59 protein-coding genes, 1 tRNA gene and 2 pseudogenes (1 of these 62 cut by a window edge) are annotated in these 54,355 nt (G+C 64.5%); 31 read left to right on the forward strand and 31 right to left on the reverse strand.

Features of this window, described 5'->3' with window-relative positions:
• Positions 1-101: 101 nt before the first annotated feature.
• Positions 102-1,007 (forward strand): LysR family transcriptional regulator, encoded by a 906-nt coding sequence (locus G584_RS0103305; RefSeq protein WP_028493336.1) that lies wholly within the window; start codon positions 102-104, stop codon positions 1,005-1,007.
• Here G584_RS0103305 and G584_RS0103310 read toward each other — a convergent pair.
• The 9 genes from G584_RS0103310 to G584_RS0103365 all read right to left on the reverse strand — a co-directional run bounded on the left by G584_RS0103310 (position 985) and on the right by G584_RS0103365 (position 7,112).
• Positions 985-1,425 carry a phosphate-starvation-inducible PsiE family protein gene (locus G584_RS0103310; RefSeq protein WP_051209157.1) on the reverse strand — a complete coding sequence of 147 codons (441 nt, stop codon included), beginning with the start codon at positions 1,423-1,425 and terminating at the stop codon, positions 985-987. The genes G584_RS0103305 and G584_RS0103310 overlap by 23 nt on opposite strands.
• A 4-nt stretch (positions 1,426-1,429) precedes the next feature.
• Positions 1,430-1,699 (reverse strand): hypothetical protein, encoded by a 270-nt coding sequence (locus G584_RS0103315; protein ID WP_028493338.1) that lies wholly within the window; start codon positions 1,697-1,699, stop codon positions 1,430-1,432.
• A 9-nt stretch (positions 1,700-1,708) separates the two neighbouring features.
• Positions 1,709-1,981: a hypothetical protein gene (locus tag G584_RS0103320; protein WP_028493339.1), complete on the reverse strand. Its 273-nt coding sequence runs from the start codon at positions 1,979-1,981 to the stop codon at positions 1,709-1,711.
• Positions 1,969-2,277 (reverse strand): Dabb family protein, encoded by a 309-nt coding sequence (locus G584_RS0103325; RefSeq protein ID WP_028493340.1) that lies wholly within the window; start codon positions 2,275-2,277, stop codon positions 1,969-1,971. The genes G584_RS0103320 and G584_RS0103325 overlap by 13 nt, the downstream gene beginning before the upstream one ends.
• Positions 2,262-3,809 carry an HAD-IA family hydrolase gene (locus G584_RS12895; RefSeq protein ID WP_245563300.1) on the reverse strand — a complete coding sequence of 516 codons (1,548 nt, stop codon included), beginning with the start codon at positions 3,807-3,809 and terminating at the stop codon, positions 2,262-2,264. Before G584_RS12895 ends, G584_RS0103325 begins: the two co-directional genes overlap by 16 nt.
• Before the next feature lie 8 nt (positions 3,810-3,817).
• Positions 3,818-4,084, reverse strand: a complete 267-nt coding sequence (locus G584_RS12900) for a 2-phosphosulfolactate phosphatase (protein ID WP_028493342.1) — start codon at positions 4,082-4,084, stop codon at positions 3,818-3,820.
• A gap of 195 nt (positions 4,085-4,279) precedes the next feature.
• Complete coding sequence (tkt, locus tag G584_RS0103350; RefSeq protein WP_028493343.1) at positions 4,280-6,235, reverse strand: transketolase; 1,956 nt, start codon at positions 6,233-6,235, stop codon at positions 4,280-4,282.
• 293 nt (positions 6,236-6,528) lie between these two features.
• Complete coding sequence (locus G584_RS0103360; RefSeq protein WP_028493345.1) at positions 6,529-6,882, reverse strand: DUF5615 family PIN-like protein; 354 nt, start codon at positions 6,880-6,882, stop codon at positions 6,529-6,531.
• Complete coding sequence (locus G584_RS0103365) at positions 6,879-7,112, reverse strand: DUF433 domain-containing protein (RefSeq protein WP_028493346.1); 234 nt, start codon at positions 7,110-7,112, stop codon at positions 6,879-6,881. Before G584_RS0103365 ends, G584_RS0103360 begins: the two co-directional genes overlap by 4 nt.
• A 129-nt stretch (positions 7,113-7,241) precedes the next feature.
• Between G584_RS0103365 and G584_RS0103370 the strand changes: the two genes are divergently transcribed.
• Positions 7,242-7,318: transfer RNA gene (locus G584_RS0103370), tRNA-Arg, on the forward strand.
• 78 nt (positions 7,319-7,396) lie between these two features.
• On the opposite strand, the gene G584_RS0103375 is transcribed toward G584_RS0103370, so the two are convergent.
• The 4 genes from G584_RS0103375 to nth form a co-directional block, all read right to left on the reverse strand.
• Complete coding sequence (locus G584_RS0103375; RefSeq protein ID WP_028493347.1) at positions 7,397-8,962, reverse strand: DEAD/DEAH box helicase; 1,566 nt, start codon at positions 8,960-8,962, stop codon at positions 7,397-7,399.
• Between the two features lie 75 nt (positions 8,963-9,037).
• Positions 9,038-10,252: a molybdopterin molybdotransferase MoeA gene (locus tag G584_RS0103380; RefSeq protein WP_028493348.1), complete on the reverse strand. Its 1,215-nt coding sequence runs from the start codon at positions 10,250-10,252 to the stop codon at positions 9,038-9,040.
• A gap of 29 nt (positions 10,253-10,281) precedes the next feature.
• Positions 10,282-11,436, reverse strand: a complete 1,155-nt coding sequence (locus tag G584_RS0103385) for an MFS transporter (protein ID WP_028493349.1) — start codon at positions 11,434-11,436, stop codon at positions 10,282-10,284.
• 40 nt (positions 11,437-11,476) lie between these two features.
• Complete coding sequence (gene nth / locus G584_RS0103390; protein ID WP_028493350.1) at positions 11,477-12,130, reverse strand: endonuclease III; 654 nt, start codon at positions 12,128-12,130, stop codon at positions 11,477-11,479.
• 23 nt (positions 12,131-12,153) lie between these two features.
• On the opposite strand from nth, the gene G584_RS0103395 reads away from it, so the two are divergent.
• Positions 12,154-12,519 carry an ASCH domain-containing protein gene (locus G584_RS0103395; protein WP_028493351.1) on the forward strand — a complete coding sequence of 122 codons (366 nt, stop codon included), beginning with the start codon at positions 12,154-12,156 and terminating at the stop codon, positions 12,517-12,519.
• Here the strand turns inward: G584_RS0103395 and G584_RS0103400 are convergent.
• Positions 12,485-14,221 carry a GNAT family N-acetyltransferase gene (locus tag G584_RS0103400; protein ID WP_028493352.1) on the reverse strand — a complete coding sequence of 579 codons (1,737 nt, stop codon included), beginning with the start codon at positions 14,219-14,221 and terminating at the stop codon, positions 12,485-12,487. The genes G584_RS0103395 and G584_RS0103400 overlap by 35 nt on opposite strands.
• Positions 14,222-14,302: 81 nt before the next feature.
• On the opposite strand from G584_RS0103400, the pseudogene G584_RS13125 reads away from it, so the two are divergent.
• Positions 14,303-15,194: pseudogene (locus G584_RS13125) on the forward strand (transposase family protein).
• A 32-nt stretch (positions 15,195-15,226) separates the two neighbouring features.
• A complete protein-coding gene (locus G584_RS0103410; RefSeq protein WP_018111708.1) occupies positions 15,227-15,970 on the forward strand; it encodes a hypothetical protein in 744 nt (247 codons plus the stop codon).
• A 2-nt stretch (positions 15,971-15,972) separates the two neighbouring features.
• On the opposite strand, the gene G584_RS0103415 is transcribed toward G584_RS0103410, so the two are convergent.
• The 6 genes and pseudogenes from G584_RS0103415 to proS all read right to left on the reverse strand — a co-directional run bounded on the left by G584_RS0103415 (position 15,973) and on the right by proS (position 20,886).
• Positions 15,973-16,704 (reverse strand): hypothetical protein, encoded by a 732-nt coding sequence (locus tag G584_RS0103415; RefSeq protein WP_019550327.1) that lies wholly within the window; start codon positions 16,702-16,704, stop codon positions 15,973-15,975.
• The gene (locus tag G584_RS0103420; protein WP_245563302.1) at positions 16,695-17,303 is read right to left on the reverse strand and encodes a C39 family peptidase; all 609 of its coding nucleotides are present in this window, start codon (positions 17,301-17,303) and stop codon (positions 16,695-16,697) included. Before G584_RS0103420 ends, G584_RS0103415 begins: the two co-directional genes overlap by 10 nt.
• A gap of 163 nt (positions 17,304-17,466) precedes the next feature.
• A complete protein-coding gene (locus G584_RS0103425) occupies positions 17,467-17,754 on the reverse strand; it encodes a hypothetical protein (RefSeq protein WP_028493354.1) in 288 nt (95 codons plus the stop codon).
• A 3-nt stretch (positions 17,755-17,757) separates the two neighbouring features.
• Positions 17,758-18,132, reverse strand: a complete 375-nt coding sequence (locus tag G584_RS12610) for a hypothetical protein (protein ID WP_157626370.1) — start codon at positions 18,130-18,132, stop codon at positions 17,758-17,760.
• Positions 18,133-18,181: 49 nt separating this feature from the next.
• Positions 18,182-19,301: pseudogene (locus G584_RS11920) on the reverse strand (integrase core domain-containing protein); the annotation flags it as partial.
• Between the two features lie 151 nt (positions 19,302-19,452).
• Complete coding sequence (gene proS / locus G584_RS0103435) at positions 19,453-20,886, reverse strand: proline--tRNA ligase (RefSeq protein ID WP_028493355.1); 1,434 nt, start codon at positions 20,884-20,886, stop codon at positions 19,453-19,455.
• A 69-nt stretch (positions 20,887-20,955) separates the two neighbouring features.
• Between proS and G584_RS0103440 the strand changes: the two genes are divergently transcribed.
• The 3 genes from G584_RS0103440 to G584_RS0103450 are packed head-to-tail and all read left to right on the forward strand — an operon-like array spanning position 20,956 to position 24,317.
• Positions 20,956-22,476: a S8 family serine peptidase gene (locus G584_RS0103440; protein ID WP_028493356.1), complete on the forward strand. Its 1,521-nt coding sequence runs from the start codon at positions 20,956-20,958 to the stop codon at positions 22,474-22,476.
• Positions 22,477-22,535: 59 nt separating this feature from the next.
• Positions 22,536-23,756, forward strand: coding sequence for a 2,3-bisphosphoglycerate-independent phosphoglycerate mutase (locus tag G584_RS0103445; RefSeq protein ID WP_028493357.1), 1,221 nt, complete (start codon positions 22,536-22,538; stop codon positions 23,754-23,756).
• 21 nt (positions 23,757-23,777) lie between these two features.
• A complete protein-coding gene (locus G584_RS0103450) occupies positions 23,778-24,317 on the forward strand; it encodes a Uma2 family endonuclease (RefSeq protein ID WP_028493358.1) in 540 nt (179 codons plus the stop codon).
• On the opposite strand, the gene G584_RS0103455 is transcribed toward G584_RS0103450, so the two are convergent.
• The 8 genes from G584_RS0103455 to aroA all read right to left on the reverse strand — a co-directional run bounded on the left by G584_RS0103455 (position 24,314) and on the right by aroA (position 29,825).
• The gene (locus tag G584_RS0103455) at positions 24,314-25,291 is read right to left on the reverse strand and encodes a DHH family phosphoesterase (RefSeq protein WP_028493359.1); all 978 of its coding nucleotides are present in this window, start codon (positions 25,289-25,291) and stop codon (positions 24,314-24,316) included. The genes G584_RS0103450 and G584_RS0103455 overlap by 4 nt on opposite strands.
• Positions 25,292-25,304: 13 nt before the next feature.
• Complete coding sequence (locus G584_RS0103460) at positions 25,305-25,724, reverse strand: PIN domain-containing protein (RefSeq protein ID WP_028493360.1); 420 nt, start codon at positions 25,722-25,724, stop codon at positions 25,305-25,307.
• Positions 25,708-25,950, reverse strand: a complete 243-nt coding sequence (locus G584_RS0103465) for a YlcI/YnfO family protein (protein ID WP_028493361.1) — start codon at positions 25,948-25,950, stop codon at positions 25,708-25,710. Before G584_RS0103465 ends, G584_RS0103460 begins: the two co-directional genes overlap by 17 nt.
• Before the next feature lie 102 nt (positions 25,951-26,052).
• Positions 26,053-26,757 carry a bifunctional dihydropteridine reductase/dihydrofolate reductase TmpR gene (gene tmpR / locus G584_RS0103470; protein ID WP_015717885.1) on the reverse strand — a complete coding sequence of 235 codons (705 nt, stop codon included), beginning with the start codon at positions 26,755-26,757 and terminating at the stop codon, positions 26,053-26,055.
• Positions 26,754-27,173: an NUDIX domain-containing protein gene (locus G584_RS0103475; protein ID WP_028493362.1), complete on the reverse strand. Its 420-nt coding sequence runs from the start codon at positions 27,171-27,173 to the stop codon at positions 26,754-26,756. Before G584_RS0103475 ends, tmpR begins: the two co-directional genes overlap by 4 nt.
• Positions 27,137-27,910, reverse strand: a complete 774-nt coding sequence (locus tag G584_RS0103480; protein WP_028493363.1) for a CDP-alcohol phosphatidyltransferase family protein — start codon at positions 27,908-27,910, stop codon at positions 27,137-27,139. The genes G584_RS0103475 and G584_RS0103480 overlap by 37 nt, the downstream gene beginning before the upstream one ends.
• A 2-nt stretch (positions 27,911-27,912) precedes the next feature.
• Positions 27,913-28,551 (reverse strand): (d)CMP kinase, encoded by a 639-nt coding sequence (cmk, locus tag G584_RS0103485; protein ID WP_028493364.1) that lies wholly within the window; start codon positions 28,549-28,551, stop codon positions 27,913-27,915.
• The gene (aroA, locus tag G584_RS0103490; protein WP_028493365.1) at positions 28,536-29,825 is read right to left on the reverse strand and encodes a 3-phosphoshikimate 1-carboxyvinyltransferase; all 1,290 of its coding nucleotides are present in this window, start codon (positions 29,823-29,825) and stop codon (positions 28,536-28,538) included. Before aroA ends, cmk begins: the two co-directional genes overlap by 16 nt.
• Positions 29,826-29,893: 68 nt before the next feature.
• Here aroA and G584_RS0103495 point away from each other — a divergent pair, with 68 nt between their 5' ends.
• Positions 29,894-32,512, forward strand: coding sequence for an AfsR/SARP family transcriptional regulator (locus G584_RS0103495; protein WP_028493366.1), 2,619 nt, complete (start codon positions 29,894-29,896; stop codon positions 32,510-32,512).
• On the opposite strand, the gene G584_RS0103500 is transcribed toward G584_RS0103495, so the two are convergent.
• The gene (locus G584_RS0103500; RefSeq protein ID WP_157626371.1) at positions 32,499-33,272 is read right to left on the reverse strand and encodes a class I mannose-6-phosphate isomerase; all 774 of its coding nucleotides are present in this window, start codon (positions 33,270-33,272) and stop codon (positions 32,499-32,501) included. The genes G584_RS0103495 and G584_RS0103500 overlap by 14 nt on opposite strands.
• 7 nt (positions 33,273-33,279) lie before the next feature.
• Between G584_RS0103500 and G584_RS0103505 the strand changes: the two genes are divergently transcribed.
• The 4 genes from G584_RS0103505 to G584_RS0103520 all read left to right on the forward strand — a co-directional run bounded on the left by G584_RS0103505 (position 33,280) and on the right by G584_RS0103520 (position 35,906).
• On the forward strand, positions 33,280-34,152 hold the full coding sequence (locus tag G584_RS0103505; RefSeq protein ID WP_028493368.1) for an SIS domain-containing protein: 873 nt from the start codon (positions 33,280-33,282) through the stop codon (positions 34,150-34,152).
• 14 nt (positions 34,153-34,166) lie between these two features.
• Complete coding sequence (locus G584_RS0103510) at positions 34,167-34,844, forward strand: endonuclease V (protein ID WP_028493369.1); 678 nt, start codon at positions 34,167-34,169, stop codon at positions 34,842-34,844.
• Between the two features lie 10 nt (positions 34,845-34,854).
• Complete coding sequence (locus G584_RS0103515) at positions 34,855-35,490, forward strand: lysophospholipid acyltransferase family protein (RefSeq protein WP_028493370.1); 636 nt, start codon at positions 34,855-34,857, stop codon at positions 35,488-35,490.
• A 122-nt stretch (positions 35,491-35,612) separates the two neighbouring features.
• Positions 35,613-35,906, forward strand: coding sequence for an HU family DNA-binding protein (locus G584_RS0103520; protein WP_028493371.1), 294 nt, complete (start codon positions 35,613-35,615; stop codon positions 35,904-35,906).
• A 145-nt stretch (positions 35,907-36,051) separates the two neighbouring features.
• On the opposite strand, the gene ftsH is transcribed toward G584_RS0103520, so the two are convergent.
• The gene (gene ftsH / locus G584_RS0103525; protein ID WP_028493372.1) at positions 36,052-37,935 is read right to left on the reverse strand and encodes an ATP-dependent zinc metalloprotease FtsH; all 1,884 of its coding nucleotides are present in this window, start codon (positions 37,933-37,935) and stop codon (positions 36,052-36,054) included.
• 125 nt (positions 37,936-38,060) lie between these two features.
• On the opposite strand from ftsH, the gene dnaK reads away from it, so the two are divergent.
• From dnaK to G584_RS0103615, 18 genes are all read left to right on the forward strand, one after another.
• A complete protein-coding gene (gene dnaK, locus G584_RS0103530) occupies positions 38,061-39,920 on the forward strand; it encodes a molecular chaperone DnaK (protein ID WP_028493373.1) in 1,860 nt (619 codons plus the stop codon).
• Between the two features lie 62 nt (positions 39,921-39,982).
• Positions 39,983-40,537, forward strand: a complete 555-nt coding sequence (locus G584_RS0103535; RefSeq protein WP_028493374.1) for a nucleotide exchange factor GrpE — start codon at positions 39,983-39,985, stop codon at positions 40,535-40,537.
• A 3-nt stretch (positions 40,538-40,540) separates the two neighbouring features.
• A complete protein-coding gene (locus G584_RS0103540; protein WP_028493375.1) occupies positions 40,541-41,377 on the forward strand; it encodes a DnaJ C-terminal domain-containing protein in 837 nt (278 codons plus the stop codon).
• Positions 41,364-41,600, forward strand: coding sequence for a chaperone modulator CbpM (locus G584_RS0103545; RefSeq protein WP_028493376.1), 237 nt, complete (start codon positions 41,364-41,366; stop codon positions 41,598-41,600). Before G584_RS0103540 ends, G584_RS0103545 begins: the two co-directional genes overlap by 14 nt.
• A 233-nt stretch (positions 41,601-41,833) precedes the next feature.
• Complete coding sequence (gene clpB, locus G584_RS0103550) at positions 41,834-44,419, forward strand: ATP-dependent chaperone ClpB (protein ID WP_028493377.1); 2,586 nt, start codon at positions 41,834-41,836, stop codon at positions 44,417-44,419.
• 13 nt (positions 44,420-44,432) lie between these two features.
• Entirely contained in the window at positions 44,433-44,825 is a 393-nt protein-coding gene (locus G584_RS0103555) for a ferritin-like domain-containing protein (RefSeq protein ID WP_028493378.1), read from the forward strand.
• On the forward strand, positions 44,822-46,006 hold the full coding sequence (locus tag G584_RS0103560; protein WP_028493379.1) for a VLRF1 family aeRF1-type release factor: 1,185 nt from the start codon (positions 44,822-44,824) through the stop codon (positions 46,004-46,006). Before G584_RS0103555 ends, G584_RS0103560 begins: the two co-directional genes overlap by 4 nt.
• A gap of 16 nt (positions 46,007-46,022) precedes the next feature.
• On the forward strand, positions 46,023-46,439 hold the full coding sequence (locus G584_RS0103565) for an Hsp20/alpha crystallin family protein (protein ID WP_028493380.1): 417 nt from the start codon (positions 46,023-46,025) through the stop codon (positions 46,437-46,439).
• A gap of 10 nt (positions 46,440-46,449) precedes the next feature.
• Positions 46,450-47,136, forward strand: coding sequence for a metallophosphoesterase family protein (locus G584_RS0103570; protein ID WP_028493381.1), 687 nt, complete (start codon positions 46,450-46,452; stop codon positions 47,134-47,136).
• A gap of 54 nt (positions 47,137-47,190) precedes the next feature.
• Positions 47,191-47,604: an Hsp20/alpha crystallin family protein gene (locus G584_RS0103575; RefSeq protein ID WP_028493382.1), complete on the forward strand. Its 414-nt coding sequence runs from the start codon at positions 47,191-47,193 to the stop codon at positions 47,602-47,604.
• A gap of 107 nt (positions 47,605-47,711) precedes the next feature.
• Entirely contained in the window at positions 47,712-48,158 is a 447-nt protein-coding gene (locus G584_RS0103580) for a DUF1931 family protein (RefSeq protein WP_028493383.1), read from the forward strand.
• A gap of 1 nt (position 48,159) precedes the next feature.
• Positions 48,160-48,579: a phosphate-starvation-inducible PsiE family protein gene (locus G584_RS0103585; RefSeq protein WP_028493384.1), complete on the forward strand. Its 420-nt coding sequence runs from the start codon at positions 48,160-48,162 to the stop codon at positions 48,577-48,579.
• Entirely contained in the window at positions 48,576-49,049 is a 474-nt protein-coding gene (locus G584_RS0103590; RefSeq protein ID WP_028493385.1) for a cation:proton antiporter regulatory subunit, read from the forward strand. The genes G584_RS0103585 and G584_RS0103590 overlap by 4 nt, the downstream gene beginning before the upstream one ends.
• Positions 49,049-50,182, forward strand: coding sequence for a cation:proton antiporter (locus G584_RS0103595; RefSeq protein WP_028493386.1), 1,134 nt, complete (start codon positions 49,049-49,051; stop codon positions 50,180-50,182). The genes G584_RS0103590 and G584_RS0103595 overlap by 1 nt, the downstream gene beginning before the upstream one ends.
• A 19-nt stretch (positions 50,183-50,201) precedes the next feature.
• Positions 50,202-51,035 (forward strand): SDH family Clp fold serine proteinase, encoded by an 834-nt coding sequence (locus tag G584_RS0103600; RefSeq protein ID WP_028493387.1) that lies wholly within the window; start codon positions 50,202-50,204, stop codon positions 51,033-51,035.
• A gap of 1 nt (position 51,036) precedes the next feature.
• Complete coding sequence (locus tag G584_RS0103605; RefSeq protein WP_028493388.1) at positions 51,037-51,669, forward strand: rhomboid family intramembrane serine protease; 633 nt, start codon at positions 51,037-51,039, stop codon at positions 51,667-51,669.
• A gap of 10 nt (positions 51,670-51,679) precedes the next feature.
• On the forward strand, positions 51,680-52,132 hold the full coding sequence (locus G584_RS0103610; protein ID WP_028493389.1) for a CBS domain-containing protein: 453 nt from the start codon (positions 51,680-51,682) through the stop codon (positions 52,130-52,132).
• Positions 52,132-53,295, forward strand: coding sequence for a cation:proton antiporter (locus tag G584_RS0103615; protein WP_028493390.1), 1,164 nt, complete (start codon positions 52,132-52,134; stop codon positions 53,293-53,295). The genes G584_RS0103610 and G584_RS0103615 overlap by 1 nt, the downstream gene beginning before the upstream one ends.
• On the opposite strand, the gene G584_RS0103620 is transcribed toward G584_RS0103615, so the two are convergent.
• Positions 53,285-54,355, reverse strand: the 3' portion of a protein-coding gene (locus G584_RS0103620; RefSeq protein WP_028493391.1) for a transglycosylase SLT domain-containing protein. The gene runs 570 nt beyond the window's last position; only the last 1,071 of its 1,641 coding nucleotides appear in the window; its start codon lies beyond the right edge, outside the window — the gene reads right to left on this strand; it ends in the stop codon at positions 53,285-53,287. The two genes, G584_RS0103615 and G584_RS0103620, sit on opposite strands and share 11 nt — an antisense overlap.

The raw sequence follows: 54,355 nt of genomic DNA on the forward strand, positions 1-54,355 counted from the left end.
GCAAGGTATCCTGGTCCACGGGGCACCTCCTCGTGCTAAGGTGTGCCCCCCTATTAAACACGGACCCTTACACATAAATCCTTACACGACCCCATAAGCCCATGCTCATATCTAGAAACGCTAAACTACCGAACCCCGCCGCATTACGGGTCTTCGTCACGGTGGTGGAGGAAGGAGGAGTAGGCCGGGCAGCCTTGGCCCTGGGCATTACCCAGCCGGCGGTGAGCCAGTACCTGAGGGCCTTGGAGGAGCAAGTGGGCCATCCCCTCTTTGAACGCCGGGGGCGGCATCTGGTGCTTTCCCGGGTAGGAGAAACCCTCCTGCCCGAGGCAAGGCGGGTGGTGCAGGCTTTGGAGGAGTTCCAGCGGGTCTCCCAGGCCATGGGCCGGCTGGAGCTGGGGGAGGTTACCCTGGGAGCCGCCACCACCATGGCCACCTACGTGCTTCCCCTTTTCCTGAAGAACTTCCACGACACCCACCCCGGGGTGAGGGTATACGTGGAAAGCGGCTCCTCCGAGCGCCTGGCGGAACGCCTGCTTATAGGGGAAGTGGAGTTCGCTGTGCTGGAGGGTGTGGAGCACTGGGAAGGCTACGAGCGCCACCTCTTTTACGAGGACGAGCTGGTCCTCATCGTGCCCCCCGACCACCCCTGGGCCGGGCGGGAAACCATCCCCCCCGAGTGGTTAAAGGAGGAAACCCTCATCGTGCGCAAGCCCGGCTCCATGACCTGGCGGGCCCTGGAAAGGGCTTTTGAGCAGGCGGGCTTGGAGCTTAACCCCATCTTCTACACCGACAACAACGAGGTCACCAAGCGCCTGGTGCTGGCGGGGGCCGGGGTTGGGATCGTAAGCCGAGTGGTGGTCCAGCCCAACCTGAAGGTGGGGAACCTCCGGGCCTTAAGGCTGGCTGCGCCCGTGGGGGAGATCCGCCGCTACTTCTGGCTGGTGCACCCCAAGAACGTGGCCAATCCGGCAGCCCGGGCCCTCATCTCCCTGCTTCGCTCCTAGTGAGGCGCATGGCTAGGGCCAGGGCCACCACCATAAGGGAAAGAAGCCCAAGCTCGGCCAAAACCGCCATGAAGGCGGGATCCGCCAGGTCAAACTTCTCCACCGCCTCTGCGGTCAGCACCAGGATGCGGCGGATGGCGGCGATGAGCCCGATGACCAGAAAGGGAGTGGCCTCGAGGGTCCCTTCCTTGGCGAAACGCAAAAGGGTATAGAGGATCTCCGCCAACATCAAGGCCAAAAGGATCCGGTCCAGCAAGGCCAGGGCCACCTCCCCATAGTCCCCTTGCATGAGGTGGCGCACTCCCTCCACCAAGGTGGAAAGGAGCAGCACCGCCGCCCCACCAGCGATGAGAAAGCCGGCAAAAAGGTAGATTGCGGTTTCTGTTACCTGGAGAATCCGGTAAGCGTCCCGCCTCACCGTTTTAGTCTACATCGTTGAGGTAGGTAAAATCCCCCTGCTCCTCCAAAAACTTCTGCATCTCATAGGGGGAGCGGATCCCTTCCTCCCCTGGGAAAGGACCTTCCATCCAGTGGGGCGGGGCCTCCGGCGGTGGAACCTGGAAGCCGTAGAAGTAGTAAAGAGCCCAGTACCCATGGGCATCCTTCAGGACCACCGCATCCCCATACCCGTCCTCCAGCACCTTTACCGCCTGCTTCCTGGCCTCCCGGTAGGGCATTTCTGAGTAGTCCACACACACCTCCTACTTGGACTCGTTGATGAAGAGGGTATAGCCATTGTCCTCTAGCCAAAGGGCCTGATCATACGGATCCAGGAACTCCTCAGGGGAAGCCTTGGGTCCTTCCACCCAGTCCGGGGTCTCGTCCGGGTCTGGGGCCTTGCGCCCGTACCAGCTGTGGAAGTAGTAGAGGGCGTAGTACCCTCCCTCCCCCTCGAGAACCAAACCCTCCCCCAGCCCATCCACCAGAAGCTTCAGCGCCTTGGCCTCCGCCTCCCGGTGGGCTAGCTGCCGCATAACACCTCCGTCATCACCAGGTAGTCGGTGGTGATCCGATCCTTGGCCATGGGGCGGAACACCCGGTTGGCGAACTCCACGTGTAGGGGATGGTCCCGGTAGAAGGAAACCACCTCCGGCCCCTCAAAGAGGACGGAGAGCCAGTAGCGGTAGCGGGCCCCTTCGGAAAGGGCCTCCCCGTAGCGGAGACCACAGACCCCGGGAATCTGAAGCAGAACCTCCTCGGCCTTCTTGACCATCTCCCGCACCTCCTCGGGGCTCACCTCGGCGTTGAACACGATCAGGTGCTCCACCATCCTCTCACCTCCTCCAGGTAGGAAAGGTCCACCACCACCCTCTCCCCGGCCCTTGGCCCCTGGAGCACAGGCGCAGGGTTCCCGGGCTCCCCCAGGTGGGGAAGAAGGGCGCGGGCTTCTTGGCAGTCCTGGTCCAGGGTATAAAGGCTTGGGGTGATGAGCACGGGGAAACCCGCCCCCAAGGCGCTCAGGAGGCCACTGCGGGAATCCTCCACCACCACCCCCTCCTCCGGGGCCAAGCCCAGGTGCTCCTGGGCCAGGAGGTAGATGCCGGGATCCGGCTTCTTCCTTGCCACCACATCCCCGGCCAAAACCAGGGAAAACCAGCCCAATAGACCCGTGCCTTCCAGAAAGGCCTCGGCGTTTTCCGGGCTGGTGGTGGTGCAAAGGGCGAGGGCCACCCCCGCCTCCCGGGCTTCCGCAAGAACCCGGCGAACCCCTGGCCGCAACGCAACCCCTTCCTCCCGCAGAAGCCTCAGGTAAAGGTCCGTCTTGTACCGGTGGACCTCGGCGATCTCCTCCCAGGAAAGCCCAGGCGCCCCGGGGGTTTCCTCCAGGGCTCGCTTCAGGCGCTCCTTCCCCCCTGTGGTCCAAAGCAGGCGGGCGTAGGTTTCCTGGTCCCAGTAAAAGGGAAGGCCAAAGTGGGCGAAGGCCCGGTTGAAGGCCTCCCGGTGGAGTTCCTCGGTTTCCGCCAGGGTGCCGTCCAAATCCCAAAGAAGGGCCTTCAGCTTCCCCACCATAGGCGCATCCGGGCCATGGCCAAGTCCTTGAGGCCTTCCTTCATGGCCGCCATCAAGCTCATAGTCTTCCGCCTCCACTTTCTTCAGAACCGAGGCCGCCTCGAGGGCCAGGTCCGCATACAGGTTGATCTTGCGAATCCCCCTCGCCACCAAGGCCCGGTACTCCTCCGGGCTCAGGCCCGAGGCCCCGTGGAGGACCAGGGGCACGGGAAGCTGGCCGAGTTCCTCCAAAAGGGGCAGGTTCAAGCGCACCGGCCCCTTGTGCAGGCCGTGGCGGGTGCCGATGCTTACCGCCAAAGCATCCACCCCGGTCTCCTCCAGGTAGCGCCTGGCCTCCAAGGGATCCGTGTAGGCCACCGGTTCCTGGGAAACCTCCCCCCCGTAGCCTCCCGGCACCGCCCCCACCTCCCCTTCCACCGCAGCCCCGTAGGCCCGGGCCACCTCCACCGCCAGGCGGGTCAAGTGGATGTTCTCCTCGAGGGGCAGGTGGCTTCCATCCAGCATCACGCTGGTAAAGCCGAGCTTTAAGGCTTCCACCACCTCCCCGAGGCTTTCCCCATGGTCCAGGTGCAGGGCCACGGGTACCCTGGCCTCTTCCGCCAAAACCCTAAGCCCAGGTGCCAGGGCCCTTAAAGGCGGCCCCCCCAAATGGGGAGCCACGCTGAGGATGACGGGAAGGCCCAGGGTTTCCGCTCCCTCCAGGATGGCCTCCGCCCACTCCAGGCCCACCACGTCAAAGGCCCCCACCGCCCGGCCCTTCTCCGGCAGAACCTCCCGCAAGGTGGCGAGCATCCCTCCCCCTAACCTCCAAAGGCCATGCCCTCACCCCGCATCCCCAAGAAGCGCGGGACAACCCCATGGACGTCCACCCGGGCGCACTCGGCCACATCCTCCCCCAAACCCACCCCCACCAGGGCCTTCGCAGCCTCGCTGCTGGAAAGAGCAGGGAACGAAGAAGTCTCTGCCAGGAAAAGGGCCAGATGAGCCATCCCCCCTCGCGGGGAAAACCCCGAGGCCTCAAGGCGTTTCCCGCTAACCCCGGCAGGATAGAAGTCGTCCAGGGCCATCTAGCCCTCCTTCCTCGTCTCCCGTGCCTTCTCCACCACCGCCCGGGCGTTTTGCAAGGAACCGAGAAGGATGTGGCCTGGCTCCCAGGGCGGCATGGGCGGCCCGGGTGCCGTTGGTGGTGGCCCGGATTATACCCACCACCATGGCCGTGCCCCGGTAGGTGCCGGGAGAGGGCAAGGGATCCACCCTAAACCTCATAGGAGTTCTTCCAAAGCTCCCGCCACCCTCTCCGGGGTGAAGCCCAGCTTCTCGTAGACCTCAGGGTAAGGGGCACTGGCCCCGAAGCGGTCCAGACCCACCACCTTGTGGGCGTACCGCTCCCAGCCCAGGGTAGCCCCTGCCTCCACCGCCACGGTGGGGAGGCCTGGAGGAAGCACTTTCCGCCGGTACTCCTCAGGCTGGGCCTCAAAGAGTTCAAAGGAAGGCAGGCTCACCACCCGCACCCGGCGGCCTTTTTCCGCCAGGAGAGCCCTGGCCTTCAAGGCCAAGTGCACCTCACTGCCCGTAGCCACCAAAATCCCCTCAGGGTCTTCCGCATCCTCCAGGATGTAGCCTCCTTTTAAGGCTCCTTTGGCCTTTTCCGGGGAAAGGAGGGGCACCACTTGGCGGGTGAGGATGAGAGCCGTAGGACCTTCCTTGCGCCTTAGGGCCACCTGCCAGGCATAGAAAGTTTCGTAGGCGTCGGCAGGACGGATGACCCAGAGGTTGGGCATAGCCCTAAGGCTCATAAGGTGCTCCACGGGCTGGTGGGTGGGGCCATCCTCCCCCAGGGCGATGGTGTCGTGGGTGAAGACGAAGACCGTGGGGGTACCCATGAGGGCCGCCAAGCGGATAGCCGGGCGCATGTAGTCGGAGAAAACCAAGAAGGTGCCTCCGTAGGCCCGGTAGCCCCCGTGCAAGTTCAGGCCATTCAGGATGGCCCCCATGGCATGCTCCCGCACCCCGAAGTGAAGGTACCGCCCTGTGGGGTTCTGCGGGGAGAAATCCGCCATACCCTGGGCTTGGGTGTTGTTGGAGGGGGTGAGGTCGGCGCTCCCACCAAGAAGCTCGGGCATCCTGGGGGCGATGGCATCCAGGGCCTTACCGCTGGCTGCCCGGGTGGCCACGGGCTTGTCAAAGGCTGGGGGTTCCTCGGGAAGGGAAGGGAGGCCGCCCTTTAAGCGGCGCAAAAGCTCCTGGTGGAGATCGGGATAGGCCCGGGCATAGGCCTCCATGAGCTCTTCCCAGGCTTCCTGCCACGCCCTTCCCTTCTCCCGCATGTCCATGTGCCGGTAAACCTCCTCGGGCACCTCAAAGGGAGGATAGGGCCAGCCCAGGTTTTTGCGGGTGGCCTCCACCGCCTCCGGACCCAAGGGCTCCCCGTGAGCTTTGTGGGAGTCCTGCTTGGGGGATCCGTAGCCGATGTGGCTCCGTACAGCGATGAGGGAGGGCCTTTCGTCTAACTGGGCCAGGCGGATGGCGTGGCGGAGGGCCTCGAGGTCGTTGGCATCCTCCACCCTGAGGGTGTGCCATCCATAGGCCCGGTAGCGCGCCAGGACATCCTCGGTGAAGGCCAGGTCGGTGGAGCCGTCAATGGAGATGTGGTTGTTATCCCAAAACACGATGAGCTTGGAAAGCCTCCAGTGGCCTGCCAAGGAGCTGGCCTCCCCGGAAACCCCCTCCATCAGGTCCCCATCCGAGGCCAGCACGTAGGTGTAGTGGTTCACCACCTCGTAGCCCGGGCGGTTGAACTCCGCAGCCAACTTCTTCTCCGCCAGGGCCATGCCCACGGCGGTGGATATACCCTGGCCCAGGGGGCCGGTGGTCACCTCCACCCCTGGGGTGTGGCCGTACTCGGGGTGGCCCGGGGTCTTGGAGCCCCACTGGCGAAAGCGCTTGAGCTCCTCGAGGGGAAGGTTATAGCCCGTGAGGTGGAGGATGGCGTAAAGAAGCATGGACCCATGCCCTGCGGAAAGGACAAAGCGGTCGCGATCCGGCCAGTTCGGGTCCAGGGGATTGTGGCGCATGACCTCGCGATACAGAAGATAGGCCAGGGGAGCCATGGCCATGGGCATGCCGGGGTGGCCGCTTTTGGCCTTTTCCACGGCATCTATGGCCAAAAACCGTATGGCGTTCACCGAAAGGCGGGTGAGGTCCTTGGTCTCGGTCATGTTGCCTCCAGGGTACGCCCCCGTGAAGGAGGGCACAAGCGGAGCCAGGGAGCCCTACTATAAGCCGAGGCTTATGTAGAACCCCGTTTCCCCCGGTGAAAGACTATACCCTCTTCCGCCCCCCTTCCTCCTTGCTGAGGCTCCGGGCCAGCTTTCAGGGGAAACCCCGAGTGCCCATAGTCTGCTGGCGGGTGCCAAGAGGGGTTTCCCTGCAGAGGGAAAAGCAAGCGGCCATCGAGCTTACCGGCGTCCTGGGCCGTTTGGCCCTGGCCCGGACTTCGGGGTAGGGGGCATTAGGGGAGCTTCCGTATCCTCAAACCTTTACCGGTAAGTACGGAAAACGCTTGAGCCAGTTGGGAACCATGTTCCTGTAGAGCCCATACCACCCGAGCCCACTTTTCCTCTGGCTTTAACCCCTCAAGACGAAGAAGCATCACTCCCCCGGGAACCAAGCCCTGAAGAAACACCAGCTCGCCAAAGTCCTTGTCAGTGGTGAGAAGGAGGGCTTCCCTCTCCTTGGCTAAGGCCACCACCTCCTGATCTCTCAACCCAGGGGCCAGCTCAGCCACGTACAGGACCTCGTGGCCCTCAGCCCGTAGCCGTGCCACAATCGGGGCGTCTACCCCTTCGTCAGCGACAATCTTCACGCCACCTTCTCAGGGACCGGGTAGTACACCTCTGCCCCGAGGGTTTCGGCCGCATAGAGCAACGCTGCCCTTAGACCCTCTGGCGTAAGGCGGGGGTGGGCAGCTAGAACCTCCTCGGGTGTTTCCCCAGCAGCCAAACGGCGGAGGATCTCCTCCACGGTGATCCGGGTACCGGCCACCACGGGCTTGCCCAGCATCACCTCGGGATCCCTGATGACCCGGGCTTCCATATGTCCTCCAGTATACTACCCCGAACCTCTCGGCAGCGGATAGCAAAGGTGTTTTCCAAATCGCTCCCTTACCCGAGGACCATCCGCTTGCCTTGGCCTCTCAGGGCTGCTAGAATCCTCTAGGTGTGGGCGCCCGTAGCTCAGCAGGATAGAGCGGGGGCTTCCTAAGCCCTAGGCCGGGGGTTCGAATCCCTCCGGGCGCACCAAGAAAGCCCGCCCCCCTGGGGGCGGGCCCTTGATTTTTGCCGGGGCCCCCACCCTGGCTTCGCCAGGGTGGGGTGGTATTAGAAGCGGCTGGTGCGGCGGCCTCGAGGCGATCCCCCCCGGGAGGCAGCGCCCGCATAGGCTTCCGGGAGAACCTCCACCCGCTTAGCCCTTTCCAGCTTCACCCCCTGCACCTCGGAAAGCCTCGGCAGGTCCTGGGGGCGGAGGTCCACGTAAAAGCCCTCCTCTCCCTGGGCGATCTTGCCCACCTCGAGGCCCGCTTCCTTCAAGAGGGCCACCAACCGGGGCAGGGTGAGCCTGGGTCCCGTGGCCTTGAAGGTAAGCCAGCCCTCCTCGCCGGTAAGAAGGCTTTTCTCCTTGGGTGCCCCGCCCAGGAGAAGGGCCATGAGGGCCGCCACCACCTCCACCCGCCCCTCGGCGAACAGACGGCTGGCGAAATCCTGGTACAGCTTGTAGTCCCTCTCGGGTACCCGGGCCAGACGGGCCAGGAGATGGTGCCACTTGGCCTCGAGGACTTCCTCGGGCGTGGGGGGATTCACCCGCTTGAAGGTGCGACCCACGGCCCTTTCCAGCTCGGAAAGCTCCCGCCTTTCCCGGGGGCCGTAGAGGATCACCACCTCACCCCCCCGCCCGGCCCTGCCCGTGCGCCCCGAACGGTGCTGGTAGGTTTCCGGCTTGTCGGGGAAGCGGTAGTGCACCACCAGATCCACCTCGGGGATATCCAGGCCCCGGGCGGCCACATCCGTGGCCACCAGAACCCTTACTTCCCCTTCCCGAAAGGCCCTCATGACCCTTTCCCGGTCCGTCTGGGAAAGATCCCCGTGGATGGCCCGCGCCGGATGCCCGAGGCGAAGAAGCCCCGTGGCCACCTCCTCGGTTTCCGCCTTGGTACGGGTGAAGACGATGGCCCGCTTGGGGGCCTTGACAAAAAGGATATCGGACAGGAGGGAAAGGCGGTCCCCAGGGGCGGGAATGGCCTCCTCCTGGTAGGTGATGCCCTCCTCCCGCACCACGTTGATGACCACCGGGCTTTTCATGTACCGCTCCGCCAGCTTCTTGGCCCAAGAGGGCAGGGTGGCGGAGAAGAGAAGGGTCTGGCGCTCCTTGGGGGTGGCGGAGAGGATGGCCTCCACCTCCTCCTCAAAGCCCATGGAGAGCATCTCGTCGGCCTCGTCCAAGACGGCGATCCGCACCTGGGAGAGGTCCAAGGCCCCTTGCCGCAAGTAGTCCAGGGCCCGCCCCGGGGTGGCCACCACCACATCGGCGCCCCGGGCCAGCTCCTCCTTCTGCTTGCCGTAGCCCGTGCCCCCGTACACCGTGACCACCTTGAGGTGGGGGGCCACCGCCTGCAACTCCCCGGAAACCTGGAGGGCCAGCTCCCGGGTGGGGGTCAGCACCAAGGCCCTGGGGAGGCGGCCCCGCTCCTTGGAGGCCTCCAGGGCCTGGGCAATGGGCAGGGCAAAGGCCAGGGTCTTGCCGGTGCCCGTGCGGGCCTGGCCGATGAGGTCCTTGCCCTCGAGGGCCAGGGGCAAGGCCGCCGCCTGGATGGGGGTGGGGGCGGTGATACCCCGGCGCAAAAGGGCTTCCTTAATCTCGTCCTTCAGGGGAAAGTCTTTGAACTCCATTCTCTCTCGCTTCCCGGGCCCCACCCGCGCCCGAAAAGGAGGGGCAAAGCCCGTAAACCTTTCAAGTTTAGTGAACTAGAGCACGAATGTCAAGGGAATGACCTCCACCCTTTCCCCTTCCCTGGCATCCCGGTCGGGGGGGAGGACCACCAGGGCGTTGCCCAGGGCCATGGAGCGCAAGACCCCGCTGGACTGGCTCCCGGTGGTGCGCACCACAAGCTCCCCTTCAAAGGAGAGCACCCCGCGGCGGAAGACCTTTTTGCCCTGGGCGCCCTTAAAGGGGGTAAGGACCCTGGCCTCGAGGGAGCGGTAAGGGGGGTCGGTGCGGCGCTGGAGCCGGAAGAGGAAGGGTCTGCCGTAGAGGAAGAAGGTAACCATGCTGGAAACCGGGTTTCCCGGAAGCCCAAGGATGGGAAGCCCACCCAAACGGGCCAGGAGCAGGGGCCCCCCAGGCTGCTGCTTCACCTTCCAGAAGACCACTTCCCCCGCTGTCTCCAAAACCTTACGCACCACATCGTACTCCCCCATGGATACCCCCCCGGAGGTAAGGAGGAGGTCCAGGGGCCCTGCCGCCTCCAGCTTCTCCAACACGGTTTCCGGCCTGTCCTCCACCTTGCCCAAAAGGACGGGCTCACCCCCCGCCTCCTGCACCAATCCCAGAAGGCTGTAGGCGTTGGAGTTATAAACCCCCCCAAAGGGCAGGGGCTCCCCTGGCTCCACCACCTCATCCCCCGTGGAAAGGATGCCCACGCGGGGGCGCCGGAAGACCTTAAGGCGCGGATAGCCCATGGCCGCCGCCAGGCCCAGCCTTCCCGGGGTGAGGAGGTCCCCCCGACGCAGGTACACTTCTCCCTTCCTGAGGTCATCCCCCTGGGGCCGAATGTCCTTGGGGCTCGCCGGGGCGAAGAGGAGCACGTAATCCCCTTCCCGCCGGGTGTCCTCCACCCGGATAACGGCATCCGCGCCCTCCGGAATGGGAGCTCCGGTGTAAACGGCCACCGCCTCCCCCTTCCCCACCCGTCCGGCAAAGGGCCTTCCCGCCGGCGACTCCCCGATGACCCTGAGGCGCACCGGGTTCTCCCGGCTCGCCCCCAGGGTGTCCTCCTCTCGGCAGGCGTAGCCATCTATGGCGGTGTCGTCCTGGTCGGGGTGGTCCACCAAGGAAACCAGGTCCTCCGCCAGGACGCGGCCATAGGCTTCCTTCAGGGGTACCTCCTCCACGGGAAGCTCCCCTTTGGCCTCCGCCAGGACCAGCTCCAACGCTTCCTCCACGCTGATGCCCGTGCGCATAGGCCCAGTCTAGGGCAAAGGCCAAGGCCTCAGGAAGAAGATTCCCGGTAAACGGCCCGCAAGCGGCCAAAGGTCCAGGGCCAAAGGGCGATCCCCACGGCGTAAAGGCCCAGGGTAAGGGCAAAGAGGTAGTTGAAGGCGCCAAGGCCCCAGGCCTCCTGCACCACACCGGACAAGGCACTCCCCAAGGCAAAGAGAAGGCTCCAGAGGGCGGACTCCATCAGGAAGAAGCCCGGGCGCTCGTCTTCCTCCAGGTAGTCCATCACCAAGGCGGCGTACACAGGCCCGGCAGCGTTCATAAGGGCTCCCCGGATGAGGAGGGCCACGGTAACCAGGGGTAGCCAAGGCACCCAGGCCAGGATGGCCATAAAGGGCAGGGACAAGGCCTGCACGAACACGATGGCCCCCAGTTTCCCAAGCCGGCGCACCAGAAGGGGCTGGAGCAACATAGCTACCCCAGTAGCCAAGGCGGAAAGGGCGAAGACCAGCCCCATGGTTCCGTAGCTGAGGCCAAACTTTTCCCGAAGGTACAGGTTCAAGAAGGGGATGACCAGCCCGGCCCCAAACCCGATCACCGCCTGGGGCAAAAAGAGGCGCAGCCAAATCCCAAACCGCCCCCTCAGCCTGGGGGGTGTTCCCTGCCCTTCGGGAAGGCCAACCAGAAAGGGAAGCGTCAGGAGGAAAAAGGGAAGGGCGAAGAGGATCACCCACCTGGCCCCCACCCATTCGGAAAGGGCACCGGCCAAAAGGGTGGAGAAAAAGCCCGAGGCAGTGGTCAAGGCCGCCTGCAGGCTGAAAAGGGAAACCCGCCTCTCGGCAGGGATCAACCGGGCCATGAGAGGTGCCCCCGCCCCCTGCACCAAGGCTCCCGCCAGCCCGTACCCCGCCAACGAGGGGAACACCAGCAGACCAAACCCCAAAAGAAGCCCGCTTCCCACCGCCAGGGCCAAAGCCAGAAGAAAGCTCTTCCGGTAACCCAGGCGGGGGATGAGGTAGGCCAGAGGGAGGGCAGAAACCACGCCCACCAGAAGAAGCAGGGCCTGGGCAAGCCCTATGGCCTGGCGACCATAGCCCAGGCCCTCGAGGTGAAAGTTCAGGAAAAAGTAGATGAGGTTAGCCCCGAAGGACCAGAGGAAGCTGGCCGCGAGGAAGCGATAAGCTGGTGAACCGAGTATATACTTCACGAAACTCTTCTCCAAGGAAACAAGCCCGGATCCAGGGCCCCTACCCCTGCCGGCTTGGGCAGTAAGGCGCCAGGGAACAGGCCCCGCACCGGGGCCTACGGGCCAGGCACACGTACCGCCCGTGAAGGACCAGGGCGTGGTGGACGAACACCCACTCCTCCTTGGGGAAAAGGGCCTCCAGGTCGGCCCCGATCCTTTCGGGAGCCTTGGCCAGGGAAAGGCAAAGCCGCTTCGCCAGGCGGGCCACATGGGTGTCCACGGCGATGCCCGGCACGCCGAAGGCCGCTCCCAGGACCACGGTGGCCGTCTTCCAACCCACCCCGGGCAACTTCATCAGGGCTTTTTTATCCCGTGGTACCTTCCCCCCATGCTCCTCCACCAGCCTCCGGGCCAGGGCCACCAGGTTTTTGGCCTTGGTGCGGTAAAGGCCGATGCGCCGGATATAGGGCTCCACCTCCTCGGGAGTCGCCTTGGCCAGGGCCTGGGGGTCGGGGAAACGGGCAAAGAGGGCCGGGGTGGCCTCGTTTACGCTTTTGTCCGTGGCCTGGGCGGAAAGCACCGTGGCCACCAAAAGCTGGTAGGGATTATTGTGCTTTAGCTCCGTTTTAGCCCCCGGATACGCCGCCTTAAGGGCCTTCAGGATGGCCAAGGCCCGCGCTTTCTTCTCCTTTTGCCCTTCCTTAGGGCAACCCACGGGGTCTACTCTACAATGAGGGCGTGGAAAAGCCCAAGCTGGGCCTCATCGTGCGGGAGCCCTACGCCAGCTTCATCGTGGACGGAAGGAAGACCTGGGAGATCCGCAAACGCCAGACCCGACACCGGGGTCCCTTGGGGATCATCACCGGAGGGTATCTCATCGGCCAGGCGGACCTGCTGGACGTGCAGGGCCCCTTCACCGTGGAGGAGCTTCTGGCCCACCCGGAAAAGCACCTGGCGGAGGAGGCCTTTCTCAGGGCCTATGCCGGGGAACAGCCCCTTTACGCCTGGGTTTTGCACAACGCCTTCCGCTACGAAAAACCCCTCTTCGTACCCAAAAAGCCCGGTAGGGTCATGTTCGTGGATCTTTCCGAGGTATGGCCATAAGCCCCCCGTACCCCACGAAGACCAGGAGGTCGGGATCCAAGGAAGCGATCACCTCCTGGCGGTGGGTGGCCACCACCAGGGTGATCCCCGCCTGGCGCACCAGCTTCCCAAGACCCAGGGCCACCCGCCTGGCGGTGGGCACGTCCAGGTGAGCGGCAAACTCGTCGATCAGGAGGAGGTCAGGGCGCTGGGCCAGGAGGAGGGCCAAGCGGTAGCGCTCCCGCTGGCCCGTGGAAAGCTCCTTCGGCCTGGCCCGGTAGAGCACGGCGTCGGAAAGCCCCACCCGGTTTAACACCTCAATGGCCGCCCCCACATCCTGAAGCTGGCGGTAAAGCCGCTCCAAGATGGGCTCCTGGCCCAGGTCCACCTCCCGCTCCCCGGGAATATAGGCCACCCGCCTGCCCTCGGGTACCTCCACCTCTCCCCCATCCGGGGGCTCCCCCAGGAGGAGGCGAAGGAGGGTGGTCTTCCCCGCCCCGCTGGCCCCAACCAGGGCCACCACGCTGCCCGGGGGAACCTCGAGGTCCGCCTCCCTAAGAATCGCCCGCTCCAACACCCGGGCCTTGACCCCGAAGGCCGCAAGGGTTTCCTGCACCTCTGGGGAAAGGTCGGAAAGGTCCAGGTGGCTCCGGTAGCCTTTACGAACCCCCACCAGCCGGATGGACCCCGAAAGCCCCCGCACCCTCCCGAAACGGGAAACGAAAAGCCTTCCCCCATGAGCCCTGGCGTAAGGGTCTTCCTTCAAAAACCGATCCAGGTAGTGCTCCGCCTCCTCCGTAAGGGGATAGGCCAGCACGGGCCTTCCCGAGGCGGTGTCGAAGAGGTAGCGGAAGCCCACCTTCTCAAAAAAGGGGTGGTAGCGGGCCATCTGGGCCACGGTGTACACCAGGTGTTTCTCCCGCCTTCCCTCGGGCACAGCCCGCTCCTTCACCCACGCCAAAGCCAGCTCCACCAAAAGAGCCCCCAGGCCCTCCGAGCGGTAGTCGGGGTGCACCACCACCCGGGCGATGCGGCTGGCGGCGGTGTGCACCCGGTCCAAAGCGCTTTCCCAGTCCTTCCCGCCCTCAAAGGTCGGGTGGAACCAGTCTTTGGGAAAGATGCGCTCCCGGATGTTCCGCTCCACGCTCCCGGGAATCCTGCGGTGCATCCGGGGAATGGGGGGGTCCAAACGCACATAGCCCAGGATCCTGGGCTCAAAGGGTAAGCGCTCCACCAGCTCCAGGATGAGAAAGCGGCTGGCCGGGGTAGAACCCCTGATCTCCTTTAGCCGGGCCTCCCCCCCGCATTCGCAAAGGGGTTTGGTGTTGGCGAAGAGGGTCTCGCCACAGCGGGGGCAGACCCATAGGGCCACCACCTCCTTCTCCGAGGCATAGTGGTACTGCTCCAGCTCGGCAATGGCCTCGAAATCGGCCTCATACATGGCCTCCCGCGCACGGAGGCGGTAGCGGTACACCTCGCCCCCTAAGGGGCTTTCCCTCACGTGGTCCAGCGCCCTGGAAAATAAAGGCCACAAGGGGAAAGCCCCCTCGAGGGCGTACTCGTCAAAGTCCAGAAGGGGTTTGCGGTATTCCGTGGCCAGCCTGACCCGGTCCGCGGGGCGAAGCCATTTGGCCGCATCCCCGGTCATGCGAAGCCTCAGGCCCCCCTCGAGGAAAACCTCCCCGAACCAGCGCCAGTAAACCCTCCGCCCCAAGACGCGCATCGTGCCCCCATGGTACCCCACTTAATGCCTTCGTGTGCTACTTGACCTAGACCCTCGGGGTGTGAAAAAAGAGGGGGTGCCATGCGGCAAGATCGTGAGCACCCCCAGAACGTAGCCTTTGGCTGACCTACTATCTTGACGCAGAGACCCTTCTGGTGGCTACCTACATCTGGGTAGATGACGAACTGAAGGCCCTGCAGGCCCAAGGCTTCAAGCTCCCCCCAAAGCAAAAGCACCAGAAAGCCACCCTGGCCGAGCTCCTGACCCTCGCCATCTTTTTGCTCCTCCAGGGCCAGGACCTCGCCAAAGGCTACCTGGCCGCCAAGACCACCCTCAAGGCCTACTTCCCCTCCCTCCCCCACCCCAAGATGTTCCCCTTCGGGGAAGCAGCTCTCGCTTCTACCGGGTCCTTCAGAAGGCCCAGGGGCTGTTGGCTCACCTGGCCATGAGGCTCTCCGGGGGAAAAGGCCTCCTGCAGGTGGTGGACCTTAAACCCATCCCCCTGGCTCACGGCCACCGGATTCACGGCCTCTCTCTTCCTGAGGCCGCCGTGGGGGTGGGACCCCTGGGGGCTTTCGCGGGCTACGTTCTCATGCCGGTGATGAACGAGCGGGGCCTCTTTTTTCGTTGGGCCATTCTCCCCGGCAACGCCCGGGAGACCTGGGGGAGGGACCTGCTGGACGGTCTGCCCGCGGTCTTGGGGGACCGGGGCTTCCGCTGGGTCCAGGGGGTCAAGACCCCGCCCTATCGGGTCAGGGGAGGGAAGGTGGTGGAGACGGGGTGGAGAGAGTGGATGGGGAGGGTCAGGAACTGGATAGAGACCCGCTTCAGCGTGATGGTCCGGTCTTTGGGGCTTCATCGGATAGAAGCGCGGTCCTACTGGGGTCTGGTGGCCCGGGTGAACCTCATCCTGCTCGTTCACAACCTCATCCGTAGCCGGGTGCTCCTGAAGATGGCCGGGGTGGAGCTATGAGGTAGCACACGAAGGAATGTTAAGCTCATACCATGAAACGATCCCTTGCCCTGATTCTGGCCTTGTTCAGCCCGTTGGCCCTCACCCAGTCCCCCAAGGAAGCGGTGGAATCCGCCCTCAAGGCCGCCTTCGGCGACTGGAGGGGCAAGACCTACCAGGGCCTGGACCGGGTAGTCTACTTCACCCCCGAGGGCCAGGAAACGCAGGTCTTGCGGATCCGGACCTACCTTGACCTCGGCGGTTGCCGCCTTCGCCTGGAGATCGCCCCCGAGGGCGAGAAGGCGCCCGCCACCCTGGTCTACACCCGGGAGCGCCAGTTCCTCCGCCTCCCGGACGGCAGGGAAACCCCCCTGGACGACCGCCTCTTCCTGGAGCTCATCTTCGCCTGGCAGACAGGCTTCACCGGGGCCGCCTTCGGTTATGACGAGGTGGCTTCCCTGGGGAAAGTGACCCTCCCCGATGGCAGCGAGGCGGAGGCCTACCGGGTGGCGCGCCGGTCCCACGCCTGTCTCCCCAAGGGAGTGCTGGAGGCTAAACCCTACGAGGGAGAGGTCTACGTACAGGAAGGGAAGGTGGTGGGGGAGGGGCACTTCTCCCCCGTGCTCGGGATGGAGACCCTGACCCTCTACCGGGACCTTCGGAAGGAGGGGAGCGCGGGCTATCCCGTGAGGTCGGAGGGCTACCTCCGGACGGGGGACCGGTGGGTCCTCTTCTCCCGGGGAGAAACCCTGGAAGCCCAGGTGAGCCTCCCCCTGGAGGAAGCCCTATTCCGCTGAGGCTAGAGGGGGCCCGTGAGTTCCAGGCCTAGGGCAAAGCCCCCGTCGCCGTACCTTACCCACACCCCCACCTCTCCCTTCCCTTCGGGGTCCAGGGCGTACCCCGCCCGCAGGAGGAGGGCTCCCCCGGGGGGCTCCAGCCCCAGAGGCAGGGAGAGGGAGGTCCCAAGCCCTAGGCTCCACACCTCGTTGGCCACCAGGGATAAGCCCAAGCCCAGCCCCAGGAGAGGCACACCGCCCCGGGGGTAGGAGACCCCCAGGGCCCAGGTGGCCACCACCGGATCCCTGAGGAGGCTCCCACTGGCCTCCCCTTCCAGGGCCCAGGGGTACCCCAGCCCCAGGCGCACCCGGGGGCGGCCCCAGAGGTCGGGAAACCGGTAGGCCAGCCCCACCCCAAGGGAAGGCCTGCCCTCCCCTCGCCAGAGGACTTCCCCTGCCTCCCCGTAGTCCCGCCTCTCCCCAAAGAGGGTGTAGCCGCCCCCCAGCCTGCCCTCCAGGAAGAGGTCTGGAGCCACCCGGTAGCTGAGACCCAAGGACAGGCTCAATCCGTGCCCCACCCGCAGGAAAGCGTAGGGACCCCGTTCGTCCGCCCCCACCCCTTGGAGGGCAGAGGGGGCGTAGGAGAGGGTGAGGCGGTAGCCCAGGGGGGGCTCCTCCGCCGGGCGCAAGGGGTCCACCTGGGCCAGGGCCCAGGCGGCGAAGGCCAGGAAGAGGGGCAGAAGCCTCAAGGCCACCTCCCCCCGAGGGCCTCCAGCCGGCGAAGCCGGGAAAGCGCCCAGGAGAGCTCCGCCTCCTGGTTGGCCCTTACCCGCCCCATCTGGGCCGCCGACCGGGGAAGGGCCAGCAGGATGACCCCGGAGAAGCCCTTCTCCGTCACTAGGGCCTCTATGGGTACGATGCGCCGGCCCCACGAGGAGTCGGCGAGGAGCACCTGGGCAGGGCCGCCCCCGGGCGGGTCCACGAGACCCGCGATCACCAGGAAGTGGAGCTGGGGCTTGGTGACGTGACCGATGACCGGAAGCCCGCCCCAGCGGAAGTAGTCAGCGAGCTGCTCCAGGTTCACCCTGTAGGCCCTCACCTCGTACCCCCGCCCCTCCAGGTACCGCTTCAGGGAAAGGGCGGTAAGCCCCTCCCGCGGGTCCTTCCCCGAGGCCTCCGTCTCACGCACGGCCACCTTTAGGACCTCGCCTTCCGTGGCCGGGTCGTCATAGTAGTGGGTGAGCAGCGTGGCCACCGCCGCCGCGCCGCAGGTGTACCAGTCCGTCTGGCCGACGACGTGGGTGTAGCGAAGGGTGCGATAAGAAGACAGGGCACTTGCTTCGGCAAAAAACACCCAGAAGAGAAGTGGGAGGATGAGATGCAATATAGGAGCCGCGGGGACACAAGCCATCTTTTGACTTACGCCTTCCTGTGTTACCTCTTAGCTCCACCCTAGCCATCCTGAGTAGAACCAGCCTGGTGTTCGATCTGACAAGAAAATCATCAAAGGCTAAGACTCAGTATCCGCGGGAGTAGAAAAGAACAACAAGAAATGATAAACCCACAACAATTAAGGCGACCAAGGAAAGAACGCCCAAAGCACGCCATTCGCCAACCTTTTTCACCCAAGAGAGTGTGGCATGATACAGGAAACTGAAGAAAAAGGCCTGCAACAGTAGCCCAGGAGCTTCTCTAGCCTCTACTCTTTTGTCGAGCACCAACGTAAACAGGTTAATAAGTCCAAAGAAAGCTAAAGCCACAAAAAGAAAGGATTGCCAAGGCCTAAGTTTCCACATCATCGCCATACCTCACCAAGGCGAAGTTAAGAGTCCAAACACAAATCCATAAACAAAACCTTTACCAACGTTCGCCGCAAAGTCACGAGCATTCGCATGGCAACGCCCGGTATTGCAACCTATGGCTGCATCTACCGTATACGCTAAAGCAGCACTAATCGCCCCTGAAAGACCACCAATAACCCCCGCGATAACTCCCTCTCCCTCGTAAAGAGCTAGCTCCTCATCCGAAAGAAGCGAAGGAGATTCAAGCAAGGAAGTAGCCCACTCAACTGTTTGAACTTCACCCCGTACTCCCAGGGCCAGGATGTGCCCCTGCGCCCTAGCGCCCAACGGGGCATAGGCCAAAAGCCCAAAGGCCATCAGCACCAAGAGGAATTTGCGCATGGCTCAACCCCCTCAAGGGTGAGGTTACCACGCCCCCCCCCCTTCCTGTCAAGAAGCTGTAGTCGGTCAACACATTTGAGACTCTGTGGGGACCGCCTCCCCCCGTATTCTAGCCAGGTACTCTAAAGGGGCCAGGCCCCCCAAGGCCCGGTGGGGTCGCCGGCGGTTGTAGTGGTCCAGGTAGGCGTCAAGCTCCCTTTGGAGCTCGGGGATCTGTGAAGGCAACGGTCGTGTGTAGAACTCATCCCTAAAGGTCCGCTGCATCCGCTCCACGTGACCATTGAGCTTGGGGCTCCTCGGAGGAAGAACGAAGAGCTTAACGCCCAAACGTTCACAGACCTCCTCAAAATCGGACATAAACTCGCTGCCCCCATCCACCTGCACCGCACGGATAGGAAAAGGCGCTCGCACCATCAGGCGGGCAAGAAAGCTGGCCGCCAGGTTGGCCGTGGCTCGGGTGTGGACTTCCGCAAGGGAGAAACGGGTGAAGAGGTCGACGGCCGAGAAGTGCTGGATCCTCTCCCCAGGGCCCAGGGTCACGGTGAGGGTATCCACCTGGATAAGGTCGCCAGGGTGACCCACCTCGTATCCCTTGGGCTTCCTTTGCGCATAGGGCCTCCTGGGTCTTCGCCCCCCCTTCCCCCGCCGGGCCTGGGCCAGAAAGGCGGCTACGCTTTCCACGCGGCCGTGTGCTTCCAGGTAGGCCAGGATCCGCCCCACGGTGCGCTCGCTCACCGCAAAGCCCTCCTTCCTTAGGGTCAGCCAAATCGGCCAGCGGCCCCAGGTGGGGTTCTCCTTCCTTAGGGCTTCCACCCGGATCAGCAGATCGGAAGACCAGTAAATCCTCCGCCGCAAGCGCTGCGGTTCATTTGGGGTAGGGGCCCCAAAGCGGACGTCTTGACCGAGGCTTAAGACCGGCAAGGCCCTCTTCCTTGAGGCGTTTCCGCCAGCGGTAATAGGTGGCCCGGCTGATCCCCAAAAGCTCCTGGATCTCGGGCCAGCCCACCCGGTATTTCCTGAGCGCCTCCACCTGTTTGAGCTTCCGTAAGCGGTCCTGAACCGTGGGATCGCTGGCCCCGGCCGCAAGGTAGCCCTTCGGGCTGACCTTGGAGTTCCCGGGCCTTCCGCGCTCCCCGCAAAACCTCTTTGCCAACCGTGGTAAGCTGCATCCGTGGGGACCCCCTCTCTTCTGGAGTGGTCCCCACATTTTTACTCGTCCAGTCTCACATGTGTCTGTCCGGGTTCAGAAGCTTTCAAGAAGGTGCAATCCCCCACCCCGCCCGTCCGGGACTGGCGAGAGGGGAGAAGGCGCCGAGAAGCTTAGTACGCCTTGGCGAAGACCACCCGCTTGCCGTAGGCGGAGGGCCTACCGCAACGGACGCAAAAGCCTTCTTCGGGTTCGGCCTCAAAGGGCACGCAGCGGGTGGTGGCGGTGGTTTCCTCCTGGATGGCCTTCTCGCAGGCCCGATCCCCGCAGTGGAAGGCCAGGGCGAAGCCCTCCTGCACCGCCTCCTTGAACTCCTCGTAGGTGTCCACCTTGCGGGTGTGGGCCTCCCGGAAATCCAGGGCCCGTTGGTAAAGGGCCTGGTGGAAGGCATCCAGCTTCTCGGGTAGCACGGTGGGGAGGGCTTCTAGAGTCAGGCGCTCCTTCCCCCCCAGGCGGCTGGCCAGCACGGCCTCGCCCGCCTCGAGGTCCTTGGGTCCAAGCTCGATGCGGAAGGGAACCCCCTTAAGCTCCCACTCGTGGAACTTGTACCCGGGGGTGTGCTGGTCCCGGTCATCCAAATGCACGCGAAGCCCTGCCGCAAGAAGGCGCCGTTTCAGATCAAAGGCCGCCTCCAGGACCTTCTCCCGGCTTTCCTCCCGGTAGATGGGCACGATCACCACCTGGATGGGAGCCAGGCGGGGAGGCAGGATGAGCCCTTGGTCGTCCCCGTGGGTCATGATGATGGCCCCGATGAAGCGCCAGGAAAGCCCCCAGCTGGTGGTGTGCACGTACTTCACCTGGAGGTCCTTGTCCTGGAATTTGATGTCAAAGGCCCGGGCGAAGTTCTCCCCCAGGTAGTGGCTGGTACCCGACTGCAGGGCCTTGCCATCCCGCATCAGGGCCTCGATGGTGGTGGTGTAGACGGCCCCGGCGAACTTCTCCTTTTCCGTCTTCATGCCCTCCACCACAGGGATAGCCCCGTACTCCCGGGCCAGCTTGGCGTAGATGGAAAGCATCCTGCGCACCTCCTCCTCCGCCTCCTCCCGGGTGGCGTGGGCGGTGTGCCCCTCCTGCCACAAAAACTCGCTGGTGCGCAGGAAGGGCCGGGTGCGAAGCTCCCAGCGCACCACGTTGCCCCACTGGTTTAAAAGCTGGGGCAGGTCCCTATAGCTTTTGATCCACTTGGACCACATGTAGCCGATCACGGTTTCCGAGGTGGGGCGCACCGCCAGAGGCTCCTCCAGCTCCTCACCCCCGGCATGGGTCACCACGGCCAGCTCGGGAGAAAACCCCTCCACGTGCTCGGCTTCCTTTTTCAGGAAGCTCATGGGGATGAAGAGGGGGAAGTAGGCGTTTTGGTGGCCGGTTTCCTTGAACATGCGGTCCAAAACCCCCTGGATGTTTTCCCAAAGGGCATAGCCATAGGGGCGCACCACGATGGTGCCCCGGACCGGTCCGTAGTCGGCAAGCTCTGCCTTCTGGATGACCTCGAGGTACCACTCGCTGAAATCCTGGCTTTGCGGGGTTAGGCCCTTCTCCTTCGCCATACCCGCCCATCTTACTTGCCAAGGGCGGCCCGGAGGAATAGACTGTGGGGGCACGATTAGGAGGTGCGTATGCGTAGGATTGGGTACGCGTTTTTAGCCAGTTTGGCCCTAGGACTATTCGCCTGCCAGCAGCAAGCCCCAAGCGGAACCACCAGCCTTTCCGTGCAAAGCGCCTCGCCCCAGGGGCGCTACCTGGTGGTCTTCCGGTCGGAAACCCTCCCCTCTAACGCCCAGGCCTTGGTCCAAGGCGCAGGGGCCCGGGTGCTCAAGACCCTGGAGCCCATTGGTGCCCTCACGGTGGTGGCGGACCGGGCCGCCGTAAGCCGCCTGGCCCGGAACCCCCAGGTGCTGGCGGTGGGCCCCGAACGGTACTACTCCCTGCCCAAGACGGAGCGCATCCTCTTTCAGGAGGAAACCTATGGCGCACCCACGGCAGCCGACAACCTCTACAAGTACCAGTGGGACATCCGGCGGATCGGCGCCCCGAAGGCTTGGGGGAGGGTGCCCCTCGAGGTCCAGGCCCGGGCCACGGTGGCCGTGCTGGACACCGGGGTCATGGACAACCACCCCGACCTGGTAGGCCAGATCGTGGACTTCCAGGCCACCAACTACTGCTACGAAACCGCAGGCCCCAACAACACTCCCAGCTACCCCAAGTACACTTTGTGGATTGATTTTGATGACCCGAACCTGGATCCCAACAATCCCTGTACCCCTGCCCCTGGCGTCCTCTACGAAGCCCACGGCACCCACGTATCCGGCACCGTGGCCGCCGCCTTTGGAGGTGGCCGGGTGGTGGGGGTGGCCCCAGGGCTGAGGATCGCCGCCTACAAGGTCTTTGACCGCATCCACTTTACCGAAGGCGACGAGGAGTACGACGACGTGGGCGCCTTTGACGGCCCCATCTTTGCGGCCATCATCGACGCCGCCAAAAAGGGCTACGACGTCATCAACATGAGCCTGGGCGGCACCCTGGACACCCGCAACAAGGACGACGTGGCCGCCATGGTGGCCTGGGACCGGGTGATGAAGTACGCCAACCGCATGGGCACCGTGATCGTGGCCTCGGCGGGTAACAGCGCCCAGAATGCCAATGGCTACGTCGTTCACATTCCCTCCGACCTGCCCACGGTGATCTCGGTTTCCGCCACGGGCACCGCCACGCCCCTTTGGCAGTACCCTTTCCTCACCAACGAAACCTTGAATGCCGTGCCGGGTCAGGACATCCTGGCCTTCTACTCCAACTACGGGGCCGCCGTGGATCTTTCCGCCCCTGGGGGTGACTGCGGTCTGGACGAGAATGGCCAAAGCTGGTGCTACCGGCCTTCCGACCAGCGCCCCCCTGGCTGGCGCTACCACCTGATCCTTTCCACCATCATCGTCAACGAAAACCTCCCTGCCTACGCCTGGTACGGAGGCACCTCCATGGCCAGCCCCCATGTGGCCGCGGTGGCGGGGTTGGTGAAGGCCCTCCACAAGGACTGGACCCCGGGTGAGGTGCGGGCCCATTTGAAGGCCACCGCCGAGGATATCGGTAGCCGGCAGCTCTTCGGCCACGGCCTGGTGGACGCGGACCGGGCAACCCAGTAGTTGCCAAAGGCCCCTGGCCCCCGGGCAAGCCGGGGGCCTTTTGCCCATAAAATGGCGGCATGGACCTCTTCGCCGTGTTCAAGGAACTTCAGCAAAAAAGCGAGACCAAGATCCTCCTGGTGGTCCTGGACGGGGTGGGGGGGCTTCCCCTCGAGCCCGGGGGGCCCACGGAGCTGGAGGCCGCCAGAACCCCGAACCTAGACCGGTTGGCGGGGGAAAGCGCCCTCGGCCTCCTCACCCCGGTCTACCCCGGCCTTACCCCGGGCTCCGGCCCCGGGCACCTGGCCCTTTTCGGCTACGACCCCTTCCGCTACCTGGTGGGCCGGGGGGCCCTAAGCGCCCTGGGCCTCGGCGTGGACTTCCGGGATGGGGACGTGGCCTTAAGGGGGAACTTCGCCACCTTGGGCCCAGATGGACAGGTCCTGGACCGCCGGGCGGGCCGCCCCAGCACGGAGGAGAACCAACGGGTGGTGGCCAAACTCCAGGAGGCCATCCCCCGCATTGAGGACGTGGCGGTCTACTTCTACACGGAAAGCGAACACCGCTTCCTGGTGGTCCTCCGGGGCGAGGGCCTGGGGGATGGCCTCACGGACACCGACCCCCAGAAGACCGGCCTCCCTCCCCTCGAGGCCCAGGCCCTGGACGAAGCCTCCAGGAAAACCGCCCGGGTGGTGAACCTCCTTTCGGCGCGCATCCGGGAGGTGCTCAGGGACGAGCCCAAGATCAACGGGGCGCTTTTCCGGGGCGCCTCAAGAAGGCCTTCCTTTCCCAGCATGACGGAGGTCTACGGGGTCAGGGCGGCCGCCATCGCCAGCTACCCCATGTACAAGGGTCTGGCCAGCCTGGTGGGCATGGAGGTCCTGCCCGTGGAAGGGGAAGGCGATGCCCACGAGGGGAAGCTCAAGGCCCTTCGGGAAAACTGGGAGAGCTACGACTTTTTTTACCTCCACTTCAAGAAGACCGACGCCAAGGGGGAAGATGGGGATTTCCCGGGCAAGGTGGCGGAGATCGAGCGCTTCGACGCCCTTCTTCCGGACATCCTTGCCCTAAAGCCGGACGTTCTGGCCATCACCGGGGATCACTCCACCCCCGCCCTCCTGAGGGCCCATTCCTGGCACCCTGTGCCCCTCCTCCTCAAGGCCCCTTACCTGCGAAGGGATGCCGCCCAGCGCTTCACGGAAAGCGAGGCCGCCAAGGGAAGCCTGGGCCACCTGAGAGGGATGGAGCTCATGCCCCTCCTCCTTGCCCATGCGGGAAAACTTCTCAAGTACGGGGCCTAGATCCTGGTAAACTGGGAGAACATGGTTCGCCACCGCATCCGCAAGGAGGAGTTTGAAGCCCTCCTTAGGGAGGTGCCGGAAGGGGTGCGGCTTGAGCTCCTGGACGGGGAGGTTTACGAGATGGCCCCCATCGGTAGCGGACACGCGGGGCTGGTTTCCTACCTGGCCAAGACTTTGGAAAGGCTCTACGGGGACCGGGCCATCGTCTCGGTACAAAACCCCATCCTTCTAAATCCCTTTTCCCTGCCTCAACCGGACATTGCCCTGCTAAAGCCCCGAGAGGACTTCTACGTCCAGTCCTTCCCCGAGCCAACGGACATCCTCCTGGTGGTGGAGGTGGCGTATACCACCAAGGACATGGACGGAAAGAAGTTGGCCCTTTACGCCCAAGCGGGCATCCCGGAAAGCTGGCTGGTGGACGGGGAAACCAGCCTCCTGGAGGTCTACCGGGAGCCCCGGGGAGGCCTTTACCGTCTAAAGCGCCTGGTGGAACCGGGAGAGGAGGTGGCACCCGAGGGCCTAGGGGCCCCCTCCCTCGTCTGGCGCCCCCCCAGGCCCTAGAGGTACCCTGCCCGCCGAAGCTCTTCCGCCACCGCCTCGAGGACCAGCTCGTAGGCCCGGTCCAGGTCAACGTCCTTTAAGGTGGCCCCGGCAGCAGGTACATGCCCCCCACCCCCAAGCTTCACGGCGATGTTCTGGGCGGAAACCCCGCCCCGGGAGCGGATGGATACCTTCACCCCTTCCTCCCGCTTGCGCAGGAAGACGGAAACCACGCTCCCCTCCACGTAGCGGATGAGCCCCACGAAGTCGTCGGAGTCCTCCTCCTCCCGCTTGGCATCCTCGGGAAGGTGGGCGGTGACGAGAAGCCCCCCAAAGTGGAAGGCCACGGTGGAAAGCACCTGTCCCATAAGGCGGAAGTAGGAGGGGGGGCGGAACTGAAGCCGATCCGTAAGCTCGGCCAGCTTCACCCCGTACCCCACCAACTCCGCCGCCACCCGCAGGACCTCGGGCGTGGTGTTGGCGAAGCGGAAGTTACCGGTGTCGGTGAGGATGCCGGTGAGGACGGGGGTCGCGATCTCCGCCGTCCACTCCACCCCAAGGAGATCAATGAGGTCCTTCACCATCTGGGCGGTGGCCGCCTTGGAGGGATCCACCACGGCGATATGCCCGAAACGGGGATTGGTGCCGTGGTGGTCAATGTTGATCACAAAACCCTCCACCGGCACCCCCACCACCCGGCTAGGCTCGGCGCTGTCCAGGGCCACCAGGGTAGCCCCCACGGGAAGCTTGTCCACGGGATCCGAGTACTCCTCCTCCTTCGGCAAAAAGCGCAGGAACCTAGGGGGCTCGGCCACCCAGTAGGCCTCTTTGCCCAGGGCCTTAAGGGCCCGGTATAAGCCTAAGGAGCTTCCTATAGCATCCCCATCGGGGTCCACGTGGGTGGCGATGTAGATGGGGCCTTCCACCGCCTTCAAGACCTCGGCCACCAGGCGCATCTTTTCCCAGTACCTGGGATCGGGAGCGTTCCCGTCCATAGGCTATACCCTATCACGCAAAGGGGTTTCTCACCTCTAGCCCTCCATAGACCCCAGGGTGCAGGTCCTCGCTCCATACCACCTGGGCCTTTAGGGCCCGGGCGCTTTGCAGGATGAGGGCATCCCAGAAGGAGATCCGGTGGCGCTCTGCCAGGTGGGTGGCCTTAAGAACATCCCCTAGGGTGGGCTCGTGCACCCAGGCCTTACCGAGGTCGGTCAAGATCTGGCGGGCCACCTCCGGGGAAAGGGGGGCTTGGAGCTTACGGGTGGTGACCACGTAAAACTCCTGGAGCACTTGAAGGGATAACGCCAAGCGCCTTTCCACCATAAGGTGCTCCAGGAGCGCAAGGGCCCGCTCCCGTTTGGCCGGGGAGGAGCGGTCGTAGGCGTAGACCAAAACATTGGTATCCACGAACTCAGGGGGCTCTATCATGCACCTCCTCCCGGGAGGGCAAGGGTATGCCCCCGGTATCCAGGATTCCCTGACGCATCCAGGAAAGTTGACGGCTAAAGGCCTCTTCTAGACCCTCCTCCCGCTCCACCTCCTTCTCCAAAAGCTCCGCCACCCAGGCGTTTAGGCTCAAGCCCCGCTTCAGGGCCAAGGCCCGGGCCCGGCGCACCAGCTCTGGGGGAAGCCTTAAGGTTAAGTTTCGGCCCATGCCCTCAGGTTAGCACAACATGATGTGCATTTGGGTAGGCTAGACCCAAACGAGAGCTTCTTCCGGGGCCCCCACCCTGGCAAAGGCCAGGGTGGGGTAGCCCTAGAGGTTCCACCCCCCCGCCACCTCGAGGACCTGCCCGGTCACGTAGGGCTCCCGCACGAAGAAGAGCACCGCCCGGGCGATCTCCTCGAGCAGGGCCAGACGGGCCATGGGGATCTCCTGAAGGGGTTTGGACACGGAGTTTTCCGCCACCCCCGGGGCCACCACGTTGGCGGTGATCCCCGCCTGGGCAAACCGCTTGGCGATGGCCTTGGTGTAGAGGATCACCCCGGTCTTGGCGATGGCGTAGGGGGTGATGTGGGTCCGGGCCAGGAGGTTCTGGGCCCCGGCGTAGCCCAGGTTCACGATGCGCCCATACCCCTGGGCCACCATGAGGGGAAGGACCTTCTGGGTGAGGAGGAAGGTGCTGGTGAGGTTGGAGTCCAGGATCCACCGCCACTCCTCCAGGGAAACCTCCTCTATGGGCTTATAGAGGTAATCCCCCACGTTGTTCACCAAAACGCCGATCCCTCCCAGGTGGTAGCGCACCTCCTCCACCAGGGCCAAGACCTCCTCCTCCCGGGTGAGGTCAGCCCGCACCTTGATGGCCTTGACTCCCAGGGCCTCCGCCTCGAGGCGGGTGGCCTCCGCCAGGCCCTCCGAGGTGCGGTAGTGCACCGCCACGTGAAAACCCTCCTTGGCCAGGGCCAGGAGGATGGCCCGGCCAATGCCCTTGGCGCTTCCCGTGACCAAGGCAACCCTCATCTCCCCCCTTTTACCACCAGGTAGGTTTCCAGCAAAACCCGGGTGAAGCTATTCAGCGGAAAGGAAAAGCCCTCTTCCGGCCTTACCCAGGCCCACTCCAGAATCTCCTCGCCCGGCCGCACCTCCCCTTCCCCTTGGGCAAAGTAGTTGAAGAGGAGCATGTGGGTGGGCTTGTAGAACTCCGGGCTGAAGATGGCCTCCTGCACCAGGGCGAAGCGCACCTCCCTAAGGTCAAGGCCCACCTCCTCCCGGAACTCCCGCCTTAAGGCCTCCTCGAGGCTTTCCCCCCACTCCACCTTTCCCCCAGGCACCCCCCATAGCCCCCGCCACTTCGGGGTGCGCACCAGAAGCACCCGGCCCCCCTGTTCCACCAGGGCCCCTACCGTGGGGATGGGATGGCGCGGAGGATTCTCCATAGATACCAAAGGACAAGATACAGGGCCTGAAGGAGCACGAAGGTGAGGTAGGCCTCAGGGCTTTGGAAAAGCAAAAAGACCCCCAGGAAGAAAAGCTGGGTGGTGAGGCCCAGGTTCACCACCCCCGCCAAAGCCCCCTCGTCCCAGAAGCGCTCGGGAACAAGGCGAAAACGCCGGAGCACAAAGCCCTCCAGGGCCCTTATGCCCTGGTCCTGGGGCAGGAAAAAGAGGCGGTAGACCCCCCGCAGAAGACCCAGCAAAGGACTGGGGGGATCCTGCCTTTCCGCGGGCAGGGGAAGGCCATGGGCCTCCCTGTAGAGCCTTTCCAGGTTGAAGTCGTAGGATTGGACCAGGGTGAAAACCAAAAAGGCTGCAAAGGCCAGCTCCCAGGCCCCGGTGCGCGCCCCCAGGGCCAGGAAGAGGAAGAGGTTCCCCAAAAGATCCAGCTCCGTGTCCAGGTACCGCCCGAGCTCCGTGACCTCCCCCCTGAGGCGCGCCAGCTGGCCATCGGCGTTGTCCAAAACGGTTTTTAGCTGGAGAAGAAAGGCTGCGGGCACATCCTGGCCCAGATGGATCAACCTGGCGGCGAGCAGGACCAAGAGCGTATGGAAGAGGACCAGGTGGTGAGGCCTAACGCGGGTGCGGTACAGCAAGAGGACCAGCAGGTGGGCCAAGGGGCGGAAGAGAAGGACATTAAGGAACTCCTGTACCGGCCTTTCCTTGGCTCCCGGCACCATGGTCAGTCCTGGATGTGGGAGAGCACCCGGGCCACCACCTCCTCGAGGGTCATCCCGCTGGTATCGATCACGATGGCCTCGGGAGCAGGGGCGCTTTGGGCCCGGTCCAGCTCGTCCCGTCGGATCAGCTCCTTCAGCACCTCCCGGTAATCCTGTGGCCGCTCCAGGGTGCGCCGCCTGGCCCGCACCTCCGGCGTGGCCGTGAGGTAGAACTTGTGGGGCGCCTGGGGAAAGACCGCCGTCCCCATGTCCCGCCCCTCGGCCACGAAGGGAGGCGGCACTTCCCTAAGCCTCTCGTTCACCCAGGCCCGCACCCCGGGATGGCGCGCCACCTGGGAAACCACGCGATCCACCTCCGGGGTGTGAAGGTAAGGGGTCAGGTCCTCCAAGGTGGAAGCCTTCTCGGCCACCACCCGGTTGCCCTGAACCTCGGGGAGCAAACGCACCCGGTAAGTTTCCAAAAGAGCCAGGATACCTGGCTCATCCCCGGGATCCACCCCCACCCTCCGGGCCAGGTAGGCGGCGGCGCGGTAGAGGAGGCCGCTACTCAGGTAGGGTACCCCCAAGGCCTCCGCCACCTTTTTGGCCACGGAGCTTTTTCCCGAGGCGGAAGGCCCGTCGATGGTCACGATGCCCCGCATAGCCGCTTCAGGTCCTGGAAGAACCCAGGGTAGGAGATCTCCGCCCAATGGGGCTCCCAAACCCTAACCCCCACGGGAAGCCCCGCCACGGCGAAGGCCATGGCGATGCGGTGGTCGTGGAAGGGTTCCACCTCCCCCGGCTTCACCCCACCGCCTTGGATCCTAAGCCAGTCCGGCCCCTCCTCCACCCCCACCCCCAAAGCCCTGAGGTTATGGGCGATGGCGGCAACGCGGTCCGATTCCTTCACCCTTAGCTCGGAAAGACCTGGAATATAGGTCTCCCCCTCCGCCCAGGCGGCGGCGGCGGCCAGGACGGGCACCTCGTCCACCATGAGGGGGATGAGCCCCGGATCCACGGAAACCCCCTTCAGGGGGCTATACCGGGCCCGTATCCAGCCCACGGGCTCCCCCGCCTCCCCTTCCACCACCTGCCACTCCAGATCCGCCCCCATCTCCCGGAGCACCTTGAGAAGGCCAGTGCGGGTGGGGTTCAAGCCCACGCCCTCCACGGTGACCTCGGAACCCGGGGTGAGGAGAGCCGCCACCAGGAAAAAGGCGGCAGAGGAAAAATCCCCGGGCACGGTGAGGTCCCTGGCAGGGAAGGGCTCGGCCCTGCGGGTGCGGATGCGCGGGCCCTCGGTTTCCAAGGGAAGCCCGAAGTGACGGAAGAGCCTTTCCGTGTGGTCCCGGGTGGGAACAGGCTCCACCACCTCCGTGACGCCCTCGGCAAAAAGCCCGGCCAGGAGAAGGGCGCTTTTCACCTGGGCGCTGGGCACGGGAAGGGTGTAGGAAATTCCCTTTAAACCTCCGCCCCGCACCGCCAGGGGGGCCTTCTTACCCCCTTCCCTCCCATCTATGGAAGCCCCCATGGCCCTTAGGGGCTCCACCACCCGGCCCATGGGACGGCGGCGCAGGGAAGCGTCCCCCGTAAGGACCGCAAAAAGCCCCTCCTGCCCCGCAAGGATGCCCAGGATGAGGCGTATCAGGGTCCCGGCGTTGCCGCAGTCCAGCACATCCTCGGGCTCCTTCAAGCGTAGCCCCTGCCCCCGTACCCGGAAGTGGGGGCCCTCCTCGTGGACCTCCGCCCCCAAGGCCCTCAGGACCCGAGCGGTGGAAAGGGTGTCCCCAGCCTTTAGGGGATAGAAGAGCCTGCCCTCCCCCTGGCTTAGGGCCAGGAGCATGAGCCCCCGGTGGGTAACGGACTTGTCCCCGGGAACGCGCAGAACCCCCCGCAAGGGGCCACAGGGACCTAGGTCCAGGTAAGGCCGGTCCATGCCCCCCAGTCTCGGGGGAGTAAGGGGCTTTGGTCAAGGGCGACCCCCGCTTACAATGGAACCCAAGCATGGCCCTGGCGTGGCAAAGCCCGGTTTATCTGGAACGGAAAAGGCTCCTGGAACGGCTACCCGAAGAACCTGGCTTTGCCATCCACCTCGAGGCCCCAGCCGGCTTCGGAAAAAGCGTCCTGGCGGGACAGCTTGCCGCCCAACTGGGCCTTCGCACCCTCTGGGCCAGCAGCCTTCTGGGCGAGCCCCGCAGCCTTCTGGCCAAGGCCCTGGACCTGCCCCAGGAAGTGCCCTGGGGAGGGGTGGTGGAGGCCCTTCGGGCTGAACCTACCCTGGTCGTCCTGGAGGACCTGACGGGAACGGAGGATCTCTCCCCCCTCCTCCGCACTCTCCCCTGCCTCCTGGTGCTGGCCAGCCGAAAACCCCTCCCCTACCCCGAGCTTCCCAAGCTCCTGGCGGAGGGAAGGCTCGTGCACCTGAAGGCGGTGGACCTGGCCTTCACCCTGGAGGAAGCCAGGCTCCTCTTCGCTGGCAAGGAGGGGTATGAGGAAGCCCACCGGGCCACGGGGGGCTGGCCCCTTCCCCTTTTCCTCTCCGCCCTCACGGGAAGCCCTCCCGAGCCCATGGCCCTCATCCAGGGCCTGAAGGAGAGCCTATCCCCGGAGGAGTTCCAAGAAGGCCTTCTCCTGGCTGCTTTGCCTCATCTGCCCCTTGCCCTTGCCCGGCCGGAAACGGAAAGCCTCTTCCAAAAAGGGCTTCTAAGGCGCCTATCTGAGGGCTACGCCCTTCATCCCCTCCTGAAGGAGATGGCCAAGCGTAGCCTGCGCAGGGAAGTGCAGGAGGCCGTACGCCAAAGCGCCACCCGCCTTCCCCCTCTTCTTCTGGCCGAGGCCTACTGGGAAGCGGGCCTCGAGGGGGAACTTTTGGACCTGCTGGAGCGCCCCATCACCCTCCCCATCCCCGCAGAAAGGCTTCTGGAGTGGGAACACCTCCTGCGCCGCGGGGGCCCCAGGGCTCATCTGCGGCTCGGGGAAGCCCTGGCCCAGTGCGGGAGGAAGGAGGGGCTATCCCTTCTGGAAAAGCTGGCGGAATCAGAGGCGGATAAGGACCCGGCTCTTGCCCTCACCGCCTTAGGGCACCTGGCCTACTACTTTTCCGAAACCCTTTTGGGGAAGGATCTTTCCCGGGCCCGCACCTACCTGGAAAAAGGTCTGGAGCTGGTTCCAAGGGTGAGGCCGGAACTGGCTGGACGCTTCCTGAACGACGTGGCCCAGGTGCCCTTTGCCGAGGGCAAGCCGGAGGAAGCCGCCCACCTCCTGGAGGAAGCCCTCAGGTACCTCCCCCCGGAAAGCCCCTACCGCATCGCCCCCCTTGTCAACCTGGCCCTGCTTCGCTTTGAGCTTCGGGGTAGCCTCGGGGAAAGGATCCAGGCGCTGGAGGAAGCCTTAAGGCTCATGGAAGAGCACATGCCCCAGAACATCCCAGGGCACCTCCGGGACCTGGGCTGGCTCCACCTTCTCCTGGGGCAAAGGGAGAAGGCCCGCACCTACCTGGAAAGGGCCGCCCAAACCCCCGGAAGCCCCCTGGCCTCCCTTGAGGCCAAGATGCTCCTCGCCCACCTGGAAGGGGATGCCGAGGCCCTTACCCGCCACGTGGCCCAGGCGGAGCTTTGGGAAACCCCCTACCTGGTGGAAAGGGGACGGGCCCTTCTCGCGGAGCTGAAGAAGGACCCAGGGATCCTCGAGGGGCTCTCCGGCTTGTTCCCAAGCCTCACCCGGGCCCTCTTGCAAAAGGACCCAGGCCTCCTTCCCCCCTACCCCGAAAGCCGGGAGGAAAGGCTTCTATGGCACGCCGCCCGCTACCGCCTCCTACGGGAAGAAGGGGATTTGGAAGCCCTCCTTGCCCTCACCGATGCCAGGGAAGGGATCCTCCCCGGCCTCCTTCCTCTGGAAACCCTGCCCCGTAAGCGGCCCGAGCTTGCCCGGGCCTATCCCCTTTTGGAGGTCCTGCGCCTGGGCTGGAAGGAAGCCATCGCCCTGAGGCTTCCGGAGATACCTCCCTTGAAGGTTGAGGTGGTGGGACGCTTCCATGTGGAAAACCCCTTGGGGCCTGTGGAGCTAAGGGGCAAGGCCAAGGAGGTCTTCGCCCTCTTGCTTCTCGGCCTTCCCCGGGAGGAGGTGGCCTTTGCCCTTTGGCCGGACCTCTCCGAGGAGGCTGCCCTCAACAACCTCTACGTGTGGCTTGCCCGCATCCGGAAGCTCCTGGAGCCCTGGGGGGTTCCCACCTACCTGGGGGAGGAGGGGTTGGCGCAGGTAACCTCCGACCTGGAGGCTCTGGAAGAAGCTCTTGTGCAGGAGGATGCGGAAGAAGTCCTTCGCCTTTACCAGGAACCCCTGTTCCCTGGCCTGGACCACCCCCATCTGGACCGCAAGCGGGAGGAGGTCTTCCACCGGGTGCGGACCCTTTTCCTGAAGAGGAGTGAACCCCGCTTCCTGGAGCGCCTCCTGGAGCTGGACCCCCTGGACGAGGAAGCCCTCATCCCCCTGGTGGAATCCTGCCTATCCCAGGGGCAACGGGCCCGGGCTCGAAAGCTTTTGGAGCATTACCGGAAAAGGCTTTGGGAAGAGCTTGGGGAGCGACCCTCCCCCAGGGTGGAAGCCCTTTTCAGGGCCCTGTAGGGCTCGCCCCGAGGAAAAACCCCTCCCCTTCCACCTGGATCCCTTCCCCCGGCTCCAGTAGGAAGGTGGCCGGGGGTGCCAAGGAAGTGCCCTCCACCTGGGCTTCGCCCTCCAGGAGGGTGAGGAGAAGGGGAGCCTGGGGCTTAAGATGAAGGACCCCCCGCAAGGGATAGCGATAGAGGTGGAAATAGGGCGTCTTGAGGAGGCACTCTCCTCCTTCCACCGGCTCGGGCCGGACAGGGGGTAACGGGATGGGCTCCAGAATAGCCACCTCGAGGGCCTTGTCCAGGTGTAGCTCCCGGGGGCGGCCGTAATCGTAAAGCCGGTAGGTGAGGTCCGAGGGCGTCTGCACCTCGTAGACCCTCACCCCCGGGCCCAAGGCATGCACCACCCCGGCGGGCAGGTAGAGCACCTGGCCCGGGGCCACGGGAATCCGGTTCAGGATAGGGTCCAGGTTCCCGCTGGCCACCGCATCCCTAAGCTCCTCGAGGCCCACCCGCCGGGAAAAGCCGTAAACCACCTCCCCTGGGGTGAGCACGTACCAGGCCTCGTATTTGCCGGGCCTCCCTTCCTTCTCTAGGGCATAGGCATGGGGTGGGTGAACCTGCACGGAAAGCCATTCCCCTGGGTCCAGGATCTTCACCAGGAGGGGCTCCTCCGAAAGCCACACCTCTCCCACCCCTGGGCCGAAGCCCAAGGCACCTCCCCCCCAGGGACGCAGCACCGGCTTGGGACGAAAAAGCCGCACGAGGGTTAGCATAAGGGGTATGCGCGACCTAGACCGCGAGGAAACCTATCTCTCGGACCGCCGGGGCCTGGCCCTGGAGCTTCGCGACCTGGTGGGCTCGGGACCCGTGCCCACCCGGTCCTACCCCGCACCCCACGCCGCATTGGGCTATGGGGAGGGTCACTTCGCCGCCCGGCTGTCCGGCCTTCCCGATTGGACGGAGGAGGGAACCCTGTTCGTGCTGGAAGGAGGGTACGACCTGGGAGAAGCCGCTGCCCTTTCCCTTCTGGCAGAAACGGAGCGGGTGCAGGTGGTCAAGGTGGGCCTCCGCCCCGGGGTGGAGGTCTACCTGTCCCCTAGCCCCCTGAACCCTTACCGCTACCTGCGCTTCCTCCTTCTGGCCACAGGACAGGAGGAGGCCCTCTCGGAGGTGGATAGGACCCTGCTGGAGGAACGAAAACGCCTCACCCCGGAAATCCCCCTCGAGGAGAACCCCGCCAAGTTCCTGGCCTACACCCTGGTGGAGCGGATCCCCCTCCTCTACGCTCCCTTTTACCGCCCCTTGGAGGAAGCGGCGCAAAGCCTTTTTGCCCGCATCGGCAAAAGCCTGGCCCTCACCCCACCCCATAGCGCCCTAGAGTTTTTCCTCACGGGCCTCGAGGCCCGCCACGAGCAGGGAGACCCCCTGGCCGCCCTCCTTTTGGGAGAAGGGGAAGCGGTACGTCTAGCCAAGGAAATCCTGGAAACCCGGGTGGACGCCATCGCCGAGGTGCCCGCTCCCACGGGAAGCCGCCTGGCCCAGGCCCTGGCCCTCTGGTACCGGTTGGCCTGGACCGCCTACTACCTGGCCCTTCTCTACGGGGTGGATCCCTCCGACCCCGAGGTGCTGGAGCGCCTGCGGGAGGCCACCTAACCCCCGGAAAGCCCATGATGCCCTTCCCCAAGCCGGAGGACCTTCAAACGGCCATGGCCCTGCAGAGGAGCCTGGCGGAAAGGGTGATCCTGGAGGGAAGCCTCCGAAACGCCAAGCGGATCGCCGCCCTGGACGCCTCCCATAAAAGGGGGAAGCCCCTTGTGGCGGTGGCGGTGCTTTACCACCTGGAGAAGGGCCCCCTGGCCGTGGGAGTAGGGGTGGTGCCCGAGGAAGCCCTTTTCCCCTACATCCCCGGCTTCCTCTCCTTCCGCGAGGCTCCTGCCTATCTCCAGGCTTTACAGGCGCTTCCCGAGCCACCCGAGGCCCTTTTGGTGGATGGCCAAGGCATCGCCCATCCCCGAGGCCTGGGCATCGCCAGCCACCTGGGGGTGCACCTGGACCTTCCCAGCATCGGGGTGGCCAAGAGTTTGCTCTACGGCCGCCTCGAGGCTCCCTTGCCCCTGGAGGCGGGAAGTGCGGTAAGGCTTCTCTCCCCGGAAGGCCGCCCCCTGGGCTACGCCTACCGCAGCCGAAAGGGGGTCAAGCCCCTTTTCATCTCCCCAGGGCACCGGGTGGGCCTGGAGGAAGCCTTAGCCTTCGTGAAGCATCTTCCCACCCGCTCCCGCCTACCGGAACCCTTGCGCCTGGCCCACCTCGAGGCGGGCAAGGCCCTCCGCCGGCTGGACCCGTAGACTGAAGCCCGTGGAAAGCCACCGGCCTGACCCTCTTTACCAGGCTCTCTGGTACTTGGTCCGGCTCCTTCTTCACCTTCTTTTCGGCTTCCGCGCTGAAGGCGAGGAGAACGTTCCCCGGGAAGGCCCGGTAATCTTGGCTGCGAACCATCTTTCCGTCCTAGATCCCATCGTTATCGGAGCCGGGATACGGCGCCCGGTGAGTTTCTTGGCCCGGTCCGAACTCTTCCGCCTTCCCTTCCTATCCCGGCTCTTGCCGCGGCTGTACGCCATCCCCGTGGAGCGGGGGCAAAGCGACCTCTCCGCCATCAAGGGCGCCATCCGCGCCCTGGAACGGGGCATGGCCTTCGGCATCTTCCCGGAAGGAACCCGAAGCCGCACGGGCAAGCTCCAGCCCTTCAAGACCGGGGTGGCGGCTATCGCCCTGCGCACCGGGAGTCCCGTGGTACCCGTGGCCGTGGTGGGTACGGACCAGGCCTGGCCCGTGGGACGAAAGCTCTTCCGTCTGCGCAAGGCCATCCGGGTGATCTACGGCAAACCTATACCGGTTCCGAGGCTTTCCCGGTTTACCCACCAGGAGCTGGAAAGCCTGACCCGGGAGATAGAGGCCCGGGTACGGGAACTTCTGCCACCCCAGTACCGCTAGAGCCAATACTTCCGTTATCACACATTACTATACGCAGGTATACAAATGGGTCAGAGTATTGCATGCCTGCATTCAGGCGTGCTATAGTCCTTGCGGAAGGGAAAAGAGGAGGGAGGTGAAGAATGGCAACAAAGAAAACGGTCACCAAAGCGGATCTGGTGGATCAGGTAGCTGCCGCAACGGGCCTCAAGAAAAAGGACGTGAAGGCGGCGGTGGATGCGTTCCTCTCCAAGGTAGAAGAGGCCCTTTCGGGGGGGAACAAGGTCCAGCTCACCGGCTTCGGCACCTTTGAGGTGCGCAAGCGCAAGGCTCGCACCGGCGTGAAGCCCGGCACCAAGGAGAAGATCAAGATCCCCGCTACCCAGTATCCCGCCTTCAAGCCGGGCAAGGCCCTAAAGGAAAAGGTCAAGAAGTAAGGTATTCCCTTCCCCCGGGGGGCTTTAGCCCCCCGGGTTTATTCCTACCCTTCTCCCTATGCCGTGCCCCTAGGTGTCCCAGAACATCGTGGGGGCAAGGATCTTCCGGGGCCCTCGCCTTGGCTTTCGCCAAGGCGAGGGGGTATCAAGCTCCGCCCAACGCCCCTCCTGGTTTGACCTTGGGCACCACCCGGGGGGTTTCCTTTTCCGGGCGCTCCTGGGGGGTGCTTTCCTCCTCCTCCAGGGGCAGGCCCTCCACCACCTTCTGGAACTCCTCGGCGGTGAGGGTTTCCCGCTCCAAGAGGGTTTCCGCCACCCGCTCCAGGATCTCCCGCTTCTCCTGAAGGAGATTCTTCACCCGCTGGTACTGCTCCTCGATGAGGCGGCGTACCGCCTCGTCGATGCGCTTGGCGGTCTCCTCGGAATACTGGCGCACGTCGTAACCACCCAGGTAGGTATCCTCCCGCACGGCATAGGCTACCGGACCAAACTCGGGGTGCATGCCCCACTCGGTGATCATGCGCCGGGCCAACTCCGTGGCCTGGCGGAAGTCGTTTTCCGCCCCTGTGGTCACGTCCTCAAAGATGAGCTCCTCCGCCGCCCGCCCCGCCAGGGCCACAGCAATCTGGTCCAAAAGGCGCTTCCGGCTCCAGTGGAGCATATCCTCCCGCCTGGGCATCATGAAGCCTAAAGCCCGGCCCCTGGGCACGATGGTCACCTTGTGCACCCCATCGGCGTGCTCCAGGAAGTGGGCGGCCAGGGCATGCCCCGCCTCATGGTAGGCGGTGATCTTGCGGTCGCGGGGAGAGAGGACCAGGCTCTTCTTGGCCGGCCCCATCATCACCCGGTCGGCAGCCTCCTCGAGGTCCTTCATGGTGATCTTCTTGCGGCCTTCCCGGGCCGCCAGGAGGGCCGCCTCGTTCAAGAGGTTCTCCAGGTCCGCGCCCACGAAGCCCGGGGTACGCTTGGCCAAAAGGGCTAGGTCCACATCCTCCGCCAGGGGCTTACCCCGGGCGTGGATGCGGAGAATCTGCTCCCTACCCCTCACATCAGGAGCATCTATGGTCACCTGGCGGTCAAAGCGGCCCGGACGCAAAAGAGCCGGGTCCAGAACATCGGGCCGGTTGGTGGCGGCCATGACGATGATGGTGGAGTCCTTTTCAAACCCGTCCATCTCCACCAGAAGCTGGTTCAGCGTCTGCTCCCTCTCGTCGTTGCCACCCCCTACCCCCGCCCCGCGCCTGCGGCCCACGGCGTCGATCTCGTCGATGAACACGATGCAGGGAGCGTGGCGCTTAGCGGTCTCAAAGAGGTCCCTGACCCTGGCCGCCCCCACCCCCACGAACATCTCCACGAAGTCGGAACCGCTTGCGGTGATGAAGGGCACCTTGGCCTCCCCAGCCACCGCCCGGGCGATATGGGTCTTCCCCACCCCAGGTGGGCCCACCAGGAGAACCCCCTTGGGAATCCTGGCCCCCATCTCGTGGAAGCGGGCGGGGTTCTTCAGGAACTCCACGATCTCCTTAAGTTCCTCCTTGGCCTCCTCGGCCCCGGCCACGTCCTTGAAGGTCACCTTGGGGGCCTCGGTGAGCACCTTGGCCCGGCTCTTGGTGAAGCTGAAGGCGGAGTCCGAGGGCCCGGCGCGCCCGCTGCGGGAGAAGTAGAAGAGGGCGCCCACCAAAAGGCCCACCAGGAGAAGGGGCCACAGGAAGCCCAAAGGGCTTTGGCCCTGGGGGGGCTCCACCCGCACGTGGACCCCCCTGCGAACCCAAGCCTCAAGGGTCTGGTTGTCCGGGGGGCTGGCGGCGTAGGTGGTGAAGGTGGAGCCATCGGTGAGGGTGCCCTGGATGCGGGTATCCCCGGCCCGCACCACCACCTCCTTCACCCGGCCCGCCTGCAGGTCTTCCAGGAAGGTGGTGTAGTTCACCCCACCCCCGGGGTTCCCCGCCGTGCCCGCCAGGCTGAAGGCCCAGGCCAAAAGGAGCAGGCCCAATACGAAGACCAAGAAGTTCAAGGGAAGCCGGGACATGTCTTCTCTTAGGGTACACGCCCTGGTGGAAATCCGGGTAGCCTGGGGCACCATGATATAAATAGGCTCAACTCTCTTGACTTATCCATGTGGCATGGTCTATGCTCGAAACGAGAGGTGTAGCTATGGCCAAGGCAGTGGGCATTGACCTGGGCACCACCAACAGCGTGATCGCCATCATGGAGGGCGGTAAGCCCGTGGTCTTGGAGAACGCGGAGGGCGAAAGGACCACCCCCAGCGTGGTGGCCTTCCGGGATGGCGAAACCCTGGTGGGCCGCATGGCCAAGCGCCAGGCGGTTTTGAACCCGGAAGGGACGATCTTTGAGATCAAGCGGTTTATTGGCCGCCGCTGGGAGGAGGTCCAGGAGGAGGCCAAGCGGGTCCCCTACAAGGTGGTCCCCGGGCCCGATGGCGGGGTGCGGGTGGAGATCAAGGGCAAGCTCTACACCCCCGAGGAGATCAGCGCCATGGTCCTCCGCAAGCTGGTGGAGGACGCCTCCAAGAAGCTCGGGGAGAAGATCACCAAGGCGGTGATCACCGTGCCCGCCTACTTCAACAACGCCCAGCGGGAGGCCACGGCCAACGCCGGGCGGATTGCGGGCCTCGAGGTCTTGCGCATCATCAACGAGCCCACCGCCGCCGCTTTGGCCTACGGCCTGGACAAGAAGGGAAACGAAACCGTCTTGGTCTTCGACCTGGGGGGCGGCACCTTTGACGTGACGGTGCTGGAAATCGGCGAGGGGGTCTTTGAGGTGAAGTCCACCTCCGGGGACACCCACCTGGGCGGCAGCGACATGGACCACGCCATCGTGAACTGGCTGGCGGAGGAGTTCAAGCGGGAGTACGGGGTGGACCTCAAGGCGGACCGCCAGGCCCTCCAGCGCCTCATCGAGGCGGCGGAGAAGGCCAAGATCGAGCTTTCCAGCACCGTGGAGACCACCATCAGCCTCCCCTTCATCGCCCTGGATCCCGCCAGCAAGACCCCCTTGCACCTGGAGAAGAAGCTTACCCGGGCCAAGTTTGAGGAGCTCATCGAGCCCCTCCTGAAGCGCCTTAGGGGCCCGGTGGAGCAGGCCCTGAAGGACGCAGGGCTCAGCCCAGCCCAGATCGATGAGGTGATCCTGGTGGGCGGAGCCACCCGGGTGCCCGCGGTGCAGAGGGTGGTGAAGGAACTATTGGGCAAGGAACCCAACCGCTCCGTGAACCCCGACGAGGTGGTGGCCATGGGAGCGGCCATCCAGGCAGGGGTCCTCATGGGAGAGGTGCGGGATGTGGTTCTCCTGGACGTCACTCCCCTCTCCCTGGGGGTGGAGACCAAGGGTGGGGTGATGACCGTGCTCATCCCCAGGAACACCACCATCCCCACCCGCAAGTGCGAGATCTTCACCACCGCCGAGCACAACCAGACCGCGGTGGAGATCCACGTCCTCCAGGGCGAGCGCCCCATGGCCGCGGACAACAAGAGCCTGGGTCGGTTCCGCCTCGAGGGTATCCCCCCCATGCCCGCCGGGGTTCCCCAGATCGAGGTCTGCTTTGACATCGACGCCAACGGCATCCTCCACGTAACCGCCAAGGAGAAGTCCACGGGCAAGGAGGCCTCCATCACCATCCAGAACACCACCACCCTCTCCGAGGAGGAGATCCAACGGATCATCGAGGAGGCCAAGCGCTACGCGGAGGAGGACCGGCGCCGCCGGGAGCACGCCGAGCTCAAGAACACCCTGGACTCCACCCGTGTCCAGGCGGAGAGGATCCTCCAGGAGAAGCAAAGCACCCCCGAGGCCAAGGCGCGCCTCGAGGCGGCCATCGCCAAGGCCAAGGAGCTGGTGGAGAAGGATGCTTCTGATCCCGAGCTGAAGGCCGCCACGGAGGAGCTTCTGAAGGCAGTGGAGGCCTACGAAAAGGCCGCCACCGCCGGGACCACCGGGGCATCCAGCCGTGGCCCTGACGACGTGATCGACGCCGACTACAAGCCCGCCGACTAAAGCTCCCCTGCCCTGGCCCCTGCCGGGGCAGGGGCCTCCCCTTGCCCCCTCTTGGAGGAAACATGGAGAAGGAACGTGAGGAAACCCAACAGGAGCAGGCCGCCCAGGTGGAGCAAGACCTCCAAGCGGTAGGCGAGGAGGCCTTGGCCCTAGAGCAACGCCTCCTGGCCATGGAGGAGGAGCTTCGAGCCCTAAAGGACCGGTACGTGCGCCTCCTCGCCGACTTTGACAACTACCGCAAGCGCATGGAGGAGGAGCTTAGGGTTAGGGAACGGGAAGGAATCCTCAGGGCGGTCAGGGCCCTTCTCCCCGTCCTGGACGACCTGGAGCGGGCCTTGGAGTTCGCCGAGGCCAACCCGGAGAGCATCCTCAAAGGGGTTAAGGCGGTGCGGGAAGGCTTCTTCCGCATCCTGGCAGGGCTTGGGATCGAGGAGGTGCCGGGGGAGGGGGAGGCCTTTGACCCCCGCTACCACGAGGCCATCGGCCTCCTCCCCGGGGAGCCCGGCAAGGTGGCCCGGGTCTTCCAAAGGGGCTTCCGACTGGGCGAGGCCCTGGTGCGCCCGGCCCGGGTGGCGGTGGGCGAGGAGAAAAGCCCCGAAGAAGAGGGCGTGGAGTAGGCCATGAAGGACTACTACGCCATCCTGGGGGTACCGAGAAACGCCACGCAGGAGGAGATCAAGCGGGCCTACAAACGTCTGGCCCGCCAGTACCATCCTGACGTGAACAAAAGCCCGGAAGCGGAAGAGCGCTTCAAGGAGATCAACGAGGCCTACGCCGTCCTCTCCGACCCGGAAAAGCGCAAGGTCTACGACACCTACGGCACCGCCACCCCTCCCCCGCCCCCACCCCCTGGGGGGTACGACTTCTCCGGGTTTGACGTGGAGGACTTCTCCGATTTCTTCCAGGAACTCTTTGGCGGGGGGCTCTTTGGGGGCATGGGGCGGAGGAGGCCAAGGAAAGGCCGCGACCTCAGGGCCGAGCTTCCCCTTACCCTCGAGGAAGCCTTCCGGGGAGGCGAAAAGGTGGTGGAGGTGGGGGGAAGGCGGGTTTCCGTGAGGATTCCCCCAGGGGTGCAGGAAGGAAGCCTCATCCGCCTGGCGGGCCTGGGAGGGCCTGGGGAACCCCCAGGGGACCTGCTCCTTTCCGTGCGCCTTCTGCCCCATCCGGTCTTCCGCCTCGAGGGCCAGGACCTCTACGCCATTTTGGACGTCCCCGCCCCCATCGCCGTGGTGGGCGGCAAGGTGCGGGCCCCCACCCTGGAAGGCCCCGTGGAGGTCACCATCCCCCCCAAAACCCAGGCAGGGAGAAAGCTCCGGCTTAAGGGGAAAGGCTTTCCCGGGCCCCATGGCCGCGGGGACCTCTACCTGGAGGTACGGGTGGTGATCCCCGAGCACCTGACGCCTGAGGAGGAGGAGCTTTGGCGGAAGCTCAAGGAGGTGCGTTATGCTCGCGCGTAGCCCCTATCTATCCCTGGAAGCCCTGGCGGACTACGGCCTCTCCCTGGGGGCGGTGCGGGCCTACGTGGAGATCGGCTTCGTGGAGCCCCTGGAGGTGGGGGGTGCCTGGTACTTTCGGGAGGAAGACCTTCTGCGCATGGCCAAGGCGGAACGCATCCGCCGCGATCTGGGGGCCAACCTGGTGGGGGCAGCTCTGGTGGTGGAGATCCTGGAGCGCCGCTAAGCCCTGCTAGGGGTTTTGGCTTTCCCAAAAAGCTCCCCAAGCCAGTAAGGCCGAAGACCGGGACATTCCTCCCATCCTCCTTCCCTTATAATCAGGACAAAGAGCGTTGCCACCGCTCTCGTTCAGCGAACCTCTCCTGGGTGCGAGGTTGGGGTTGGTTATTTAGTATGCGCAGCTCACTTGACATGACTTCTATCAAGTGATATGATTTAGGCAGTGGGAGGAAAGGGGGCATGAACCTGGAACGTTGGACCCAAGCCGCCCGCGAGGCCCTGGCCCAGGCCCAGGTCCTGGCCCGGGAGATGAAGCACCAGGCCATCGACCTGCCCCATCTATGGGCGGTGCTCCTGAAAGACCCCACGGGCCTGGCCTGGCGGCTTCTGGAGAGGGCAGGGGGTAACCCCAAGGCCCTCAGGGAAAGCGCCGAGCGGGAATTGGCGCGAATGCCCAAGGTGGAAGGGGCCGAGGTGGGCCACTACCTTTCCCAAAGGCTCGCCCGAGCCCTGGACCGGGCCGAGGCCCTCATGGGGGAGCTTAAGGACCGGTTTGTGGCCTTGGACACCTTGGTCCTGTCCTTGGCGGAGGCCTCGAGGGCCGAGCCCTCCTTCCAGGTAGGTATTCCCGAAGGAGGCCCTCTAAGGAAGGCTCTACAGGAACTGAGGGGGGGTAAAACCGTGCAGACGGAACACGCGGAAAGCACCTACAACGCCCTGGAGCAGTACGGCATCGACCTCACCAAGCTGGCCGCCGAGGGCAAGCTGGACCCGGTGATCGGCCGGGACGAGGAGATAAGGCGCACCATCCAGATCCTCCTCCGGCGCACCAAGAACAACCCCGTCCTCATCGGCGAACCCGGGGTAGGCAAGACCGCCATCGTGGAGGGGCTGGCCCAGCGCATCGTCAAGGGGGATGTGCCGGAAGGCCTCAAGGGCAAGCGCATCATCTCCCTGCAGATGGGCTCCCTCCTGGCCGGGGCCAAGTACCGGGGTGAGTTTGAGGAGCGCCTGAAGGCGGTGATCCAGGAGGTGGTGCAAAGCCAGGGGGAAATCATCCTCTTCATCGACGAGCTCCACACCGTGGTGGGGGCGGGCAAGGCCGAGGGGGCCGTGGACGCCGGCAACATGCTGAAGCCCGCCCTGGCCCGGGGGGAGCTTCGGCTTATTGGCGCCACCACCCTGGACGAGTACCGGGAGATCGAGAAGGACCCCGCCCTGGAAAGGCGCTTCCAGCCCGTCTTCGTGGACGAGCCCAGCGTGGAGGAGACCATCTCCATCCTCCGGGGCATCAAGGAGAAGTACGAGGTGCACCACGGGGTCAGGATCTCCGATCCCGCCTTGGTGGCGGCGGCGGTCCTCTCCCACCGCTACATCACGGAAAGGCGCCTTCCCGACAAGGCTATAGACCTCATCGACGAGGCGGCAGCCCGCCTGCGCATGGCCTTGGAAAGCGCCCCTGAGGAGATCGACACCTTGGAGCGGAAGAAGCTCCAGCTGGAGATCGAACGGGAGGCCCTAAAGAAGGAGAAGGACCCGGACTCCCAGGAAAGGCTCAAGGCCATCGAGGAGGAGATCGCCCACCTCAACCAGGAGATCGAGAAGCTCAAGGCCGAGTGGGAGGCGGAGCGGGAGGTCTTGAAGAAGCTGCGGGAGACCCAGCAACGCCTGGATGAGGTCCGGCGGCAGATCGAGCTGGCGGAGCGCCAGTACGACCTGAACCGGGCCGCCGAGCTCCGCTACGGGGAGCTTCCCCGCCTCGAGACCGAAGTGGAGGCCCTCTCCGAGAAGCTCAAAAACGCCCGCTTCGTGCGCCTGGAGGTGACCGAGGAGGACATCGCCGAGATCGTCTCCCGCTGGACGGGCATCCCGGTTTCCAAGCTCCTGGAAGGGGAAAGGGAGAAGCTCTTAAGGCTTGAGGACGAGCTCCACAAGCGGGTGGTGGGGCAGGAGGAGGCCATCCGGGCCGTGGCCGACGCCATAAGGCGGGCCCGGGCCGGCCTCAAGGACCCGAACCGGCCCATCGGAAGCTTCCTCTTCCTCGGGCCCACGGGGGTGGGGAAGACGGAGCTCGCCAAGACCCTGGCCGCCACCCTCTTTGACACCGAGGAGGCCATGATCCGCATTGACATGACGGAGTACATGGAGAAGCACGCCGTCTCCCGCCTCATCGGGGCCCCACCCGGCTACGTGGGCTACGAGGAAGGTGGGCAGCTCACCGAGGCGGTGAGGCGCCGCCCCTACACGGTTATCCTCTTCGATGAGATCGAGAAGGCCCACCCCGATGTCTTCAACATCCTCCTGCAGATCCTGGACGACGGCCGCCTCACCGACTCCCACGGGCGCACCGTGGACTTCCGCAACACGGTGATCATCCTCACCTCCAACCTGGGAAGCCCCTTGATCCTCGAGGGTATCCAGAAGGGCCTGCCCTACGAGCGCATCCGGGAGGAGGTCTTCGCTGTGCTGCAAAAGCACTTCCGCCCCGAGTTCCTGAACCGCCTGGACGAGATCGTGGTCTTTAGGCCCCTCACCCGGGAGCAGCTGCGGGAGATCGTGGAGATCCAGCTCCAAAGCCTCAGGGCCCGCTTGGCGGAAAAGCGCATCACCCTCACCCTTACCGAGGCCGCCAAGGACTACCTGGCCGAGCGGGGCTACGACCCCGTCTTCGGCGCCAGGCCCCTGAAGCGGGTAATCGCCCGGGAGCTGGAAACCCCCCTGGCGGTGAAGATCCTGGCCGGAGAGATCAAGGAGGGGGATGCCGTGGTGGTGGACGCTGGCCCCATGGGCCTGACCTTCCGCACGCCCCAGCGGGTAGAGGCTTGAGAAAGGAGGCGGTATGAGGGTGGTGGAGGTCCTGCAAAAGGCCTACCGGGATGAGCTCTTGGATGCCCTGCGGGCGGAGCGGGCGGCGGAAAGGGTACCCTACCCCCACCTCCGGGCCCTCCTGCAGGAGGTGGCCCATAGGGAACGGACCCATGCCGAGGCCATCGCCGAAGCCCTCCGCCGCCTGGGCGCCTCCCTCCCCCCTACGCCCAAGGTGGAGGAAGAGGAAAGCTGGGAGGCGCTCCTCCGCCTTCTTTCCGAGGAAGGCTTTGACCGGGCCTACTACCTGGAAAGCACCTTTCCCGAGCCGGACCTCGAGGCCCTCTTCACCCGGCTGGGCCAGGAGGAAAGGCTCAATCAAGAAGCCGTGCGCAAAGCCGTGGCCCTTTTAGGAGGTGGCCTATGATCGGGAAGGAAGAAATCCGGCGCATCAAGGAAACCCTGGCCATCGCAGAGGGGCCGATTCTCTCCCTTTACCTGGACATCAACCCCGCCAAGCCGGAAAACGCCAACCGGGCCTATGCCCTAAGGGCCAAGGACGCCATGAAGGCCCTGGGGGTGCCCCAGGACCTGCAGGAGAGGGTCCTGGAAGTATTGAAAAACCAGGTTCTAGAGGCCAAGACCGCCGTTTTCTTCGCCAAGGACAAACTCTTTGAAACCCTCCTGCTCCAGGTGGAGCTACCCTTGGTCTCCAGCCTCAAGACCACCTTCTTGGGGGAAAAGGAAAGCCGTTTCCTCACGGACGGGGCCTTAGCCCACTACGGCGACCCCTTCCTCCTCCCCCTCATCTACGCCCTGGACGAGTACGAGCGCTACGGGGTGGTCTACCTGGACCAGGAGCGCTGGCGGGTGTTCGAAATCTTCCTGGGCGAGATCCAGGAAGTGAGGGATGCCTTCCTCGCTCTGGACACCGAGGCCTGGCGCCGGCTTTCCCTGGACGCCCCAGGACGCCGCTTCAACCTGGGAGGCATCTCCCGGGGCGGGGCGGGGCAGGACCTCTTCGCCAAGCGCCTGGCTGCATGGGAAGAGCGTTTTTACAAGACCCTGAGCCACGAACTGGAGAAACTGACTGAGGAACACAGGTTCACCCGCCTCATCCTTATGGGCCCCGAGGAGCACACCAAGCTTTTCCTGGGCTACCTGCCCAAGCGCCTTAAGGAAAAGCTGGTGGCCCTGCTTCCCTCCTTGCCCCACCCCGGGGCCAGCCCCGGCGAGGTGCTCAAACGGCTGGAGCCCGCCTTGGAGGAGATGGAGCGCAAGGGGGAGGTGGAGCTTCTCAAAAAGCTGGAAGAAGCCTACCCCAAAGCGATCTTCGGCCCCGAGGCGCTGGAAAGGGTGCAGGAGGGTCGGGTGGAACTCTGGATCCTTCCCTGGCACCTGGACCAGACCGCCTACGCCTGCGACGGGATCTTCTTCCCCGATGAGGCCAGGGCCTTGGCCCAATGCCAAAACCCTGAACCTAAGCCCCTGGCCGTGGTCCTGCCCGAGCTGGCAGCGGGGTATGCCACCAAGCTGGAGTTCGTGCGGGGTGAAGCGGAGAAAGAACTTCTGGAGCGCGGAGGCATGGCCGCGCTCCTGAGGTGGTGAGAGGAGGTGAGAAGGAATGTTGCGGTTTGATCCTTTCAGGGAGCTGGAGGAGTTGCAGGAGCGCCTGGCACGGGCCTTCGGCACTACCCCTCAGCAGGGGCCCAGGGTGTACGCCCCTCCGGTGGATGTGATGGAGGATGAGGCTGGCCTTCATGTTCTGGTCTACCTTCCCGGGGTGGATCCGGAGAAGGTAGAGGTGATAGCCGAGGAGGGCGTCTTGTCGGTGAAGGCGGAGCGGCCCTTTGAGAAGCGGGAAAACGCCACCTACCACCGCTTGGAGGGCCCCTACGGCTCCTTTGCCCGGAGCTTCAACGTTCCCAGCACCTTTGACCTCTCCCGGGTCCAGGCCCGGTTCCGCCACGGGGTGCTCCACCTCTTGGTGCCCAAGGCCGAGGAAAGCAGGCCCAAGAGAATCCAGGTGCAGGTGGAGTAGGAGGTGAGGTATGCGGCGGACTATACGCTACATCCTGGCCACTTCCAACCCCATGGGCGACCTCGAGGCCCTGGAAAAGCTGGTGAGGCTGGCCCCTGACACGGGAGCAGATACCCTCGCCATCGTGGGCAACCTCATGCCCAAAACAGCGAAGAGCCGCGACTACGCCGCCTTCTTCCGCATCCTTTCCGACGCTCATCTCCCCACCGCCTACATCCCCGGGCCCCAGGATGCCCCCATCTGGGAATACCTCCGGGAGGCCGCCAACATCGAGCTGGTGCGGCCTGAGATGCGCAACGTCCACGAAACCTTCACCTTCTGGAAGGGCCCCTATCTGGTGGCAGGCATAGGCGGGGAGATCGTTGACGACGGGGAGCCCGAGGAAGGAGAGGTCCTACGCTACCCCTCCTGGGTGGCGGAGTACCACCTCAAAGCCCTTTGGGACCTAAAGGACTACCCCAAGATCTTCCTCTTCTACACCAACCCCTACCACAAGGGCCTGGGGGAGGGAGGGTCCCATGAGGTGGCCCATCTGGTCAAGACCCATAACCCCCTCCTGGTGATCACCGCCGGCAGGGGCCAGAAGCACGAGATGCTGGGGGCAAGCTGGGTGGTGGTGCCGGGCGACCTCTCCGAGGGTGAGTACAGCCTCTTGGACCTGAGGGCGAGGAAGCTGGAAACCGGGAACGTGCGCTAAAGCTCCAGGGCCCCGCCCTCAGGCGGGGCCCTATGCCCTTAAAAGGAGGTCAAGATGCTGGAGAAGCTTTGGCCCTTCGGCCGGAACCGGGTGCGCAAGGCCCTTGAGGAAGCGCTAGAGCGGGTCTTTAAGGAGGAAGGGGAAACCCTAGAACCCCTTTCGGAACTCTCCGAGCACGAGGACCACTACCTCTTGCGGGTAGAGGTTCCGGGCCTGGGCCCCGAGAACCTGGAGGTGCGCCTCGAGGGGGACCAGCTGGTGGTGGAAGGGGAGAAAAAGGAGGAAAAGCGCACCAAGCACCTCTCGGAGATCCTCTATGGGCGCATCTACCGTTCCTACCTCCTCCCCAAGGACGCCAAGAAGGAAGGTATTGAAGCCAAGCTCCACAAGGGCGTGCTGGAGGTGAGGATCCCCCGGGAGAAGCGCCCGCCCGAGCCCCCTGTGAGGATCCCCGTGCAGGAAGGGTAAAAACCCCACCAACCCTTGGCCTTCCGCCTTGGGTTGGTGGGTTTCTTATCAGGAGCGTTGACAATGCTATTGTCAAGTCTTACCCTGGTGTGGGGAGGTGAGCGGGTATGCTGATGAAAATAGCCGAGTTTGAGAAACTCTTCCGCCTGGCTGCAGGCGTGAACATGGACAAAAACGACCTTAAACGCCTTTCCGATTTCCTCAGGAACAAGATCTATGACCTCTTGGTGGTGGCGGAGCGCCAGGCCAAGTACAACGGACGGGACATCATCCTTGAACCCGACCTGCCCCTCACCAAGGGGCTTCAAGAAACCCTAAAGGAGTTCCGGGCCATGGAAACCACCCTGGAGCTCAGGCCCGTGCTGGACGCCTTAGCCTCCTTGCCTCCTTTGGACCTGGAGATCTCCGAGGAGGTGCGCAACCTGCTTCCCGAGATCGCCGGGGCCCTGGTGGTGGCCTATGCCCGGGTTCTCAAAGAGCTAGACCCCGGGCTTAAAAACCCTCAGGCCGAGCACCATGAGCGGGCTGAGCGGGTCTTTAACCTCCTTCTCTGAGATGAGCCAGAACCTGCTCCTCTCCCTGTACCGCCGGGCTACCCGCCTGGTCTTCAACCTGGTGGTGGTGGCCCTTCTCATCGGTCTTTTCGTGGGGGTGGGGCGCACCTTCATGGAGCTGGGCCTCACCCTGAGCGAGCCCACGGTGCGCCTGGGCCTTAAGGACCTCGTCACCAACGTCCTGAGCCTGGTCATCGTCCTGGAGTTGGTGCGGGTCTTCGTGGAGTACTTTGAATTCGAAAGGGTGCGCCTCGAGGTCCTCCTGGAGATCGGCGTGGCCCTGGCCCTGCGGGAACTTCTTCTCCTCCTTTTCGCCGAAAAGCTCTCTGGGGTGGACCTCTTCTTCTGGACCCTAGGCATCTTGGCCCTGGTGGCCGGGCGTACCCTGGCCGTCCAGTTTTCCCCCAGGAGGCGACCATGAGGGTGGAGGAAGCGGTTCTTCCCGGCGTAGGGCGGAAGTACACCATCACGGTGCAAAGCGGCGACCGGATCGTCATCGTGGTCCACCACTCGGGGAAGCGGGAAGTCCAGTACTTTGAGGCGGGAGAGGAAGACGAGCCCACCATGGCCCTGGACCTCACCGACGAGGAGGCCCGGGAGCTTGGGGCCATCCTGGCTGGGGTGCTCTTCCACCCCGAGGCGGTGGGGGACACCCAAAGCAAGCTTGGACAGAAGGTCATCGAGTGGATCAAGGTCCTGCCCGGCTCCAAGCTGGTAGGCAAGCGGGTGGGGGAGCTTGCCCTGCCTCCTGGGGCCCACCTCCTGGCCGTGGACCGCCCGGGGGCTCCCCTGATCCCTCATCCCAGCCCCGACACCCTCCTGGAGATAGGGGACACCCTGGTGGTGGCGGGAAGCCGTGAGGCCGTGGAAACCCTGAAGAGGACCCTCTGATGCACCCTTCCGTGGAGGCTTTTACCCTGGCCGCAGGGCTTCTGGCCCTGGGAGCCCTTATTGTCCACAAGGCGGGGCTTCCTCCCCTGCCCGTGTACCTTCTCACGGGGCTATGGATGGGCGAAAGGCTCCCCGTGGAGGAGCTGGAACCCTTACCTTCCTTGGGGCTTCTTCTCCTCCTTTTCTCCGTGGGGCTGGAGTTCGGCCCCGACCGGCTTAAGGGGCTATCGAGCAAGGCCATCCGGGCAGGCCTGTACGACACCCTGGCCCTGCCCCTGGGTTTTATCCTGGGACTCCTGGCTGGGTTGGACCTCCGGGGGGCTGCCCTTCTGGCCGGAGCCATCTACATCAGCTCCAGCGCGGTGATCGTCAAACTCATCATCGACCTGCGCCGGGCAGCCAACCCCGAAAGCGAGGTGGTCCTGGGGGTCTTGGTCCTCGAGGACCTGGTGGTGGCCATCCTCCTGGCCCTCCTGGGCGGGCACGGCCCCGTGGGCTTCCTTGGAGGGATGGCCTTGGCCCTGGCCTACCTGCTCTTTGCCCGCTTTATCGGTCCCAAGCTGGTTTCCCGGGTGGGAGGGTTATCCCACGAGCTCATCCTCCTCCTCGGAGCCACCTTCACCACTGGAACCGCCCTGCTCTTCCACGCCATCGGGGCCTCGGAAGGCGTGGGTGCGTTTCTCGCCGGGGTCATCGCTGCCGCTTTGGGCCTTCGGGAAAGGCTAGAGCACCTCTTCGGCCCCGTGCGGGATCTGGGCGTGGCCCTCTTCTTCCTGGTGGTGGGGGCAAAGGCCCTCAGCCTCTTCCAGGGCTTGACGCCTGCGGTTTTAGTCCTGGCCTTTACCGGGCTTCTTCTGAAGCTACCCTTAAACCATGCGGGGGGCGCCCGGGTGGGGCTTTCCCGCAAACGCCGGCTCTATAGCGCCTTGTACCTGGTACCCCGGGGGGAGTTTAACCTGGTCCTGGGAAGTCTGGCCCTGGAACAGGGATATCCCCTGGTGGCCCAGGTGGCGGTGCTCTTGGTGCTTCTTTCCATCCCCTTGGGAGCCCTCCTCATCCGGTTTGCCCCTGAACTTGGCAGCCTCCTCCTGCGAGAAGCTCCAAGGCCCCGCCGCCCTGCCCGCTCCTCCTAAGAGACTATATACTCTTCCCATGGAAATCTTCTTCCAGCTCTTTTGGCTCTTCTTCATCCTTTCCGTCCTCACCCCCTACCTGCAACAGCAGATGCTCATGGGGGCCAGGGCCAGGAAGATCGCCGAGCTAGAGCGGAAGCGGAAAAGCCGGGTCATCACCCTCATCCACCGCCAGGAGGCTGTAAGCTTTCTGGGAATACCCATAAGCCGTTTCATCACCATCGACGACTCAGAGCAGGTCCTAAGGGCCATCCGCCTGACGGACAAGAATGTGCCCATAGACCTCATCCTCCACACCCCAGGAGGCCTGGTCCTGGCGGCAGAGCAGATCGCCGAGGCCCTACTGCGCCACCCCGCCAAGGTCACGGTTTTCGTGCCCCATTACGCCATGTCCGGGGGTACCCTCATCGCCTTGGCCGCCGACGAGATCGTCATGGATGAAAACGCCGTCTTGGGCCCCGTGGACCCCCAGCTTGGCCAGTATCCGGCAGCCAGCATTCTCAAGGTGCTGGAAAAGAAGCCCATCCAGGAGATCGACGACCAGACCTTGATCCTGGCGGATGTGGCGGAAAAGGCCCTGAGGCAAGTGAAGGCCACGGTGAAAAATCTGCTTCTCAAACGCATGCCCGAGGAAAAGGCAGAGGAGGTGGCCACCCTCCTCTCCCAAGGCACTTGGACCCACGACTACCCCATCGACGTGGCCCAGGCCCGAGAGATGGGTCTTCCCGTGAGCACGGAGATGCCCCTCGAGGTCTACGAGCTCATGGACCTCTACCCTCAGGCCCAGGGGGGTAAGCCCAGCGTGCAGTACGTGCCCGTCCCCTATCGTCACCAGCAGCCCGGGAGGCCTTAGGGTGTTTCCCCTCTACGACATCAACCACGCCCGCCGGCCCGCTTTCGTGGTCAAGGGCCTGGTGTTCTTTAACGCCCTGGCCTTTCTCTGGCAACTTTCCGTGGGCCTGGAGTGGTCGGCCCAAGCCTACGGTTTTGTTCCCGCCCTCTTTTTCCAGGATCCTGCCGGGGAGGGGTATCGCCTTCTCACCAGCATGTTCCTCCACGGGAGCTTTTTTCATATTCTTTCCAATATGTGGTTCCTCTGGGTCTTCGGGGACAACGTGGAGGACCGTATGGGCCACGGGCGCTTCCTCCTCTTCTACCTCCTGGGGGGGATGGCCGCCGCCTTGGCCCAGGGGCTTTTCTCCCTCACCTCCACCATCCCCATGATCGGGGCCAGCGGGGCGGTCTCGGCGGTGCTGGGGGCGTATTACGCCCTCTTCCCCAGGGCCTATGTGGTCTCGGTAATCCTCTTCATCTTTCCCCTCTTCGTAACCCTCCCTGCGGGCTTCTACATCGGATACTGGGCCTTCCTCCAGCTCCTGCAGGGGCTTTTGGGCCTACCCGGGGTGGCCTGGTGGGCCCACCTGGGGGGGTTCCTTTTCGGCACCCTCACGGCCCGGCGCTTTGCCCCCAGGTGGCGGCGCTGGTAAACTTTAGCCCATGAAGGTAGCCGAACTCATGACCCCAAACCCCGACACCATCGGACCAGAGGCCACCCTCGAGGAAGCCGCCCGGCGTATCCTGGAAAAGCGCTACGGTAGCCTGCCCGTGGTGGACCGAGAGGGATACTTGCTGGGGCTACTCCAGGTGGAGGAGCTCCTCCCCCACCCCGAAAACATCCCCTTCTCCGATGTGGAGGCCCTGCAGCTTTTCGGGGAGTGGGTAAATGGGGAGTTTTTGGAGGATATCTACCGGCGCTACCAGAAAACGCCAGTAAAAGCGGTTATGCGCACGGATATCCCCCGCCTGCATCCCGAGGATCCGGTGGGAAAGGCTTTGGAAACCCTCCTCACCAGCGAGGTACGCCACCTGCCGGTGGTGGATCAAAGCAATAGGGTGGTGGGCATCCTCACCCGGAGCGACTTCCTCAAGCTCATCCTAAGGAGGCGGTGATGCACGGAGCTGGGCACATCCTCGAGGTCTTCTACCTCATCCTGGCCGCCCAGGTCATGGCCTTCCTCTTCAAGCGCCTGAACCAACCCGTGGTTATCGGGGAGGTGCTGGCCGGCATCCTGGTGGGCCCTGCCCTCCTAGGTTGGGTGCACGAGGGAGAGATCCTGGAGTTCATCGCCGAGCTCGGGGCCATCTTCCTCCTCTTCATGGTGGGCTTGGAAACCCGGCTCAGGGATATCCTGGCCGTGGGCAAGGAAGCCTTCTTGGTGGCGGTTTTGGGGGTGGCCTTCCCCTTTCTTGGAGGCTACCTTTTTGGCCTGCAAATTGGCTTCGCCACCCTGCCCTCCCTGTTCCTGGGCACCGCCCTGGTGGCCACCAGCGTGGGGATCACCGCCAGGGTGTTGCAGGAACTCGGGGTGCTTTCCCGCCCCTACGCCCGCATTATCCTGGGAGCTGCGGTCATCGACGACGTGCTGGGTCTCATCGTCCTGGCGGTGGTGAACGGGGTAGCCAAAACAGGGCAGGTGGAAACAGGGGCTATCCTGCAGCTCATCCTCCTTTCCGTGGCCTTCGTGGGCCTGGCGGTGGCCCTTTCGCCCCTTTTCGCCCGCTTGCCCTTAGAAAAACTCCCTGTGGGTAGCCCTGTGGGCTTCGCCCTGGCCCTGGGCATCGGGATGGCTGCCCTGGCGGCCTCCATCGGCCTTGCCCCTATCGTGGGTGCATTCCTCGGAGGGATGCTCCTTTCAGAGGTGCGGGAGAAGTACCGGCTGGAAGAACCCGTGTTCGCCATAGAAAGCTTCCTGGCTCCCCTCTTCTTCGCCATGGTGGGGGTGCGGCTGGAACTCGCCGCCCTCATCTCCCCTGCCACCTTGGTGGCGGGGACCGTGGTCACGGTGATCGCCATCCTGGGCAAGGTCCTGGGGGGGTTCCTGGGCTCCTTGACCCAAGGGGTACGTTCTGCCCTCACCGTGGGAGTGGGCATGGCCCCTCGAGGGGAGGTGGGGTTGATCGTGGCTGCCTTGGGACTTGCGGCGGGAGCCGTCAACGAGGAGGAGTACGCCATCGTCCTCTTCATGGTGGTCTTCACCACCCTCTTCGCCCCCTTCGCCCTCAAGCCCCTTATCGCCTGGACGGAAAAGGGGCTTCGCCAGGCTAAGGAATAGCCCGGTAGGCCGCGTAGGCGGAAAGCACCTGGGCTAGGTACTCCCGGGGCTCATCCCGCTCCTGGAAGCGAAGGAAGGCGTAAAGACCGCCTTCCCGGGCGATGCCCCTCAGGGTGTAGCCAACGCCTCCGTTATAGGCGGTTACGGCGCAGGCCACCTGTTCCAGGCCCCTATAGGCGGCGCACCTATCCATAAGCCAGCGCAGGTAGCGGGCGGCGTAGCGGATGCTGGCCTCGGGGTCAAAGGGATCGGCAGGAGGCTCTCCCAGCATCCGGGCCACATCCTCCCAGGTGCTCCTAAGAAACTGGCCCAGGCCCAAGGCTCCCGTGGGGCTTACCGCCAGAGGGTCAAAGCGGCTTTCCACGTGGAGGAGGGCATAAAGCAGATTGGGGTCTAAGCCTTCCTTCCCGGCATAGGCCTCCACCCATTCCCGGTAGGGGCGGGGGTAGGCCAAGAGGGTGGGCCAGGCTGCCCGGATCCCCTCCCGGTAAGCCCCAAGGCGGTACAGCAAGGGCACCAAGGCAGGCCAGTCCCCAGGCCTTTGCCAAAGGGCGTAGCGCACCACCCCCCGGGCCCAGGCCTCCTTGCCGAAAGCCACCAGGGCCTCCACCAAGGAAGCCTCTGGAGGCGGCGAGGAAGAAGGTGCCGGGGGTGGAGGCAGGGGCTCCTTCCCCAGGAGAAGGCCTAGCCCCCCTTGCACCAGGTCCAAGGCTTCCCTCCGGGATTCGGCTAAGCCCAGCTCCCCCGCCAGGATGTAGGCCCGAAGGGCAGCGTCGTCCGCATATGGGCTCGTGCCCCGGGCCAGGTCCAGATAAAGGGCCAGGGCCTCCTTCTTCAACCCCTGCCGTTCCAGAAGACCCGTGGCCCGCCAAATCCCCTGGGGGATGCTCTGCCGGTAGGCCTCCACCGCCTCGAGGACCCTTCCCATCTCCTCCAGGATCCGCCCCTGGGCGTAGCGGCTTTCCGGATGGGGGTAGCGGGCCAAGGCCTCCAGGGCCTCCTCGAGGTGTTCCCCTGACGGGGAAGCAGCCCTTCGCCCAAGCCGCCAAAGGGCGTAACC

Origin of the sequence: Thermus antranikianii DSM 12462 (assembly GCF_000423905.1) — a bacterium.
In the GTDB taxonomy this organism is placed as follows: Bacteria; Deinococcota; Deinococci; order Deinococcales; family Thermaceae; genus Thermus; species Thermus antranikianii.

Bases quoted from the DNA above. Each gene is read 5' to 3' on its own strand.
- G584_RS0103495 (WP_028493366.1), top strand. From the start codon at position 29,894: ATGGCCCTGGCGTGGCAAAGCCCGGTTTATCTGGAACGGAAAAGGCTC.
- proS (WP_028493355.1), bottom strand. From the start codon at position 20,886: ATGGCGAAGGAGAAGGGCCTAACCCCGCAAAGCCAGGATTTCAGCGAG.
- G584_RS0103475 (WP_028493362.1), bottom strand. From the start codon at position 27,173: ATGGAGAATCCTCCGCGCCATCCCATCCCCACGGTAGGGGCCCTGGTG.
- G584_RS0103535 (WP_028493374.1), top strand. From the start codon at position 39,983: ATGGAGAAGGAACGTGAGGAAACCCAACAGGAGCAGGCCGCCCAGGTG.
- G584_RS0103505 (WP_028493368.1), top strand. From the start codon at position 33,280: ATGCGCGACCTAGACCGCGAGGAAACCTATCTCTCGGACCGCCGGGGC.
- G584_RS12610 (WP_157626370.1), bottom strand. From the start codon at position 18,132: ATGCGCAAATTCCTCTTGGTGCTGATGGCCTTTGGGCTTTTGGCCTAT.
- G584_RS0103375 (WP_028493347.1), bottom strand. From the start codon at position 8,962: ATGGAGTTCAAAGACTTTCCCCTGAAGGACGAGATTAAGGAAGCCCTT.
- G584_RS0103425 (WP_028493354.1), bottom strand. From the start codon at position 17,754: ATGGCGATGATGTGGAAACTTAGGCCTTGGCAATCCTTTCTTTTTGTG.
- G584_RS0103365 (WP_028493346.1), bottom strand. From the start codon at position 7,112: ATGGAAGCCCGGGTCATCAGGGATCCCGAGGTGATGCTGGGCAAGCCC.
- ftsH (WP_028493372.1), bottom strand. From the start codon at position 37,935: ATGTCCCGGCTTCCCTTGAACTTCTTGGTCTTCGTATTGGGCCTGCTC.
- G584_RS0103555 (WP_028493378.1), top strand. From the start codon at position 44,433: ATGAGGGTGGTGGAGGTCCTGCAAAAGGCCTACCGGGATGAGCTCTTG.
- G584_RS0103595 (WP_028493386.1), top strand. From the start codon at position 49,049: ATGCACCCTTCCGTGGAGGCTTTTACCCTGGCCGCAGGGCTTCTGGCC.
- G584_RS0103455 (WP_028493359.1), bottom strand. From the start codon at position 25,291: ATGGACGGGAACGCTCCCGATCCCAGGTACTGGGAAAAGATGCGCCTG.
- G584_RS0103510 (WP_028493369.1), top strand. From the start codon at position 34,167: ATGATGCCCTTCCCCAAGCCGGAGGACCTTCAAACGGCCATGGCCCTG.
- G584_RS0103575 (WP_028493382.1), top strand. From the start codon at position 47,191: ATGCTGGAGAAGCTTTGGCCCTTCGGCCGGAACCGGGTGCGCAAGGCC.
- G584_RS0103590 (WP_028493385.1), top strand. From the start codon at position 48,576: ATGAGGGTGGAGGAAGCGGTTCTTCCCGGCGTAGGGCGGAAGTACACC.
- G584_RS0103545 (WP_028493376.1), top strand. From the start codon at position 41,364: ATGCTCGCGCGTAGCCCCTATCTATCCCTGGAAGCCCTGGCGGACTAC.
- G584_RS0103440 (WP_028493356.1), top strand. From the start codon at position 20,956: ATGCGTAGGATTGGGTACGCGTTTTTAGCCAGTTTGGCCCTAGGACTA.
- G584_RS0103460 (WP_028493360.1), bottom strand. From the start codon at position 25,724: ATGATAGAGCCCCCTGAGTTCGTGGATACCAATGTTTTGGTCTACGCC.
- G584_RS0103600 (WP_028493387.1), top strand. From the start codon at position 50,202: ATGGAAATCTTCTTCCAGCTCTTTTGGCTCTTCTTCATCCTTTCCGTC.
- aroA (WP_028493365.1), bottom strand. From the start codon at position 29,825: ATGGACCGGCCTTACCTGGACCTAGGTCCCTGTGGCCCCTTGCGGGGG.
- G584_RS0103320 (WP_028493339.1), bottom strand. From the start codon at position 1,981: ATGCGGCAGCTAGCCCACCGGGAGGCGGAGGCCAAGGCGCTGAAGCTT.
- G584_RS0103445 (WP_028493357.1), top strand. From the start codon at position 22,536: ATGGACCTCTTCGCCGTGTTCAAGGAACTTCAGCAAAAAAGCGAGACC.
- G584_RS0103325 (WP_028493340.1), bottom strand. From the start codon at position 2,277: ATGGTGGAGCACCTGATCGTGTTCAACGCCGAGGTGAGCCCCGAGGAG.
- G584_RS0103520 (WP_028493371.1), top strand. From the start codon at position 35,613: ATGGCAACAAAGAAAACGGTCACCAAAGCGGATCTGGTGGATCAGGTA.
- clpB (WP_028493377.1), top strand. From the start codon at position 41,834: ATGAACCTGGAACGTTGGACCCAAGCCGCCCGCGAGGCCCTGGCCCAG.
- G584_RS0103400 (WP_028493352.1), bottom strand. From the start codon at position 14,221: ATGCGCGTCTTGGGGCGGAGGGTTTACTGGCGCTGGTTCGGGGAGGTT.
- cmk (WP_028493364.1), bottom strand. From the start codon at position 28,551: ATGCGGGGCATCGTGACCATCGACGGGCCTTCCGCCTCGGGAAAAAGC.
- dnaK (WP_028493373.1), top strand. From the start codon at position 38,061: ATGGCCAAGGCAGTGGGCATTGACCTGGGCACCACCAACAGCGTGATC.
- G584_RS12900 (WP_028493342.1), bottom strand. From the start codon at position 4,084: ATGGCCCTGGACGACTTCTATCCTGCCGGGGTTAGCGGGAAACGCCTT.
- G584_RS0103580 (WP_028493383.1), top strand. From the start codon at position 47,712: ATGCTGATGAAAATAGCCGAGTTTGAGAAACTCTTCCGCCTGGCTGCA.
- G584_RS0103585 (WP_028493384.1), top strand. From the start codon at position 48,160: ATGAGCCAGAACCTGCTCCTCTCCCTGTACCGCCGGGCTACCCGCCTG.
- G584_RS0103565 (WP_028493380.1), top strand. From the start codon at position 46,023: ATGTTGCGGTTTGATCCTTTCAGGGAGCTGGAGGAGTTGCAGGAGCGC.
- G584_RS0103465 (WP_028493361.1), bottom strand. From the start codon at position 25,950: ATGGGCCGAAACTTAACCTTAAGGCTTCCCCCAGAGCTGGTGCGCCGG.
- G584_RS0103500 (WP_157626371.1), bottom strand. From the start codon at position 33,272: ATGCTAACCCTCGTGCGGCTTTTTCGTCCCAAGCCGGTGCTGCGTCCC.
- tkt (WP_028493343.1), bottom strand. From the start codon at position 6,235: ATGACCGAGACCAAGGACCTCACCCGCCTTTCGGTGAACGCCATACGG.
- tmpR (WP_015717885.1), bottom strand. From the start codon at position 26,757: ATGAGGGTTGCCTTGGTCACGGGAAGCGCCAAGGGCATTGGCCGGGCC.
- G584_RS0103615 (WP_028493390.1), top strand. From the start codon at position 52,132: ATGCACGGAGCTGGGCACATCCTCGAGGTCTTCTACCTCATCCTGGCC.
- G584_RS0103540 (WP_028493375.1), top strand. From the start codon at position 40,541: ATGAAGGACTACTACGCCATCCTGGGGGTACCGAGAAACGCCACGCAG.
- G584_RS0103560 (WP_028493379.1), top strand. From the start codon at position 44,822: ATGATCGGGAAGGAAGAAATCCGGCGCATCAAGGAAACCCTGGCCATC.
- G584_RS0103380 (WP_028493348.1), bottom strand. From the start codon at position 10,252: ATGCGCACGGGCATCAGCGTGGAGGAAGCGTTGGAGCTGGTCCTGGCG.
- G584_RS12895 (WP_245563300.1), bottom strand. From the start codon at position 3,809: ATGCTCGCCACCTTGCGGGAGGTTCTGCCGGAGAAGGGCCGGGCGGTG.
- G584_RS0103410 (WP_018111708.1), top strand. From the start codon at position 15,227: ATGAAACGATCCCTTGCCCTGATTCTGGCCTTGTTCAGCCCGTTGGCC.
- G584_RS0103305 (WP_028493336.1), top strand. From the start codon at position 102: ATGCTCATATCTAGAAACGCTAAACTACCGAACCCCGCCGCATTACGG.
- G584_RS0103450 (WP_028493358.1), top strand. From the start codon at position 23,778: ATGGTTCGCCACCGCATCCGCAAGGAGGAGTTTGAAGCCCTCCTTAGG.
- G584_RS0103480 (WP_028493363.1), bottom strand. From the start codon at position 27,910: ATGGTGCCGGGAGCCAAGGAAAGGCCGGTACAGGAGTTCCTTAATGTC.
- G584_RS0103610 (WP_028493389.1), top strand. From the start codon at position 51,680: ATGAAGGTAGCCGAACTCATGACCCCAAACCCCGACACCATCGGACCA.
- G584_RS0103570 (WP_028493381.1), top strand. From the start codon at position 46,450: ATGCGGCGGACTATACGCTACATCCTGGCCACTTCCAACCCCATGGGC.